The sequence below is a fragment of the Kitasatospora sp. NPDC032150 genome (assembly GCF_055579945.1).
This window is the reverse complement of the sequence record NZ_JBVIMH010000004.1, coordinates 235,493-293,163: the sequence shown is the minus strand read 5'-3', so window position 1 is coordinate 293,163 and position 57,671 is coordinate 235,493. Positions and strand designations below refer to the sequence as shown.

The 57,671-nt window shown below is 72.7% G+C and carries 42 protein-coding genes (1 of these 42 cut by a window edge); 16 read left to right on the top strand and 26 right to left on the bottom strand.

Features of this window, described 5'->3' with window-relative positions:
* A protein-coding gene (sdhA, locus tag ACZ5ON_RS07560; RefSeq protein ID WP_465586810.1) for a succinate dehydrogenase flavoprotein subunit crosses the window boundary here: on the top strand, positions 1-1,630 show its 3' portion. 113 nt of this gene lie to the left of the window's left edge; the window shows 1,630 of its 1,743 coding nt (coding positions 114-1,743); its start codon lies off the left edge, out of view; the stop codon is at positions 1,628-1,630.
* A complete protein-coding gene (locus ACZ5ON_RS07555) occupies positions 1,630-2,403 on the top strand; it encodes a succinate dehydrogenase iron-sulfur subunit (protein WP_465586807.1) in 774 nt (257 codons plus the stop codon). Before sdhA ends, ACZ5ON_RS07555 begins: the two co-directional genes overlap by 1 nt.
* Before the next feature lie 304 nt (positions 2,404-2,707).
* On the opposite strand, the gene ACZ5ON_RS07550 is transcribed toward ACZ5ON_RS07555, so the two are convergent.
* Positions 2,708-2,953: an SCO4848 family membrane protein gene (locus tag ACZ5ON_RS07550; RefSeq protein ID WP_465586804.1), complete on the bottom strand. Its 246-nt coding sequence runs from the start codon at positions 2,951-2,953 to the stop codon at positions 2,708-2,710.
* Positions 2,954-3,088: 135 nt separating this feature from the next.
* On the opposite strand from ACZ5ON_RS07550, the gene ACZ5ON_RS07545 reads away from it, so the two are divergent.
* Positions 3,089-4,327, top strand: a complete 1,239-nt coding sequence (locus ACZ5ON_RS07545) for a D-alanyl-D-alanine carboxypeptidase family protein (RefSeq protein WP_465586801.1) — start codon at positions 3,089-3,091, stop codon at positions 4,325-4,327.
* A gap of 268 nt (positions 4,328-4,595) precedes the next feature.
* Here the strand turns inward: ACZ5ON_RS07545 and ACZ5ON_RS07540 are convergent, their stop codons facing one another.
* The 4 genes from ACZ5ON_RS07540 to ACZ5ON_RS07525 form a co-directional block, all read right to left on the bottom strand.
* Entirely contained in the window at positions 4,596-5,507 is a 912-nt protein-coding gene (locus tag ACZ5ON_RS07540; protein ID WP_465586798.1) for a YihY/virulence factor BrkB family protein, read from the bottom strand.
* Positions 5,508-5,642: 135 nt separating this feature from the next.
* Entirely contained in the window at positions 5,643-7,382 is a 1,740-nt protein-coding gene (locus ACZ5ON_RS07535; protein WP_465586792.1) for a hypothetical protein, read from the bottom strand.
* Positions 7,383-7,567: 185 nt separating this feature from the next.
* The gene (locus ACZ5ON_RS07530) at positions 7,568-9,562 is read right to left on the bottom strand and encodes a hypothetical protein (RefSeq protein ID WP_465586786.1); all 1,995 of its coding nucleotides are present in this window, start codon (positions 9,560-9,562) and stop codon (positions 7,568-7,570) included.
* 273 nt (positions 9,563-9,835) lie between these two features.
* Positions 9,836-10,852, bottom strand: coding sequence for a glycosyltransferase family 2 protein (locus ACZ5ON_RS07525; protein ID WP_465586782.1), 1,017 nt, complete (start codon positions 10,850-10,852; stop codon positions 9,836-9,838).
* A 311-nt stretch (positions 10,853-11,163) separates the two neighbouring features.
* Between ACZ5ON_RS07525 and ACZ5ON_RS07520 the strand changes: the two genes are divergently transcribed.
* The 3 genes from ACZ5ON_RS07520 to ACZ5ON_RS07510 all read left to right on the top strand — a co-directional run bounded on the left by ACZ5ON_RS07520 (position 11,164) and on the right by ACZ5ON_RS07510 (position 18,207).
* Positions 11,164-11,832: a class I SAM-dependent methyltransferase gene (locus tag ACZ5ON_RS07520; RefSeq protein WP_465586778.1), complete on the top strand. Its 669-nt coding sequence runs from the start codon at positions 11,164-11,166 to the stop codon at positions 11,830-11,832.
* Between the two features lie 132 nt (positions 11,833-11,964).
* On the top strand, positions 11,965-15,555 hold the full coding sequence (locus tag ACZ5ON_RS07515; protein ID WP_465586775.1) for a bifunctional glycosyltransferase/CDP-glycerol:glycerophosphate glycerophosphotransferase: 3,591 nt from the start codon (positions 11,965-11,967) through the stop codon (positions 15,553-15,555).
* A gap of 264 nt (positions 15,556-15,819) precedes the next feature.
* Positions 15,820-18,207 carry a CDP-glycerol glycerophosphotransferase family protein gene (locus tag ACZ5ON_RS07510; protein WP_465586770.1) on the top strand — a complete coding sequence of 796 codons (2,388 nt, stop codon included), beginning with the start codon at positions 15,820-15,822 and terminating at the stop codon, positions 18,205-18,207.
* Between the two features lie 27 nt (positions 18,208-18,234).
* Here ACZ5ON_RS07510 and ACZ5ON_RS07505 read toward each other — a convergent pair whose 3' ends face one another.
* The 6 genes from ACZ5ON_RS07505 to ACZ5ON_RS07480 all read right to left on the bottom strand — a co-directional run bounded on the left by ACZ5ON_RS07505 (position 18,235) and on the right by ACZ5ON_RS07480 (position 23,944).
* Entirely contained in the window at positions 18,235-18,792 is a 558-nt protein-coding gene (locus ACZ5ON_RS07505; RefSeq protein ID WP_465586765.1) for a 2'-5' RNA ligase family protein, read from the bottom strand.
* 7 nt (positions 18,793-18,799) lie between these two features.
* Positions 18,800-19,837 carry a tryptophan--tRNA ligase gene (trpS, locus tag ACZ5ON_RS07500; RefSeq protein ID WP_465586761.1) on the bottom strand — a complete coding sequence of 346 codons (1,038 nt, stop codon included), beginning with the start codon at positions 19,835-19,837 and terminating at the stop codon, positions 18,800-18,802.
* Positions 19,838-19,867: 30 nt separating this feature from the next.
* Positions 19,868-21,181 (bottom strand): hemolysin family protein, encoded by a 1,314-nt coding sequence (locus tag ACZ5ON_RS07495; RefSeq protein ID WP_465586756.1) that lies wholly within the window; start codon positions 21,179-21,181, stop codon positions 19,868-19,870.
* A 104-nt stretch (positions 21,182-21,285) separates the two neighbouring features.
* On the bottom strand, positions 21,286-22,275 hold the full coding sequence (locus ACZ5ON_RS07490) for a malate dehydrogenase (protein WP_465586752.1): 990 nt from the start codon (positions 22,273-22,275) through the stop codon (positions 21,286-21,288).
* A 377-nt stretch (positions 22,276-22,652) separates the two neighbouring features.
* Complete coding sequence (locus ACZ5ON_RS07485; protein ID WP_465586747.1) at positions 22,653-23,045, bottom strand: DUF3017 domain-containing protein; 393 nt, start codon at positions 23,043-23,045, stop codon at positions 22,653-22,655.
* Between the two features lie 41 nt (positions 23,046-23,086).
* Positions 23,087-23,944 (bottom strand): bifunctional methylenetetrahydrofolate dehydrogenase/methenyltetrahydrofolate cyclohydrolase, encoded by an 858-nt coding sequence (locus ACZ5ON_RS07480; protein ID WP_465586744.1) that lies wholly within the window; start codon positions 23,942-23,944, stop codon positions 23,087-23,089.
* 248 nt (positions 23,945-24,192) lie between these two features.
* Between ACZ5ON_RS07480 and ACZ5ON_RS07475 the strand changes: the two genes are divergently transcribed.
* From ACZ5ON_RS07475 to ACZ5ON_RS07465, 3 genes are all read left to right on the top strand, one after another.
* Positions 24,193-24,603: a hypothetical protein gene (locus ACZ5ON_RS07475; protein ID WP_465586741.1), complete on the top strand. Its 411-nt coding sequence runs from the start codon at positions 24,193-24,195 to the stop codon at positions 24,601-24,603.
* A 2-nt stretch (positions 24,604-24,605) separates the two neighbouring features.
* Positions 24,606-25,031 carry a DUF2752 domain-containing protein gene (locus ACZ5ON_RS07470; protein ID WP_465586738.1) on the top strand — a complete coding sequence of 142 codons (426 nt, stop codon included), beginning with the start codon at positions 24,606-24,608 and terminating at the stop codon, positions 25,029-25,031.
* Positions 25,032-25,199: 168 nt separating this feature from the next.
* A complete protein-coding gene (locus ACZ5ON_RS07465; RefSeq protein WP_465586736.1) occupies positions 25,200-25,892 on the top strand; it encodes an RDD family protein in 693 nt (230 codons plus the stop codon).
* Between the two features lie 152 nt (positions 25,893-26,044).
* Here the strand turns inward: ACZ5ON_RS07465 and purH are convergent, their stop codons facing one another.
* Together purH and purN are read right to left on the bottom strand one after the other, a co-directional pair.
* Entirely contained in the window at positions 26,045-27,631 is a 1,587-nt protein-coding gene (gene purH, locus ACZ5ON_RS07460; RefSeq protein WP_465586733.1) for a bifunctional phosphoribosylaminoimidazolecarboxamide formyltransferase/IMP cyclohydrolase, read from the bottom strand.
* Positions 27,628-28,287 (bottom strand): phosphoribosylglycinamide formyltransferase, encoded by a 660-nt coding sequence (gene purN, locus ACZ5ON_RS07455; RefSeq protein ID WP_465586730.1) that lies wholly within the window; start codon positions 28,285-28,287, stop codon positions 27,628-27,630. Before purN ends, purH begins: the two co-directional genes overlap by 4 nt.
* Before the next feature lie 447 nt (positions 28,288-28,734).
* Here purN and ACZ5ON_RS07450 point away from each other — a divergent pair, with 447 nt between their 5' ends.
* On the top strand, positions 28,735-29,382 hold the full coding sequence (locus ACZ5ON_RS07450) for a hypothetical protein (RefSeq protein ID WP_465586727.1): 648 nt from the start codon (positions 28,735-28,737) through the stop codon (positions 29,380-29,382).
* A gap of 163 nt (positions 29,383-29,545) precedes the next feature.
* Here ACZ5ON_RS07450 and ACZ5ON_RS07445 read toward each other — a convergent pair whose 3' ends face one another.
* From ACZ5ON_RS07445 to ACZ5ON_RS07420, 6 genes are all read right to left on the bottom strand, one after another.
* A complete protein-coding gene (locus ACZ5ON_RS07445; RefSeq protein WP_465586723.1) occupies positions 29,546-31,006 on the bottom strand; it encodes a cell division protein PerM in 1,461 nt (486 codons plus the stop codon).
* Between the two features lie 470 nt (positions 31,007-31,476).
* Positions 31,477-32,367, bottom strand: a complete 891-nt coding sequence (sucD, locus tag ACZ5ON_RS07440) for a succinate--CoA ligase subunit alpha (protein ID WP_465586718.1) — start codon at positions 32,365-32,367, stop codon at positions 31,477-31,479.
* Positions 32,368-32,384: 17 nt separating this feature from the next.
* Positions 32,385-33,560 carry an ADP-forming succinate--CoA ligase subunit beta gene (gene sucC, locus ACZ5ON_RS07435; RefSeq protein ID WP_465586714.1) on the bottom strand — a complete coding sequence of 392 codons (1,176 nt, stop codon included), beginning with the start codon at positions 33,558-33,560 and terminating at the stop codon, positions 32,385-32,387.
* A 441-nt stretch (positions 33,561-34,001) separates the two neighbouring features.
* On the bottom strand, positions 34,002-35,216 hold the full coding sequence (locus ACZ5ON_RS07430; RefSeq protein ID WP_465586708.1) for a VWA domain-containing protein: 1,215 nt from the start codon (positions 35,214-35,216) through the stop codon (positions 34,002-34,004).
* A 215-nt stretch (positions 35,217-35,431) separates the two neighbouring features.
* Complete coding sequence (locus ACZ5ON_RS07425) at positions 35,432-37,960, bottom strand: DUF5682 family protein (protein WP_465586704.1); 2,529 nt, start codon at positions 37,958-37,960, stop codon at positions 35,432-35,434.
* A gap of 31 nt (positions 37,961-37,991) precedes the next feature.
* The gene (locus tag ACZ5ON_RS07420) at positions 37,992-39,116 is read right to left on the bottom strand and encodes an ATP-binding protein (RefSeq protein WP_465586701.1); all 1,125 of its coding nucleotides are present in this window, start codon (positions 39,114-39,116) and stop codon (positions 37,992-37,994) included.
* 374 nt (positions 39,117-39,490) lie between these two features.
* Here ACZ5ON_RS07420 and ACZ5ON_RS07415 point away from each other — a divergent pair, with 374 nt between their 5' ends.
* Complete coding sequence (locus ACZ5ON_RS07415) at positions 39,491-40,816, top strand: SWIM zinc finger family protein (RefSeq protein WP_465586698.1); 1,326 nt, start codon at positions 39,491-39,493, stop codon at positions 40,814-40,816.
* A gap of 328 nt (positions 40,817-41,144) precedes the next feature.
* On the top strand, positions 41,145-42,767 hold the full coding sequence (locus ACZ5ON_RS07410) for a DUF5691 domain-containing protein (protein WP_465587153.1): 1,623 nt from the start codon (positions 41,145-41,147) through the stop codon (positions 42,765-42,767).
* A gap of 174 nt (positions 42,768-42,941) precedes the next feature.
* On the opposite strand, the gene ACZ5ON_RS07405 is transcribed toward ACZ5ON_RS07410, so the two are convergent.
* On the bottom strand, positions 42,942-43,349 hold the full coding sequence (locus ACZ5ON_RS07405) for a cobalamin B12-binding domain-containing protein (RefSeq protein ID WP_145790664.1): 408 nt from the start codon (positions 43,347-43,349) through the stop codon (positions 42,942-42,944).
* Between the two features lie 577 nt (positions 43,350-43,926).
* Between ACZ5ON_RS07405 and ACZ5ON_RS07400 the strand changes: the two genes are divergently transcribed.
* Positions 43,927-44,727, top strand: coding sequence for an esterase/lipase family protein (locus tag ACZ5ON_RS07400; protein WP_465586693.1), 801 nt, complete (start codon positions 43,927-43,929; stop codon positions 44,725-44,727).
* Between the two features lie 114 nt (positions 44,728-44,841).
* Here the strand turns inward: ACZ5ON_RS07400 and pcrA are convergent, their stop codons facing one another.
* From pcrA to ACZ5ON_RS07385, 3 genes are all read right to left on the bottom strand, one after another.
* The gene (gene pcrA / locus ACZ5ON_RS07395) at positions 44,842-47,526 is read right to left on the bottom strand and encodes a DNA helicase PcrA (protein WP_465586690.1); all 2,685 of its coding nucleotides are present in this window, start codon (positions 47,524-47,526) and stop codon (positions 44,842-44,844) included.
* 323 nt (positions 47,527-47,849) lie between these two features.
* Complete coding sequence (locus ACZ5ON_RS07390; RefSeq protein WP_465586685.1) at positions 47,850-49,355, bottom strand: glycosyltransferase family 39 protein; 1,506 nt, start codon at positions 49,353-49,355, stop codon at positions 47,850-47,852.
* Between the two features lie 49 nt (positions 49,356-49,404).
* Positions 49,405-50,667 carry a glycosyltransferase family 39 protein gene (locus ACZ5ON_RS07385; protein WP_465586681.1) on the bottom strand — a complete coding sequence of 421 codons (1,263 nt, stop codon included), beginning with the start codon at positions 50,665-50,667 and terminating at the stop codon, positions 49,405-49,407.
* 210 nt (positions 50,668-50,877) lie between these two features.
* Between ACZ5ON_RS07385 and ACZ5ON_RS07380 the strand changes: the two genes are divergently transcribed.
* The gene (locus ACZ5ON_RS07380) at positions 50,878-52,176 is read left to right on the top strand and encodes an acyltransferase family protein (RefSeq protein ID WP_465586678.1); all 1,299 of its coding nucleotides are present in this window, start codon (positions 50,878-50,880) and stop codon (positions 52,174-52,176) included.
* A gap of 84 nt (positions 52,177-52,260) precedes the next feature.
* Here the strand turns inward: ACZ5ON_RS07380 and ACZ5ON_RS07375 are convergent, their stop codons facing one another.
* Positions 52,261-52,938 (bottom strand): LuxR C-terminal-related transcriptional regulator, encoded by a 678-nt coding sequence (locus ACZ5ON_RS07375; protein WP_465586675.1) that lies wholly within the window; start codon positions 52,936-52,938, stop codon positions 52,261-52,263.
* Positions 52,931-54,250, bottom strand: coding sequence for an ATP-binding protein (locus ACZ5ON_RS07370; RefSeq protein ID WP_465587150.1), 1,320 nt, complete (start codon positions 54,248-54,250; stop codon positions 52,931-52,933). Before ACZ5ON_RS07370 ends, ACZ5ON_RS07375 begins: the two co-directional genes overlap by 8 nt.
* A 264-nt stretch (positions 54,251-54,514) precedes the next feature.
* On the opposite strand from ACZ5ON_RS07370, the gene ACZ5ON_RS07365 reads away from it, so the two are divergent.
* Together ACZ5ON_RS07365 and ACZ5ON_RS07360 are read left to right on the top strand one after the other, a co-directional pair.
* Entirely contained in the window at positions 54,515-56,173 is a 1,659-nt protein-coding gene (locus ACZ5ON_RS07365) for a PspC domain-containing protein (RefSeq protein ID WP_465586669.1), read from the top strand.
* The gene (locus tag ACZ5ON_RS07360) at positions 56,170-56,364 is read left to right on the top strand and encodes a hypothetical protein (RefSeq protein ID WP_465586666.1); all 195 of its coding nucleotides are present in this window, start codon (positions 56,170-56,172) and stop codon (positions 56,362-56,364) included. Before ACZ5ON_RS07365 ends, ACZ5ON_RS07360 begins: the two co-directional genes overlap by 4 nt.
* Before the next feature lie 90 nt (positions 56,365-56,454).
* Here the strand turns inward: ACZ5ON_RS07360 and ACZ5ON_RS07355 are convergent, their stop codons facing one another.
* The gene (locus ACZ5ON_RS07355; protein WP_465586664.1) at positions 56,455-57,486 is read right to left on the bottom strand and encodes a Rieske 2Fe-2S domain-containing protein; all 1,032 of its coding nucleotides are present in this window, start codon (positions 57,484-57,486) and stop codon (positions 56,455-56,457) included.
* Positions 57,487-57,671 lie beyond the last annotated feature (185 nt).

The window sequence follows — 57,671 nt, the reverse complement described above, 5'->3', positions numbered from 1 at the left end:
CACCCGGTCCCACACCGGCGCGGCCCAGGGCGGCATGTGCGCCGCCCTCGCCAACGTCGAGGAGGACAACTGGGAGTGGCACACCTTCGACACGGTCAAGGGTGGTGACTACCTGGTCGACCAGGACGCCGCCGAGATCATGTGCAAGGAGGCCATCGACGCCGTCCTCGACCTGGAGAAGATGGGTCTCCCCTTCTCCCGGACCGAGCAGGGCCGGATCGACCAGCGCCGCTTCGGCGGCCACTCCCGCAACCACGGTGAGGCCCCGGTCCGCCGCTCCTGCTACGCGGCCGACCGCACCGGCCACATGATCCTCCAGACGCTGTTCCAGAACTGCGTCAAGCACGGCGTCGAGTTCTTCAACGAGTTCTACGTCCTCGACCTGCTCATCAACGAGGGCAGGACCGCCGGCGTCGTCGCCTACGAGCTGGCCACCGGTGAGATCCACGTCTTCCAGGCCAAGGCGGTCGTCTTCGCCTCCGGCGGCACCGGCAAGATGTTCAAGGTCACCTCGAACGCCCACACCCTGACCGGTGACGGCCAGGCCGTGGCGTACCGCCGTGGTCTGCCGCTGGAGGACATGGAGTTCTTCCAGTTCCACCCGACCGGCATCTGGCGCATGGGCATCCTGCTCACCGAGGGTGCCCGCGGCGAGGGCGGCATCCTGCGCAACAAGGACGGCGAGCGCTTCATGGAGCGCTACGCCCCCGTCATGAAGGACCTCGCGTCCCGTGACGTCTGCTCGCGCGCCATCTACAGCGAGATCCGCGAGGGTCGCGGCTGCGGTCCGGACGGCGACCACGTCTACCTGGACCTGACCCACCTGCCGCCGGAGCAGCTGGACGCCAAGCTCCCGGACATCACCGAGTTCGCCCGCACCTACCTCGGCATCGAGCCCTACACGGACCCGATCCCGATCCAGCCCACCGCGCACTACGGCATGGGCGGCATCCCGACCAACGTCGAGGGTGAGGTGCTGAAGAACAACACCGACATCGTCCCGGGCCTGTACGCGGCCGGCGAGGTCGCCTGCGTCTCGGTGCACGGCGCCAACCGCCTGGGCACCAACTCGCTGCTGGACATCAACGTGTTCGGCCGCCGCGCGGGCATCGCCGCCGCCGGGTACGCCGAGAAGCACGACTTCGTCGAACTGCCGGCCGACCCGGGCAAGCTCGTCCAGGACATGGTCGACGGCCTGCGCGAGTCCACCGGCACCGAGTCGGTGGCCCAGCTCCGCAAGGAGCTGCAGGAGTCCATGGACGCCAACGCGTCCGTGTACCGCACCGGTGACACCCTGAAGCAGGCGGTCAAGGACGTTCGCAACCTGCGCGAGCGGTACAAGAACGTCGCCATCCAGGACAAGGGCATGCGCTACAACACGGACCTCCTGGAGGCCGTGGAGCTGGGCAACCTGCTCGACCTGGCCGAGGTGCTGGTCGTCTCCGCACTGGCCCGCGAGGAGTCCCGCGGCGGTCACTACCGCGAGGACTTCCCCAAGCGCGACGACGAGAAGTTCATGCAGCACACCATGGCGTACCAGGAGGTTGCCGCGGACGGCAGCACCTCGATCCGCCTCGACTACAAGCCGGTCGTGCAGACCCGCTACCAGCCGATGGAGCGTAAGTACTGATGAGCACTCCGACCGTGGAGAAGCACTCGGCCGCTCTGGACGCGGCCGAGTCGGGTGCCTCCCAGCTGATCACCGTCACCCTCCGGATCCGCCGGTTCAACCCGGAGGAGCACCCGGACCCGGTGTGGGTCGACTACCAGCTGGAGATGGACCCCAAGGAGCGCGTCCTGGACGCCCTCAACAAGGTCAAGTGGGAGCAGGACGGCACCCTCACCTACCGCCGTTCCTGCGCGCACGGCATCTGCGGCTCCGACGCGATGCGGATCAACGGCCGCAACCGGCTGGCGTGCAAGACCCTGATCAAGGACGTCAACCCGGAGAAGCCGATCACGGTCGAGGCCATAAAGGGTCTCGCGGTCCTCAAGGACCTGATCGTGGACATGGACCCGTTCTTCCAGGCGTACAAGGACGTCATGCCGTTCCTCATCACCAAGGGGAACGACCCGACCCGCGAGCGCCTGCAGTCCCAGGAGGACCGCGAGCGGTTCGACGACACCACCAAGTGCATCCTGTGCGCCGCGTGCACGTCGTCCTGCCCGGTCTTCTGGAACGACGGCCAGTACTTCGGCCCCGCCGCCATCGTCAACGCGCACCGCTTCATCTTCGACTCGCGTGACGAGGGCGCCGAGCAGCGCCTGGAGATCCTCAACGACCGTGAGGGCGTGTGGCGTTGCCGCACCACCTTCAACTGCTCCGAGGCCTGCCCCCGTGGCATCGAGGTCACCAAGGCGATCCAGGAAGTGAAGCGGGCCCTGGTGACCCGCCGCTTCTAGTCGCCCAGCCCCGAGGGCCCGTCCGGTCGAACCGGACGGGCCCTCGGGCGTTTTCGTCAGGACAGGACGCCGAGGTCCTTCGGCGCGGCGAAACCGTGGAAGGTCAGCAGGTGCCGCTCGGCGGTCACCGCAGCAGGCCGGTGGCCAGTGCCGCGGTGGCGGCGGCGGCCAGCAGCCGCGGAGAGAGGGCCGTGGATCGGCGCACTGAATTTCCCCCACCCGAGGTCGAAATGCGTGCGCCGGACGGGCGCACGGCGCAGATCTCGGCAGTGCCGGAATGGTGGGGGCAATCGGTTCGGAAGGGTCAGTCCTCGCGGGGCGCGCGCAGGCCGCGCACACCGATGCCGCCGATCACGAGGCCGAGGACCAGGGAGGTGACGGCGAGCAGGAGGTGGATCCAGAAGAAGGCGGTGGGCTGGGAGTGGTCGCCGCCCACGAAGGCCTGGCCGCCGGAGTCCTTCCAGAGGTTCTTCACGAAGGTGGTCCAGATGATCAGGGACCAGACGCCGAAGGCGGCGAGGAACCAGGAGGCGCGGCGGCTGAGCTTCATGGGGCGTCCTTGGGCGGGAGGGGCGGTCTGGTTCCAGTATGCGGAGTCGGCCGGACGGCCCAGCGACCGGCACTCTTCGGAGGGACGGATGCGGCGCGGCGACCGAGCCAGTGGCGACCCGGGTACGTTCACTTCGTGCGATCAGCCTGTCACCTTGCGTACCGCTGCGCGGCGGTCGCCGCCGCCGTCTCGCTCTGCGCCGCCGCGGCGGCCCCCCTCGACGAGCAGCCGCCACCGGGCCTGTCGAAGATCGGCGGCGCCCGGCTCGCCCTGACCGGCGTCCAGGTCTCCCCCAAGGCCGGGGCTCCGGCCCTTCCGGAGGGTCTGACCGGCCGTGCCTGGCTGGTGGCGGACGCCGTGAGCGGCGAGGTGCTGGCGGCCCAGAACGCCCATGCGCGGCTGCCGCCGGCCAGCACGCTGAAGATGCTGTTCGCGGACACCGTGCTGCCCAGGTTCCCGCGCGATCAGGTGCACAGGGTCGCCCACGGGGAGCTGGCCAGCCTCGGCGCGGGCAGCAGCCTGGTCGGGGTGAAGGAGGACCTCGACTACCGGGTCGAGGACCTGTGGCGCGGCGTCTTCCTGAGCTCGGGCAATGACGCGGTGCACGTGCTCGCCCACATGAACGGCGGGATCGACAAGACCGTCGCCCAGATGCAGGCCAGGGCGGACGCGATGGGCGCCCGTGACACCCATGTGGTCTCCCCCGACGGCTACGACGCGGAGGGCCAGCTCTCCTCGGCGTACGACCTGACGCTGTTCGCCAGGGCCGGACTGCGCAACACGGACTTCCGCTCGTACTGCTCGACCAAGCAGGCCACCTTCCCCGGCGCCTACGACAAGACCACCGGCCAGCGCGCCAGCTACGGCATCACCAACACCGACCGGCTGCTCGGCCACTACCCCGGCCTGATCGGCGTCAAGAACGGCTACACCACCAACGCGGGCTCCACCTTCGTCGGCGCCGCCGAGCGCGACGGCCGGACCCTGCTGGTCGCGGTGATGCACCCCGAGACGTACATGAAGGTGTACGAGGAGACGGCGGCGCTGCTCGACTGGGGCTTCGCGGCCGGGGGCAAGGTCGCTCCGGTGGGGCACCTGGTGGACGAGTCCGCCGGGAAGGCCGAGGGCCCGGGCGGCCGGGAGGCGCACGGCGCGGCGGGGACCCGGGCCGTGCGGGCCGTGCGGGCCGCACGGGACGAGGTGGACGCCGGCGGCTGGATCGCCGCCGGGCTGTGCGGGGCGGCCGGGGCGGCCGCGCTGTGCGGGCTGCTGGTGCGGCGCCGTCTGGCCCGGACCAGGCCCCTGCGGGCCGTCGGGTCCGGGCCCGACGGCCCGGAACAGCCGGTGGGTGCGACCCCGGGGTCGCACGACTGACCGGGCGAACGGTCCGGGGGCACGGGGCTGCCGGGGCAGGCCGGGTGCGCGACCGGTCCGCCCCGCAGGTACGGCTCTTGTTTGCCGAGCTCCAGGATGTCGCCCCCGGCCCCGGCAGCGGTCTGACGCTCCAGCAGCCAGCCGAACACCTCCTGGTCGGCCTTCCAGAACCACCCCGGCACGTCGTCCGGAGTACGGGGCGTGGCGGCGGGGGCGGTGTCGGCGCTGGTCAATGAGTGCCTCCGGGGAAGGGTAGGCGGGGGGAGGGTCAGTCCTGGGTGGCGGCCAAGGCGGTTCTGGCCTGTTCGGCGGCGCGCTCACGAGCGGCTTCGGGGTCGTCCAGGGCGGTCCAGGAGACGCAGTACATCAGTAGCCGGGAAACGAAGTTGATCCAGAGCAGCAGGGCGATCGGAACGCCGAAAGCCCCGTAGACGCTCCGGCCCGCCACCCTGCTGAGGTACGACGCGAGCGCAACCTTCAGCACCTCGAAACCCACCGCGCCGATCAGCGCGCCGGACAGTACGGCCCGACGGCGCTGCCCGCCGATCCTGGGGAACGGGCTCAGCAGGTAGGCGAACAGCACCAGGTCGGCGGCGACCGCGATCAGGAAGCCGACGACGGCCAGCAGATAGCGGCCGGGGCCGCTCTGGGACAGGCCGAGCCACCCGGCGAGGCGCTGGGCCAGCGTGCTGCCGACGGCGGAGGAGACCACCGAGACGGCACAGACCACACCGAGGCCCACCAGGACCACGCAGTCCCAGACCTTGCGCAGGATGAAGTTGCCGCTCTCCTCCGGGAGTTGCCAGATGTCACGGATCGATCCGCGCATGGTGTTCACCCAGCCGAGGCCGGAGAGCAGCAGCACCACGCCGCTGACCACGCCGATGGTCCCGGCGTTGGCGGCCACCTCGTTCAGGTCGAGCGAGTTGGCGACCCCGGGCAGTTGCTTGGCGATGTCGCCCTGCAGCTGCTGCACGCGCGCGTGCGAGAGCGTCCCGACGGCGACCGCCATGGCCACCGTGAGCAGCGGGAAGAGCGCGAGGAAGCCGAAGAAGGTGACGGCCCCGGCGAGACGGTTGCTCTTGAGGGCGGTGAAGTGCTCGTACACGCGGTAGGGGCGGCTGCGCAGCGCTCGGGCCACCACCGGGCCGATCAGCGGCAGTCGGGTCAGAAAGTCCATCGGCGCACTCCCGCCCCGGCAGGGCAGTCGACAGGGACAGTGGACGGTAGGGGCGGACAGGCGGAGCAGAGACCCTGTATAGCCCGGCCGGCCGACGGCGTGGCACCGGGCTCCGTGGACGGGCCGTTGCGGGCCTCAATCGGGCCGGTCGGTGAACGGCGCCGTGCCCCCGCAGTAGGTCGGCCAGTCCTTGGCCTCGACGTTGCCGCACCAGAGCCGGGTGTCCCTGCTGTCCTGCGGCCGCCAGTCCGGGTGCGGTGCGGCGCAGGTGTGGCCCGGAGCGTACGACGGGCAGCTGCCGTCGGCTCGTTGCAGCAGGTGCGCGCGGTAGGCGTCGATGCCCATGGTGTCGGTCTGCGGGCCCTGCGGCATGTACCGGTTGGCGGACCAGGACGCGGCCATCGCCCCGAACACGGCGAGCGAGCAGAGCGAGCCCGCCGCCAGGCGCCGGCCGAGGAAGCGCGGGAGCTTCACCCGCCGCTCGGCGGTCAGCCGCAGCCAGGCATCGCGGGCCCCGCCGGCGAGCAGCATGGCGGAGAGCACGGTGAGGGCGATCAGCGCGTACAGGATCAGCCAGGTGGTGCGCGGGTAGAGCATGACGGCCTGGTCGCGCTCCATGTGCCCGGCGAACCAGAAGCGCAGCAGCCAGGCGCCGGCCAGGCAGCCGACGGCGGCGATCACCGGGGGCCGGCGCAGGCCGAGGGCCAGGGCGAGGCCGAGACCGGTCAGCACGAGCAGCGCGAAGGTGGTCTGTCCGGCGAGTTCCCCGGGCGGCGGCCAGGCCCAGGCGGCGGGCCAGCCGGAGCGGTCGGAGCGCCAGCCGAGGACGTACGCCGGGTCGATGTAGACGTCGAAGTAGGCGTAGCGGTCCACGGTGTCGGCGCCGTGCTCGGCGAGCTTGACCAGCAGCGGCGAGCCGACCGCGGCGGCGGTGGCCGCGGCGGCGCCGAGCAGGCCGGCCGCCCTGGCCAGGGCGGCGGAGCCCTGACGCCACGGTACGAGCAGCAGGACGGCCACCAGGACACCGGGGGCGGACCAGACGAACCAGCCCGAGTAGAGCAGGAAGAGCAGACCGAGGACGGCACCGAGGACCGCGCCGCGCAGCACCGCGGTGCGGACGGACATCCTCGGCGCGTGGACGAGTTCGGTGAGCAGGCGGCCGATCAGCGGCAGCAGCACCACCATCACCAGGTGGCTGTACGGCCGGATGGGGTCGAGGAAGAGGATGGCTGCGGGCAGCGCGACGGCCAGTGCCCAGGCGGGGCGGAGCAGGGTGCGCCAGGCGAGGTAGCACAGCGGGCCGAGGACGGCGCTGAGCAGCAGCTGGAGGTCCTTGAGGGCGTAGCCGACGTGGCCGCCGCGCAGGTAGCGGGCCCATTCGGCGAGCAGCACGATGAAACCGGGCGGGTAGACGTCGGGCAGCCCCTCGCCGCGCAGGAAGGACGCGGCGTAGCCCAGCAGGGTGCCCGGGTCGCCGTCCTGACCGCCGAGGCCCCAGGGGGTGCCGCGCAGGGCGACGGCGATGCCGCCTGCGACGATGCCGGTGCCGAGCCCCGCGACGACGGCGCAGCCGAGGCGCAGCACCAGCTGCCAGCGGTGGCCCCGGGCTCGGTGGGCGGCCCACAGGACGGCGGTCAGCAGCGGGACGGCCAGCACGGCGGCCCGGAACTGCAGCACCGCCAGACCGCTGACCTGGCCGACCCTGATCAGCGGGTTCACCCGGATGTTGCGGGACCAGAGCATGAAGCCGACGGCGACGGCGAGGGCGGTGGCCGCCTCCGCCGCCGCGGGCAGCCGGCGGGCCGGTGCTCCGGGTGTGGCCGGCCGCGGGCCGGGTGGGGCGAGGTGCGGTTCTTCGGTTGCCTCGGTGGCCACGTCGGGCATGCTGCTTCGCTTCCGTCGGGGAGGGGGCGCGTAGTGCGGGTACCCGGTCGCACCGTCGGGGGGCACCGCGCGGCCCTCCGGCACTGCCTTCGGCGTAACGAGGTGTCACCCGGGTGGGGCATCGATTTGTGATCCGATTAGCCCGAATGGGGCACCCGAGGTCGCTCACCGACGTTTCATCGGACGATCGGACCGATCAACGGGCGGCCGTCGCCGGTGTAGCGGACCAGGACGACCTCCAGGCGGCCGGCACGGCCCGGCCCGGCGAGCCGCGCGGTGGCGGCCGCCAGGGCGGGGTCGTCGAGGTAGACCCGCAGCGGGGCCGGGGAGCGGTCGGCGAATCGGACGATCTCCTGCGGGGTGTGGCGCCAGCGGCCCCAGATCCAGGCCCGCCAGGAGCGGCCGTTGTCGCGGGCGAGCACCCCGAGCCAGAGGTTGCCCTCGTAGAAGCGCGGGTCCTCGCCCTGCCTCGGCTCGGTGAGCAGCACGCCGATCCCGGGGTCGGGCACCGGGCGGGTGACGTGGACCGCGGTGACCAGGGAGGCGCTGAACGGGGCCGCCCGGTCCCCGTGCAGATAGCCGGCGAACCGGCTGGCGTGCCAGCCGCTGGTCCCGCCGTCGGGCTGGGAGTTGAGCACCAGCGCGGCCAGCACCACGAGGGCGGCGGCCCCGGCCCGGACGGCCCGCGCCGGGTTGCGGGCCGCCGTGCGGCCGCGCCCGGGCGGGCCGAACAGCGGGAGGGCGGCGGCACCGAGCGCGATCAGGCCGACCACGACCAGCTGGTGCAGCAGCTTCTCGTAGTAGTACTCGGTGTGCCCGGTGCTGGCGAGCTGGTACTGGCGCAGGGCGACGACCAGCCCTGCCACCGTGGTCACGGCACAGAGCGCGGCCCGCCGGACGGCGTTTCGCCGGGCCGCCGCGGTGAGCAGCCCGAGGACGGCCGCCGCGAGCAGCGGCAGCAGCAGGTGCCGCACCACCGGCAGCACACCGCCCGGCATCGCCAGCACGGCGGGCGAGTTGGCCTGCCGCCAGTTGGCCAGGACGGGCAGTGCGGCGGCCGTGCCGGTGAGGGCGGCAGCGGCGGCCAGGGCGGCCCGGCCCACCGGCCGCAGGCGGCGGCGGTGCACCACCGCCCAGATCAGCAGCAGCGGGACGGCTGTGACCAGCAGCAGGTAGTACGAGAAGGAGATCCCGACGGTCAGCGCACCCAGCAGCAGCAGTTGTTCGCCGGGGCGGGCGAGCGGACGCAGCACCAGCGCGGTGAGCAGCGCGAACAGGGTGAGGCCGAAGATCTCGCTCTCGAAACCCGAGAGCAGCAGCCCGGTCGCCTCGTCCAGCACCAGGTAGCCGCCGGTCAGCGCGCACAGCGGCATCACCGCCCAGCCGCCGAGCGCCGGCCCCGCCGCCCGGCGGGCCGCCCAGAGCACGGCGGCCACGCAGGCGGCCAGCACCGTCCCGGTGAGCAGGGTGAAGGAGCCGAGGGAAGTGAGCGCGGGCGGTGCTCCGGTGCCGCCGCGTACGAAACCGGTGAGCGCGGCCAGTACCAGGTGGCTGCCCTGCGGGTAGCTCTGGAAGCCGTCCTGCAGGGCGACGGCGGCCTGCTCGCGGTGGAAGACCAGGTAGCCGCCGAACCTGAGCACGGCGTCGTAGAGCGCGAAGTGCCGGGCCAGGTCCTCGCCGTGGAACAGGACGGCCAGGCGGCCGGTGGCGTCCTCGGTGAGCAGCGGGCGCAGACAGCACCAGCCGGCGGCGGCGAAGGCGATCAGCAGCAGGCGGTCGGCGAGCGGGAGGGCGAGTCGGGGCGGCGGCCCGGGGCGGGTCAGCGCGAGGACGGCCAGCGGCAGGGCGGTGGCCTCGGCGAGGGCGACCGGGTGCAGGCCCCACGGCCAGAGCGAGGCGAGGACGCCGAGCAGGCAGCCCCAGCCGGTCAGCAGGCCGGCGGACAGGACCAGCCGGTCGAGCGTCGTGAGGCGGGAGCGGAACCGGGCCGCGGTGGCGCACCAGAGCAGGGCGAGGGTGAGCGGGTCGGCGCGGAGCAGGTGGAGCACCGGCGGGGCGAGGAGCAGTACGGCCGCGGGGACCAGTCCGGGCGCCACCGGCCTGAAGGGACGGGTGAGGTGGGGCCCCGCACCCGTGGAGTCCTCGGGGGCCTGGGTCGCCGCGTCGGGCATGGTGATCCGCTTCCGTCGGTCGTCGAGGCCGGGGCGGAAGCGGCGGCGCTCCGCCGGCGGGCAGGCCCCGGCGCACCGAGGTTGGCACAGTCCGCAGCTCCCCTCCGCCACTTCCGGTCCCCCGCCCGCGACGACCACCCGCATGGGCGACGCCCCGCGCCGGACACCGTCGCTCCGGGGTGCGGGCGGCCGCGCGAGGGAGTGCGCGTACGTCCGGCCGGGCCGCCAGCTCCGCGCTCCGCGCCGCGCCCCCAGTCCCGGGGCGGGCGTGCGTCAGAAGATGCGCCGGGCGGCGAGGGTGGCGGCGTGGCGGGTGCGGGCCAGGGCTCGGACGGTCTGGTAGGCCAGGTAGCGACCCTGGCTGAGGAGCTCGGTCCGGACGCTGCCGGTGCCCGGGGTCGGGTGGTAGTCGGCGGGCCGCAGGCGGGCGCAGTGGCGGGCGGCCCGGCGGAAGTACTCGCGGCGGTCACCCGGGGGGATCCGGCCCGGCTTGCTGACCACGGTGTTGAGGTGGTGCAGCATCCGGCCGTAGACCACGGGCCGCCAGTGGGCGAGGTCCTCCCGGCGGTCGAGGAAGGCGAAGACGCGGTCGTACTGGTCGAAGACGTCGAAGTGCTTGCGGGACGCGGTGGCGAGTATGTTGCCGCCGCTCTCGCGCTGGCGGTAGTGGACGCCGACCTGGTCGAGCACGGTGATCGAGCGGGCGGCGAGCAGAGCCGGGAAGGTCCAGGGGGTGTCCTCGTAGTAGCCGGCCGGGAAGGTCAGGCCCTGCTCGTCGATGTAGCTGCGGCGGTACGCCTTGTTCCAGACCACCATCAGCAGTTCCAGCAGGTCGGGCCGGTCGTCGAGGGTGAAGACCTCCGGTCCCGGGCGGGCGAAGACGGGGGCGGAGCTGCTGCGCACCACGCGGCCGTCCCAGTAGGTCCGGGCGTAGTCGTAGACCAGGATCTCCGGGTCCGCGCAGGCCTTCAGCCGTTCCTCGACGGCCTCGAGCAGGCCGGGGGTGAGGGTGTCGTCACTGTCGAGGAAGATCACGTAGTCGCCGGCGGCGGCCTCCAGGCCGGCGTTGCGGGCGCGGCCGAGTCCGACGTTCTCCGCGAGGTGCAGTACCCGGATGCGGTCATCGCGCTCGGCGGCCCGGTCCAGGACGGCGCCGCTCCCGTCGGGCGAGTGGTCGTCGACCGCGATCAGCTCGAAGTCCGCGAAGGACTGGCTGAGCACCGAGTCGAGACATTCGGTCAGGTACTCCTCGACCTGGTAGACCGGGACGATCACGCTGAAACGGGGCATTGGACTCTTTCCCACGGGGACACGAGGGCCGCCGGAGATCACCGGGCCGCCGACGACGCAGGCCAGGTTCGGCCTGGGGAGACCGGACACGGAACAGCCCGGTTATGGGCATGATCCGTCCCCCGGCGGCCACGACCGACTCTCCCACCAAGCGCGTAACGAATTGGCGCAATCTCGGTTACCAGCGTCGTACCTTCGGGTGAATCACACGAGCGACGACTTCGCCACCCCTCTACTCTCCGTCACAACTCGATCTCCTATCAACCCTGCCGCACCCGGAACCGACCGGCCGCACCCGAGAGGCCACCGCCATGTCCGAAGCCCACGAACCGCCGCAGCCCTCCTCCTCCGCTCCGGGAGCCTCCGCCCCCGGCCGCAGCGGCACCGGGGAGGCGACCGCCGGCGCCTCGTACACCGAGCGGCTGGTCACCCTGGAGCGGTCGGGGTTCAAGCGACTGCTGCCCACCCAGGCCCCCTACCGCTGGAACCTGCGGCGGCTGCGGCTCGGGCGGGTGCTGGACGTCGGCTGCGGGGTCGGCCGGAACCTGCAGCACTGCGCGGCGGGCAGCGTCGGCGTGGACCACAACGAGACCTCCGTGGCCACCGCCCGGGCGCGGGGTCTGGAGGCCTACACCGCGGCCGAGTTCGAGAGCGACGCGGGCCTCACCCGGCCGGGCGCCTTCGACAGCATGCTGGTCGCGCACGTGCTGGAGCACCTGGACGAGGCCACCGGTGCGGAGCTGCTGAAGAGCTACCTCCCGAGTGTCCGCCCGGGCGGGCGGGTGGTGCTGATCACTCCGCAGCCGGCCGGGTACCGCTCGGACCCGACGCACGTCCGCTTCGTCGGCTTCGGCGGCCTGCGCGGGCACGCCGAGAACGCGGGGCTGGCCGTGCTGCACAGCTACTCCTTCCCGCTCCCCGAGGCCGTGGGGCGGGTGTTCAAGTACAACGAGTACGTACTGGTGGCCCGCGTCCCCTGAGCTCCGACCGCGCCCGGTCGCGGCTATTCGGTCACTTTCGGGCGGTACTATCCGCCCGTGTGCCGGCTCTGGACCGCCCATGGTCGGCCCGAGACCGGTCGCCAAGCCCCCGATGAAAGGCCCGCGCAGCCGATGGCCCCCCGCCTCTCCGTCGTCGTCCCGATCTACAACGTCGAGCGCTACCTGGAAGAGTGTCTGGACTCGATCGCGGCACAGACGTATCCCGACTTCGAGTGCGTCATGGTGGATGACGGCTCCAAGGACGGCAGCGCGGCCATCGCCGAGGCGTACGCCGCCAAGGACGCGCGGTTCCGGCTGGTGCGGCAGGAGAACAAGGGCCTGGGCGCGGCCCGCAACACCGGCTACCGGCACATCGCCGAGGGCACCGAGTTCCTGGCCTTCGTGGACAGCGACGACACCCTGCCGCCCAGCGCGTACGAGCTGATGATCGGCACCCTGAACGAGACCGGCTCGGACTTCGCCACCGGCAACGTGCTGCGCTTCCGCGCGATCGGGTACTACCAGTCGGGCGGGCACCGCAAGCCGTTCAAGGAGACCAGGCTGCGGACCCACATCACCGAGATCCCCTCGCTGGTGACCGACCGCACCGCGTGGAACAAGGTCTACCGCCGCTCGTTCTTCGACACCGCCGGTGTGCTCTACCCCGAGGGCATCCTGTACGAGGACGCGCCGGTCAGCGTGCCGCACCACTACCTCGCCCGCAGCGTGGACGTGCTCTCCGAGCCGATCTACCACTGGCGCGAGCGCGAGGTCGGCGAGATGTCGATCACGCAGATGCGGACCAACCCCAAGGGCCTGATCGACCGGGTGAAGTCGATGGAGCTGGTCCGCGCCTGGCTGCTGGAGCAGCAGGACCCCAAGTACCGCCGCTACCTGCGCTCCTACGACGAGAACAACCTGGTCGAGGAGATCCCGATGTTCTTCTCCTCGGTGCTGGAGGGGGACCAGGACTACCGCGACGCCTACCGGGAGTGCGTCAGCCGGCTGCTGCGCGCGATCGGCCCCGAGCAGGTCCGCAAGCTGCGCGCGCCGCTGCGGCTCAAGTACCACCTGACCCTGCAGGGGCGGATGGACGAGCTCGTCGAGCAGTTGCGCTTCGAGAAGGACAGCAACGGCGCCGCCCCGGCGCGCGGTCTGCTCCGCCCGTACGCCGACTACCCGTTCCTGCGCGGCGGCCGCAAGAGCGTGCCGACCGACGTTCTGCGGCTGGACAACGCACTGGTGATGCGCAGCCGGCTCTACGACTCCGCCTGGGAGGACGGCAAGCTGCGGATCACCGGGCACGCCTTCCCCGAGCACCTCGGTGCCGAGCACAAGCACGACATGGTCAAGGTGCTGGTGCTGCGCGAGGCCAAGGGGCACCGGGTGCTGGCCGTGCAGACCAGGGCGGTGTACAGCCCGGAGGCCACCGCCAGCTCCCCGCACGACCTCTACAACTGCGACTGGGCCGGCTTCACCGCCGTGATCGACCCGGGGCGCCTCAAGAGCCGGGGCCGTTGGAAGGACGGCTCCTGGCGGGTGCTGATCGCCGGTTTCGGCAAGGGCGGCGTCTACAAGGGCCGGATCTCCGGCGGCTGGAGCGACACCGCCGAGTACCCGCCGGTGCACTGGGTCGAGGACGACGTCCGGATCGTGCCCTGGCTCAAGGACAACCACGTCTACCTGCGGGTCGAGCAGGTCCGGGCCCGTGCGGTGCAGGTGGGCTCGGCCGGCGGCGAGGTGCACCTGGCCGGCTCGGTGCGCTCAGGTGCCGACCTGGCCGGGGCCGAACTGCGGCTCAAGCACGTCGAGTCGGACCGGGAGCTGCTCTTCCCGCTGAAGCTCGGCGCGCCCGCCGGACGGACCGTACCGTTCACCGCGAGCTTCCCGATCGCCGAGCTGACCGCCGTCCGCGAGGCCTGGGACGCGCTCGACCCGTCCTCCGCCGACCGGATGCGCGACCGCTGGGACACCGAACTGCGGCTGGCCGACGGCTCCACCGTGCCGGTGGTGATAGACGACCGCCGGGCGCCGGCCCAGCTGAACGTGCCGATCGAGCACCGGTCGGCCGGGGCGGCTCCGGGCACCGCGCGCGGCGGTCGGCGGGCGCTCTACTCCAAGCCTTCCCCCAGCGGGTACCTCCAGTTCTGCGACCAGGTGCTGCAGCCGGTCGTCGAGGAGGTCACGGCCGCCCGGGACGACGACGGCTTCCTGCTCAGCGGCAGCTTCCCGCTGCCGGGAACGCACAGGTACGAGCTGGTGATCCGGCACAACTGGCAGGAGGAGGAGCACAGTTACCCGGTGGAGATCGCCGAGGGCCGGTTCCGGGCCGCGCTGCCCGCCGTGCCCACCGCATCCTTCGCCGGGGAGGTACCGCTGCGCAGGGGCACCTGGGAGGTCTTCTTCCGGCCGGCCGGCGCCGCCGCCGCCGACGGCGCCTGGCCGCAGGTGGTGCTGGCGCCGTCCTGCCACGGCTCGCTGCCGCTGGAGGTGGAGGCCAGGGGCAAGCGGATCGCCCTGGAGCGCCGCCGCCACGACATCCTCTCGCTGGAGGCGCACGCCGACCTGCTGCCGGAGGAGCGCAGCGGCTACCGGCAGCGGCAACTGCGCCATGAGTTCGCCGAGTTCCAGCGCCGTCCGCTGACCGACACGGTGCTCTACCTCGCCTCCAGGACCGGGCGGTACGGCGGCTCGCCGCGCGCCGTGCACGAGGAACTGGTCCGCCGCGGCGAGAAGCTGCGCCACCTGTGGACCGCCGACGACCGGCAGGCCGACCTGCCGCGGACCGCGGAGTCGATCCGGTGGGAGTCCACCGAGTGGTTCGAGGCGCTGGCCACCGCCAAGTACGTGGTGACCGGCGACCATCTGCCCGAGTTCTTCGAGCGCCGCCCGGGCCAGGTGGTGCTGCAGACCTGGCACGGCACCCCGCTGAAGCGGATCGGCCACGACTTCGAGAAGGTCTGGTTCACCGACGCCCAGTACCTGCGGCACCTGGAGCACGAGGTACCGCAGTGGAGTCTGCTGGTCGCGGCCAACCGCTGGTCTGCGCCGGTGCTGCGGCGGGCCTTCGGCTACCAGGGCGAGATCCTGGAGAGCGGCTACCCGCGCAACGACCTGCTGTTCGCCTCCGACCGGGAGAAGACCGCCGAGCGGGTGCGCGAGCGGCTCGGGCTGCCCGAGGGCAGGAAGGTGGTGCTGTACGCGCCGACCTTCCGCGAGGACCGGCGCCGCCCGCAGGGCGGCTACCAGCTGGACCTGCGGCTCGACCTGGCCGCCGCGCAGGCGGCCCTCGGCGAGGACCAGGTGCTGCTGGTCCGCAGCCACGAGGTGATGTGCGGCCAGATCCCGGGCGCCGGCAACGGCTACCTCTGGGACGTCGGCACCTACCCCGACACGGCCGAACTGCTGCTGATCGCCGACGTGCTGGTGACCGACTACTCCTCGGTGATGTTCGACTTCGCCAACACCGGCCGCCCGATGCTCTTCTTCACCCACGACCTCGCCCACTACCGGGACGACCTGCGCGGTTTCTACTTCGACTTCGAGGCCGAGGCCCCGGGACCGCTGCTCGCCACCTCCGACCAACTCATCGACGCCCTGGGCCGGGTGGAGGCACTCGCCGCCGAACACGCCGACAGGTACGCCGCGTTCCGCGAGCGCTACTGCGACCTGGACGACGGCCAGGCCTCGGCCCGAGTGGCGGATGCCCTGCTGAAGAACTGAGCCGAAAAGCCGAAAATAAAAACTGAACATAATGACGGCCGGGCAGCTTTCTGACAGCCCGGCCGCCATATTTCCGCTACCAATTTGAAAATTGACCCGCCCGTCGGCCGTGGTGTGAGATAACGGGATATCAGCAGGGCTCTCGACTCCCGCAGCGCGAAGGGCATTGAGGTGCCTCGACCTTCCTTTGCCAGATCCCTCGGATTCTCCGTCCCCCTCCCCCGCCGAGCGGCGCTCAGCGGCCCGGCCGATCCCGCCCCCCGGATGGGCATCCGCTCCGCCGCCTGGGTCGACGGACTGCTCGAACTGGTCGGCCACGCCCACGCCCCCGGACGCAGCGCCGACCGCCTCGGCACCGCCCGCACCCTGATCACCCTGCACCGCCCCGGCCGCCGCCGGCTCACCGTGCTGCGCGCCACCCCCCGCTACCTCCCCGAGATCACCGATGAACTCGCCGACCCCGGCCTCAACCTCGACTGGGCCGGGTTCGCGGTCCGGATCGATCCGGCGCTGCTGCGGCGCGGCGGGCACTGGGAGGACGGCGTCTGGCGGATCGGCGGCCTGCTGCTGGGCGGGCTGCGCCCTCGGCCCGGCGACTTCACCGCGCACTGGTGCGGCTCGGGAGAGTACCCGCCCGCCGCCTGGGTGGCCGAGGGCGTACAGGCCATCCCGTACTTCCGGGACGGCCAGCTGTACCTGCGGGTGGAGACCGCCCGCGCCCGGGTCAGCGCCACCCGCACCGTCGGGGACAGCGTCGAACTGGCCTGTCTGAGCAGCCGGCGGGCGGAGGGGGCGACCGTCCGGCTCAACCACCGCCAGTCGCCCGCCGTCATCGCGCTGCCCGTGCTGCCCGGTCCGGGCCGCAGCCTCACCGTCCGGATCCCGCTCGGCGCCTTCGAGCTCAGCGGCCGCCCCGAGCCCGACCCGGCCGAGACCGCGCACTGGGACCCGGTCCTGCACTACCCGGACGGCCGGGCGGAGCCCCTGGTGCTCGACCACCCCTCGGGCGCCCTGGCCGCCCAGTTCGCGCTCCCCGCCCCCGGCCGCACCCTGCGCCTGAAGCACCTCGCCGACAGCCATCTGCAGCTGTGCGAGCAGCGCTGCGTCCCGGTGGCGGACACCGTCGCCGCCGTCCCCGAGGGCTTTCTGCTCACCGGCCACTTCCCGCACCCCGGGGCGGGACCGCACGAACTCGTGCTGCGCCACGGCGGCGGCCTGGACGAGCAGTCGATCGGCGTCGAACCGGTCGCGGGCGGCCGGTTCCAGGCCCGGCTGCCGATCACCGCCCCCACCTCGTACGGCGGTCGGCTGCCGTTGCGCAAGGGCGTCTGGGACGTCCTGATCCGGCCCGCCGGCGACCCCGGGGGCGAGCAGCCGGTGGTGCTGGCCCCCGACGTGCTGCGCGTGCTGCCGCTGGCGGCCGAGGTCCGGGGCAAGCGGATCCTGCTGCAGCGGCGCTGGCACGACACCCTGATCGTGGACTCCACCCCCGTCCTGCCCGCCGCCGAGCGCAGCGCCCACCGCCAGCTCGGACTCCGCTCCCAGAGCTACCCGGCGGCCAGGGTGGAACCGCTGCGCGAAGCCGTGCTGTACGACGTCTTCGGCGGGCGCGGGTACGCCGACTCCCCGCGCGCGGTCCACGCCGAACTGGCCCGGCGCGCCAGCGGGCTGCGCCACCTGTGGACGGTGGACGACGCGCAGGCCGAACTCCCCGACGGCGTCGAGGCGGTGACCGTCTGGAGCACCGAGTGGTACGAGGCCCTGGCCACCTGCCGCTACCTGGTCGGAAACACCCACTTCCCCGAGTTCGTCCGGCGCCGGGACGGCCAGGTCCTGCTGCAGACCTGGCACGGCACCCCGCTGAAACGGATCGCCCACGACGTCGCCACCGGCTGGCTGGACGGCGACGGCTACCTGCGTCGCCTCGCCCAGGAGGTGCCGCAGTGGAGCCTGCTGCTGTCCCCCAACTCCTTCAGCACCCCGATCCTGCGCCGGGCCTTCCGCTACGACGGCGAGATCCTGGAGAGCGGCTACCCGCGCAACGACCTGCTCGCCCGCCCGGACGCCGCGCTGGCCGCGGCCGTGCGCCGGCGGCTGGGCATCCCGGAGGGCAGACGGGTCGTGCTGTACGCGCCCACCTGGCGCGAGGACGCCAGGAGCGGTGACGGCTACCGGCTGGACCTGCGGCTCGACCCCCGGGCGGCGCGGCGGGCGCTGGGGGCGGACCACGTCCTGTTGGTCCGGCCGCACGCGCACGTGCTCCAGCGGTGCCCCGGCCGCGGGGACGGCTTCCTGTACGACGTCGGCGACTACCCCGACACGGCCGAACTGCTGCTGATCGCCGACGTGCTGGTCACCGACTACTCCTCGGTGATGTTCGACTTCGCCAACACCGGCCGCCCGATGCTCTTCTTCACCCACGACCTCGCCCACTACCGGGACGACCTGCGCGGTTTCTACTTCGACTTCGAGGCCGAGGCGCCGGGCCCACTGCTCGCCACCTCCGACCAACTCATCGACGCCCTGCGCCGGGTGGAGGCAGTCGCCGCCGAACACGCCGACAGGTACGCCGCGTTCCGCGAGCGCTACTGCCACCTCGACGACGGCCGGGCCGCTGGGCGGGTCGTGGACGCCCTGCTGGAGCACCGCTAGCCGCACGGGCCCGGTGCCCCGGAGGTCTCACCCCTGGCCGAAGAGGTAGCCGCGCCAGGGCCGCCAGACCTCGTCCGCGTCGAAGCGGGACAGGCAGAACCCCGGCACGTCGAAGGCGGCGTGAAAGGTCCGGGCCTTCTCGTACGCCGCGTCGAGGACCTCGTCGGCAAGGCCGTGGGCGACCGTGACGTGCGGGTGGTAGGGGAAGGCGAGCTCACGGGCGAGCGGCCCGGAGCGGATGGCGGCCTCCAGCACCCGGCACTCCTGGGCGCCCTCCTCCACCCGGATGAAGACCACCGGGGAGACCGGGCGGAAGGTGCCGCTGCCCTGGAGCAGCATCGGGAAGACGGCGTGTTCGGTGGCGACCGTGCTCAGGTGCTTCTCGATGTCGGGCAGCCGCTCGCACGGGACCTCGGTCGGCGGCAGCAGGGTGACATGGGTAGGTATCGAACGGGCGAGCGGGTCGCCGTGGCCGTCGCGGGCGTCCTGGATGGCACTGCCGTACGGCTCCGGGACGGTTATGGACACACCGATGGTGACGACCTCCGGCAGGTCGCCACCACCGGGGAGTGAGCGCGAGGGCATCAGCGCGTCAGCGCTTCGGCGCCAGGAAGCCGATGCGGTCGTAGACCGTCGCCAGGGTCTGCGAGGCGACCTCGCGGGCCTTCTCGGCGCCGAGGCCGAGCACGCGGTCCAGCTCGGCCGGGTCGTCCAGGTAGGTCTTGGTCCGGGCCTGGAACGGGGTGACCCACTCGGTGAACAGCTCGGCCAGCTCGGTCTTCAGGGCGCCGTACATCTTGCCCTCGAAGTGCTCGACCAGTTGCTCGATCGACTGGCCGCTGAGCGCGGAGTGGATCCGCAGCAGGTTGGAGACGCCGGCCTTGTTCTCCTCGTCGTAGGAGACCACGGTGTCGGTGTCGGTGACGGCGCTCTTGAACTTCTTGGCGCTGACCTTTGGCTCGTCCAGCAGGTTGATCAGGCCCTTGGGCGAGGCGGCCGACTTGCTCATCTTCGCGGTCGGGTCCTGGAGGTCCTGGATCTTCGCCGTCTCCTTGAGGATGTACGGCTCCGGCACCGTGAAGGTCGGGCTGTAGCGGGTGTTGAAGCGCTCGGCGAGGTCGCGGGTGAGCTCCAGGTGCTGGCGCTGGTCCTCGCCGACCGGGACGGCGTCCGCCTGGTAGAGCAGGACGTCCGCGACCATGAGGACCGGGTAGGTGAACAGGCCGACCGTGGTGCTCTCGGCGCCGTGCCGGGTGGACTTGTCCTTGAACTGGGTCATCCGGGAGGCCTCGCCGAAGCCGGTGAGGCAGTTCATCACCCAGGCGAGCTGCGCGTGCTCAGGCACGTGCGACTGGACGAAGAGGGTGCAGTGCTCCGGGTCCAGGCCGGCGCCGAGCAGCTGCGCGGCGGAGATCCGGGTGTTCTGGCGCAGCGCCTCCGGGTCCTGCGACACGGTGATCGCGTGCAGGTCGACCACCATGTAGAAGGCGTCGTTCTCCTTCTGCATGTCGACCCATTGGCGCACCGCGCCCAGGTAGTTGCCCAGGTGGAAGGAGCCTGAGGTGGGCTGGATGCCGGAGAGCACCCGGGGACGGTCCTTCACCGGACCGGTGACCGCTGCGTTGACCATGTGCGCCATTGTTCCAGCTCCACCTCCCGGTCAGGAAACGTCTGCGCCTGGAGGGTCGGACAGTGTGACCGCACTCACCTTGATGCGTTCGATCCGGCGACCGTCGAGCTTGGCCACGGTGAGCCGCACCCCGTCCTCGGTGACGGTCTGGTCGCCCGCCTCCGGCAGCCGTCCGAGCGCGCTCACCAGGAAGCCGGCCACGGTCTCGTACGGGCCCTCGGGGAGGGTGACGCCGGTCTCCTCGGCGAAGTCGGCGAGGTTGAGCAGGCCGTCCAGTTCCATGCCGCCGCCGGCCAGCCGGCGGGTGGCGGTGGTGTCCTGGGCGTCGTACTCGTCACGGATCTCGCCGATCACCTCCTCGACCAGGTCCTCCAGGGTGACGATCCCGGCGGTGCCGCCGTACTCGTCCACCACGATGGCCAGGTGGTGGCCCTCGCGGCGCATCTCGCTCATCGCCTCCAGCACCCGCTTGGTGGCGGGCAGCAGCTTGACCGGGCGGGCGATGTCGCGGATCCGCACCGCCTGGCCGCCCTTGGCGCCGTACAGGTCGCGGACGTGCACGAAGCCGACCACGGCGTCGTACGAGCCCTCGACCACCGGGTAGCGCGAGTGCGGGGCGGAGGCGGCCTCCTCGCGGACCTCGGTGAGCACCCGGTCGGCGTCCAGGAAGGTGACCTCGGTGCGCGGCACCATCACCTCGCGCAGCTGGCGTTCCCCGGCGGCGAACACGTCGGCGATCAACGCCCGTTCATCACTGCCGAGTTCGGTGTTGGCGGCGACCAGTCCGCGCAGCTCCTCCGAACTCATGCTGCCGCGCCTGGCCTTGGGATCGCTGCCGAGCAGCCGGACCATGAGGTTGGTGGAGTGCCCGAGCAGCCAGATCACCGGGCGCAGCACCACGGACATCACGTCGACCACCGGTGCGGCCAGCACCGCGATGGAGTCGGCACGCTGCAGGCCGATCCGCTTGGGGGTCAACTCGCCCAGCACCAGCGAGACGTAGCTGATCACCAGGGTCAGCCCGACCAGAGCCACGGCGTCCGCGAGGCCCGGGGCCAGGCCCAGCCGGGCGATGTAGGGGGCGGCCTTGCCGGCCAGCGTGTCCGCGCCGAAGGCGGCGGACAGGAAGCCCATGCAGGTGACCCCGACCTGGACGGCGGCCAGGAACCTGTTGGGGTCGGCGGCGAGGTGCGCGGCCCGGACGGCGCCCCTGGTGCCGCGCGCCTCCAGCTCGCGGATCTGGCCCTCGCGCAGCGAGATCAGTGAGATCTCGGCGACGTTGAACAGACCGCCCAGCATGATGAAGACCAGGACGAGGGCGGCGTCCTGCAGGGTTTCGCTCACATCGGTTCAGTCTACGACCGCGGCCGGGCGCCCACCCTTGTCCCTCACTCGCCGGAGGGAGCTCGTGAGGGTGGCACCCGGCCGCGTCATGCCGCGGGACCGGCTCAGATGAGGCCGAGCTCCTTGACCGTGTCGCGCTCCTCGATCAGCTCGCCGACCGAGGCGTCGATGCGGGCGCGGGAGAACTCGTTGATCTCCAGGCCCTGGACGATCTCGAACTTGCCGTCCTTGCAGGTGACCGGGAAGGAGGAGATGATGCCCTCCTCCACGCCGTAGGAGCCGTCGGAGACGATGCCCATCGAGGTCCAGTCGCCCTCGGCGGTGCCGTTGACCCAGGTGTACACGTGGTCGATGGCGGCGTTGGCGGCCGACGCGGCCGAGGAGGCGCCACGGGCGTCGATGATGGCGGCACCGCGCTTGGCGACGGTCGGGATGAACTCCTCGGCCAGCCACTTCTCGTCGTTGACCTCGGCGGCGGCGTTCTTGCCGGCGACCTCGGCGTGGAAGATGTCCGGGTACTGGGTGGCCGAGTGGTTGCCCCAGATGGTCATGCGCTTGACCTCGTTGACGGTGACGCCGAGCTTCTTGGCCAGCTGGGCGACCGCACGGTTGTGGTCCAGGCGGGTCATCGCGGTGAAGCGGTCGGCCGGGACGTCCGGCGCGTTGCGCTGGGCGATCAGGGCGTTGGTGTTGGCCGGGTTGCCGACGACCAGGACCTTGATGTCGTCCGCGGCGTGGTCGTTGATGGCCTTGCCCTGCGGACCGAAGATGCCACCGTTGGCCTGCAGCAGGTCGCCGCGCTCCATGCCGGCGGTGCGCGGACGGGCGCCGACCAGCAGCGCGACGTTCGCGCCGTCGAAGGCCTTGTTGGCGTCGTCGGTGATGGTGATGTCGCGCAGCAGCGGGAACGCGCAGTCGTCCAGCTCCATCGCGGTGCCCTCGGCGGCCTTGACGCCCTGCGGGATCTCCAGCAGACGGAGGTTCACCGGCACGTCGGCGCCGAGCAGGTGGCCCGAGGCGATGCGGAAGAGCAGCGCGTAGCCGATCTGGCCGGCCGCTCCGGTGACCGTGACGTTGACGGGGGTGCGAGTCATCTAACTCTCCTAGCGAGATACCACCGGCAGCTCTGCCGGCGACAGGCTGTTTGGCTACGCCGCGTACTGCCAGATATACTCTGCGCATCCAGCCGCGATAGTCCAACGGCAGGGTATACCGCCGGGCAGGCGGGACTTGAAGCCTGTGGAGCCGGTGTGAGACCTCGGCATGGCTCGGCCTTGTCAAGGCGGTCGGCGTCGAAGCAGGAAGACCCGCGGGCGACCAGGGGGCTTCGCCAACCAGCGAAGAAATGCCACTTTTTACCTTCTCCAGCGATAACCAAGCTCGAGTCAGGTAGACGTGGGAGTGGCCCTTCTGCGAGGACCACTCCCACCGCCTTCAGGCAGGAGACTTCCGGCGCGGTCCCGGCCGCGGTTCAGTAGTGCCGGCGGCCGATGAGCTGGCCGATGTTGTCCAGTACGGACAGGTGCAGCCAGGGGTCCGGCTGGGTCACCAGGGTGAGCAGCACGATCACCGCCCCGAGGAAGCTCAGCACCGAGATGTCGGTGAACCGGCTGCGCACCGCCAGCATGCCGACCTCCGGCAGTACCAGGCGCAGCCCGGCGGCCAGCAGCAGCGAGCCGCCGACCGTGAGCAACCCGGCCTTCGTCAGCAGACCGGACTTGGAGTCGCCGAACCAGGCGATGGCGAGTCCGGTGCAGGCCACCGCCAGGACCAGCGTTATCGGCCACTGCCGGACCGGCAGGGGGTGGCTGTAGTGCAGCGCCGTCCCCGAGCCCTCGGGGGGCAGGGTGCCCGTGGTCTTCACCGGCCGACGCCTCGACCGGTTCACCTTGATCCCCATCCGGCTCAGCGACCGGCGCGGCGCTCGGCCGCCTCGACGATGTTGTTGAGCAGCATCGCGCGGGTCATCGGGCCGACCCCGCCGGGGTTCGGGGAGATCCAGGCGGCCACCTCGGCCACGCCCGGGTCCACATCGCCGACGATCTTGCCCTCGGCGTCCCGGCTGACGCCCACGTCCAGCACGGCCGCGCCAGGCTTGACGTCCTCCGGCTTGACCAGGTGCGGCACACCGGCGGCGGCCACGATGATGTCGGCCTTGCGCAGGTGGTAGGCCAGGTCACGGGTGCCGGTGTGGCACAGGGTGACGGTGGCGTTCTCGCTCTTGCGGGTGAGCAGCAGGCCGATCGAGCGGCCCACGGTGATGCCGCGGCCGAGCACGACCACCTCGGCACCGTTGATCTCGACCTCGTGCCGGCGCAGCAGCTCCACGATGCCCAGCGGGGTGCACGGCAGCGGGCCCTCGATGCCCAGCGCGAGGCGGCCCAGCGAGGTGGGGTGCAGACCGTCGGCGTCCTTGTCCGGGTCCATCAGTTCCAGGACCGGGTTCTGGTCCAGTCCCTTGGGCAGCGGCAGCTGGACGATGTATCCGGTGCACGCCGGGTCGGCGTTGAGCTCGCGGACGACGTCCTCCACGTCCTGCTGGGTGGCGGTCGCGGGCAGCTCGCGCTGGATGGAGGCGATGCCGACCTCCGCGCAGTCCCGGTGCTTGCCGTTGACGTACCAGCGGCTGCCGGGGTCGTCGCCGACCAGGACGGTGCCGAGGCCGGGGACGATGCCCCGCTCCTTGAGAGCCGCGACGCGCACGGCCAGTTCGGACTTGATCGCGGCGGCGGTGGCCTTGCCATCGAGAATCTGGGCAGTCATGGCCCCATTGTCCTGGATCCCCCCCGGTGCCCGCGTCACCGCCCCGGTGGCGTCGGAAGTACCGTTCGGGAGGACGTAGCGTGGGCTTCGGGTTGCGGTTGCGCCACAGTTGGGCGCCGCGCCGAAACTCGGCTGGACACCGCCGCACGAGCCGGTTGACGATAGGGGCTTGCAATCTCCGCCGCCGCCCGCTACGTCCGTGACGGGCCGTAGGAGACGACGGGGAGATCCCGGGGGAAGAGAAACAAGTGAGCAATCCGTACCAGACGCCGCCGTCCGATCCGTACGGCGGGTACGGCGGCCCGCCGCAACAGCCCTACGGCGCACCGCAGTACCAGCAGCAGCCGCAGCCCGGCTACGGCTACCCGCAGCAGTCGGTGCCGCAGCAGCCGTTCACGGCAGCGCCGTTGGCGCAGACCCCGCAGCGGGACTCCTACGCCACCGCCTCGGTGGTGCTCGGCTTCCTCGCCATCGTGCTCTCCTGCGCCTACCTGGGCTTCCTCGGGCTGATCGGTCTCGGCCTCGGCATCGCCGCGCTGAACCGCTCGGCCGCCACCGGGACGGGCCGGGGCGTGGCGGTCGGAGGGATCGTGCTCAACGCCCTGGGCATCCTGATCTCCATCGCCATGGTCGTCCTCTTCACGGTCATCTACAAGTAGCCGTGTCCGCCACTACTGTGACGGTGCTGCGGGACCGCTGGCGCCGCTCGGAGGAGCGGCTGTCGGGTGCGGTCCTACGAGTGCTGCTGCGCGCGGGAGGCGGTGCGGCGGCCGCCCTGGCGGTGGCCCGGCTGCACGACGTGCACGACCCGGGAGCGCTGTGCATGCTGCGCCGGTTCACCGGGATCCCCTGCCCGGGCTGCGGCAGCACCACGGTCTTCATCGAGGCGGGGCACGGCAATTGGGCGGCCGCGCTGGCGGCCAACCCGGTCGCCGTGCTGGCGGCCATCGGCTTGCTGCTCGCCCCGCTCGGCCCCGGGCGCTGGTGGTGGCAGTTGCCGAACGGCCGCCGGAACGCCCTGCTGGGCACGGCGTTGACGGTCTCCTGGCTGTGGCAGCTGCACCGGTTCGGCTTCCTCCACCTCTGAGGTCGCGTCGGCGCTCCTCGTCCGCACGGATTTCCGGGCGATGCCGACCCTGTCTCGGTGTCAGCCCGGTCCGCTAAGGTCCCACCCGGTCGGCACGCTCAACTGCCCGTCCGCACCGGGAATCCCTGTCCCACCCGTCCCAACATCCCAAATCGCTCGGAGGCACCGATGAGCTACCCGCCCGACCCGAACAACCCGTACGGCCAGCAGCCCCCTCAGCCCGGCTACGGCTACCCGCAGCAGTCCCCGCCGCCCGCCCCGGGCTACGGCTACCCGCAGCAGCAGGCCCCGGCCCCGGGTTACGGCGCCCCGCAGCCGGGTTACGGCGCCCCGCAGCCCGGCTACGGCGGCATCCCGCAGCAGCCGGGTCCTTACGGCAACGCCGGTATGGTGCAGAACTTCTACGCCGGCTGGGGCAGCCGGGTGGTCGCCCGCATCATCGACTCGATCGTGATCGGCATCATCCCCGGCATCATCCTGTTCGTGCTGAAGCCGAAGACCAAGGTCGACTGCTCGGCACTCATGTCACCGGGCGGACACTGCGTCACCACCACCACCGGTGGCGTCAACCCGGCCGTCTACACCGTGGTCCAGGGCGCGATGATGATCCTCACCTGGGCCATCCTGGCCCTGATGAAGAGCCAGATGGGCCAGTCGCTGGGTCAGAAGGCCGTCAACATCCGCATGGTCCGCGAGGACAGCGGCCAGCCGCTGGGCTTCGGCGCCGCCTTCGCCCGCGAGGCGCTGCACCTGCTGGACGGGTTCAGCTGCTGCGTCGGTTACCTGTGGCCGCTGTGGGACGCCAAGAAGCAGACCTTCTCCGACAAGATCATGGGCACCGTGGTCGTCAAGTCACAGTAACCGCCCGGCGGTTACCGGATGCGAGCGGCCCTGCACTCCCGAGCGGAGGGCAGGGCCTCTGCCTTGGACCGACCGGCAACAGGGTCTGTCCGAAGCCGGCCGGGGCCGGCCGGAACCGAACCGGGGCCGTTCGGTCCCGGCCGGCCCCGGCATCAGTGGAAGAAGTGCCGGGTGCCGGTGAAGTACATCGTCACCCCGGCCTCGGCGGCGGCCGCGATCACCAGCTCGTCGCGGATCGAACCGCCGGGCTGGACAATGGCCTTGACCCCGGCGGCGATCAGGATCTCCGGGCCGTCCGGGAACGGGAAGAAGGCGTCGGACGCCGCGTACGAGCCCTTGGCCCGCTCGCCGGCCCGCTCGACCGCCAGCTTGCAGGAGTCCACCCGGTTGACCTGGCCCATGCCGACGCCGACCGAGGCGCCGTCCTTGGCCAGCAGGATCGCGTTGGACTTGACGGCCCGGCAGGCCCGCCAGGCGAAGGCCAGCTCGGCCAGCTCGGCCTCGGACAACGCCTCACCGGTGGTCAGGGTCCAGGTCGACGGATCGTCGCCCTCGGCGTGGATCCGGTCGGTCTCCTGCAGCAGCACACCACCGGAGATCGGACGGGCCTCCTTGCGGTTGCAGGGGGCGTCCGGGGCGACCAGCACCCGGATGTTCTTCTTCTGGGCCAGCACCTCGACCGCGCCGTCCTCGTAGGCGGGGGCGACGACGACCTCGGTGAAGATCGGCGCGATCTGCTCGGCCAGCTCGACGGTGACCGGCCGGTTGACCGCGATCACACCGCCGTAGGCGGAGACCGGGTCGCACTCGTGCGCCTTGCGGTGCGCCTCGGCGACGTCCTCGCCGACGGCGATGCCGCACGGGTTGGCGTGCTTGATGATCGCGACGGCCGGCTCGGTGTGGTCGTACGCGGCCCGGCGGGCGGCGTCGGTGTCCACGTAGTTGTTGTAGGACATCTCCTTGCCGTGCAGCTGCCGGGCGCCCGCGAGGCCGCCGCTGCCGTCGGTGTAGAGCGCCGCCGCCTGGTGCGGGTTCTCGCCGTAGCGGAGCACGTTCTGGCGCTCGAAGGCGGAGCCGAGGAAGGCCGGGAAGGCGCTCTCCGACTCGGTGTAGCCCGAGGTCTCGAACCAGTTCGCCACCGCCACGTCGTAGGCGGCGGTGTGCGCGAAGGCGGCGGCCGCGAGGCGCTTGCGGGTCAGCAGGTCGAAGCCGCCGGAGCGGACGGCGTCCAGGACGTCGCCGTACCGGGCCGGGTCGACCACCACGGCCACCGAGGGGTGGTTCTTGGCAGCGGCGCGGACCATCGACGGGCCACCGATGTCGATCTGCTCGACGCACTCGTCCGGGGTGGCGCCGGAGGCCACGGTGGCCTTGAACGGGTAGAGGTTCACCACGACCAGATCGAAGGGCTCGATCTCCAGCTCGGCCAGCTGGGCGCGGTGCGTCTCGAGCCGCAGGTCGGCGAGCACACCGGCGTGCACGCGGGGGTGCAGCGTCTTCACGCGCCCGTCCAGGCACTCCGGGAAGCCGGTCAGCTCGGAGACCTCGGTCACCGGGACGCCGGCGGCGGCGATCCGCCCGGCGGTCGAACCGGTGGAGACGATGGCGACCCCGGCGGCGTGCAGGCCCTGGGCCAGTTCCTCCAGACCGGTCTTGTCGTACACGCTGATCAGCGCGCGGCGGATCAGGCGAACGTTCTCCGAGACGGGGGGCGTCGTGGTGGTGGAGCTGGCACTCATGCCGGGATCCATACCTTTCGGTCCTCGATGCGGTGACCTTCGCGGGCCAGGCGGCCCACGACGTCGACGAGCAGGGTGCGCTCGACAGTCTTGATGCGCTCGTGCAGCGCTTCGCCGCCATCGGCGTAGTCGGCGTCCTCGACCTGGACGACGCCCTGCGCGATGATCGGCCCGGTGTCCACACCGGCGTCGACCAGGTGGACGGTGCAGCCGGTGACCTTCACCCCGTACGCCAGCGCGTCGGTGACACCGTGGGCGCCGGGGAAGGAAGGCAGCAGGGCGGGGTGGGTGTTGACGATCCGTCCGGAGAACGCGGCGAGGAACTCGGCGCCGAGGATCTTCATGAAGCCGGCCGAGACCACCAGGTCGGGCTGGTAGCCGAGGACCGAGGCGGTCAGCGCGCGATCCCAGTCGGCGCGGTCGGCATGGTCCTGGACCCGCTGGACGAAGGTGGGGATGCCCGCCTGCTCGGCACGCCCCAGCCCCACGATGCCGGTCCGGTCGGCACCCACGGCGACGATCTCCGCTCCGAACGCCGGGTCGGCGGCGGCGTCGATCAGCGCCTGCAGATTGGTGCCGGAACCGGAGACCAGGACCACCAGACGGGCCGGTCCCGGCGTACGCGGCGGGAAGACTTGGGCGGAAGCAGCGGCCACTGCGCGTTTCTCCGTACGTCGTTGCTCGCTGGTACGTCCACCGTCGGTGGGGCCACTACGAGCGGCGAACATGTCATGGGCGGATCCTGGTTGCCGGGACGCGCGCTGCACTGCCGGGGCCCCGGGAACCCTTCCGAGCTGCTGACCGTCACCACGATAACGGCTGGTCGGAGGCCTTCCGTACGCACCTGGCAGCGCTACGCGCGTAGTTGAGACGGGGATCTCGATGATCGGCTCGGCCGCTCCGCGGGTGCGGAGCACCGACCGGCCCGGCGGACCCCGCGCACCGCGGGGTGGCGCAGGTCGGCAGGGCGGCGTCAGGCCCGAGGCGGCCTGCGGGATCATTGGTTGCGCGGCCCCGCACCGTTCCGTCCCCGACGGCACACCGGCCCGCACCGATCGAACCGATCACACCGATCGCACCGACGACAAGGAATGGCTGACCCGATGAGCAGCGGCGACGACACCGGCGAGCGCAACCCCTTCGCGCCCCCGCCGGCGGGCACCCCCGATCAGCCGTGGCAGCCGCGCACCCCGCAGCAGCCACCGGCCGACCCCGAGGGCGAGGACGACCGCCCCGCCGTACCGCCGCCGCACCCCTGGAGCCCGCACTACCAGGGCCGCTGGTCGGCCCCGCAGCCGCCGCAGACCCCGAAGTTCGATCCGGGCGACCCGCTGCAGCGCCGCTCCAGGTACGCCCTCAGCGCGGGCATGGGCGCCCTGTTCTGCGTGGTCACCGGCATCGCGTACGTGGCCCTGCTGCTCGGCGCGCTCGCCCTCTACTGGGGCGTCAGCGCCCTGCGGGCGCCCCGGCAGGCCGCCGCTGCCACGGCCGACGGCGCCGCCGGTACCGGCCGGGCCGCTGCACCCCCGATCGGTCCGCAGCCGGTCCGCCCGCAGACCCCGGCGGCGGTGGGCGGCCTGGTGACGGGGGGCGTCGCGGTGCTCTTCGTACTCAGCTTCCTCGGCGTCAACCTGTACTACCACGACTACGTGACCTGCGTGAGCGACGCCCTCACGGCCGAGGCCCAGCAGGGCTGCAGCCCGCTCGGCCCGAAGATCCTGGTCGACCTCTACGACGGCGCCAACCGTTAGCGGGGCATCCGCCGGGGCTCGGGCGGACGGGTAGCCGGGTGTGCGGGGCCCGGGCGGACGGGTAGCCGGGTGTGCGGGGCTCGTACGGGCGGGGCTCGTGCGGGCGGTTGTCCGAACCCGGGCCCGTCCCGTGGCCGTGACGGTGCGCCCGACCGTGGGGCGTTCAGCGCCGAGGGGGCAGGCGGTCGGCGGCGCGGGTCAAGGTGCGGTGGAGGGCCAGCCGGGTGAGAGCGGCGTGGCGGCGGGCGACAGTGGTGCACCGGCCCCACCAGGTGGGCGCGGTACCGCGGGTGAGCCACCAGCGGCCGAGCAGTGCGCCGGGCAGCGTGACCGCGGCCAGCCAGCCCGCGGCGGCCGATCCGGCCAGCCACGGGACGGGCCCGAGTTCGGACATCCGCCCGCCCGCGAGCGCGCCACCCGACAACCAGGCGCAGAGCGCGGCCGCGGCCCCGGTCAGCAGGGCGCTGCCGAGCGCCGCGAAGGCGGTGGCCGCCGGATGCCACGGCCGTGCGTCGTCCGTCCCGGTCTCCGCACCGGCCGCCACCCCTGCCTCCGGCTCCGGCTCAGCTCCGTCCTCCTCGTCCTGCGCGGCCGTCCCGCCCCACCCCGGCCTCCAGCTCCGTTCCCCGGCCGCCGCACGGCCGATCAGCACTGCCGGGACCACCCCCGCGAACAGCGGAAGCGCGCACGCCGCCAGCCGCCAACCCGCTTCGCCGGCCTCGGGCAACAGCGCGAAGAGCGGGAAGTCGGGCAGCGGGCCGAGCCGGGTGCCGGTCGGTGCGACGGCCGTGCCGGTGCCCACGGCGAAGCCCGGTCCGAGTGTGTACGAGGCGGCCCACAGCACCGCGTTGGGGAGCAGCAGCAGACAGGCGACGAGCAGCCCGGCGTACCCGGCCGTGCTCTCGTCCACGGTCCGGGCCGATCGCCCGGCGGCACCGAGGCCGGTCAGCAGGGCGGCGAGCAGGAGCAGTCCGCCCGCCGCCACCAGGCCGGACCCTCCGGCCGCGGCGGCCCGGCGGATCGCGGGGCCTCCGCCGGTCGGCACGGCCCACGACGGCAACCAGGTCCGTGAGCGTACGTCGGAGCGTGCCGGCCACCAGCCGCACTCGGGGCGCGCGCCTCCGGCCACCGTGCCACTCAGCAGCGCGGCGGCGGCCAGTACCGCGACGGCGGCCATGTCGTACGCCGGGCGGGCCCGGAACGGCCCCTCGCCGGCGCACCCGGAGACCACGGCCACCGCGACACCCAGATACCCGGCGCACACCATCAGGGGCGCCCGCCATTGGACCGGCTCGCGCCGTCCGACGTGCACCCCCGTCCGGTAGAGCAGCGTCACGGTGAACAGGGTCGGCAGCAGCGGCGTGAGGGTCACCTGAGTCATCTGGTCGGCATCGGTCAGCGGCCCGCCGTGGCCGAGCAGCCAGAGCGCGCAGACCAGCCGCCCCGCACCGGAGGCCGTGTCGTCCGCGTACGGGGTCAGCACCCAGAGCCCGAGGACGGGGACACCGATCGCGGCAAGGGTGACCAGCCCCACCCGCACTCCGGTGAGCAGGTCGGCGATGACCGGACGGGCGCCCAATTCACCCGGTACGCCCACCATCGGACGGCCCATCAGCTGCGTCATGGGCCTCATGGTCCCAACTCCGACCCGTTGTGCCCCGACAAGCGACAAAACCTCGACGTGTCCCGGATTATTTGCTTATGTGCAAATTTTGCACGCGTAGTCGCGCCAGGTGACGCGGTGACGACGACACCCACAACCGCACGCGATCACCCGGATGCCGCCGGGGGCTCAGACCGCCTCGGCCCAAGCGCGGCGCGGCCGGGCGGGGCACGTCGAGCGCCGAGGGGACGCGGCTACCGGCGATGCCGGTCACCGTGCCGCCCGGGCGGTACCGGGGGCTGCGGATCTGCCCGGCGGCCTCGCCGGCCGACCTCCCGCTGCCGATCTGGCCGACCGCCCGGGAGGAGTGACGGCGGCGCAGCTGACGGGGAACCGTCGGCACGGACACGCAGAGGCGCCCCTACCGGTGGGCAGGGGCGCCTCTGCGCACGCTCGGCTACGGCTCAGCGGCTAGCGCCGCGCCGTGCGGCTCACTTGTTGGCGTCGAAGAGCTCGCGAGCCAGGCGGGCGGTCTCGGACGGCGTCTTGCCGACCTTGACGCCGGCGGCCTCGAGGGCCTCCTTCTTCGCCTGGGCGGTGCCCGAGGAGCCGGAGACGATGGCGCCGGCGTGGCCCATGGTCTTGCCCTCGGGGGCGGTGAAGCCCGCGACGTAGCCGACGACCGGCTTGGTGACGTGCTCGGCGATGTAGGCCGCGGCACGCTCCTCGGCGTCGCCGCCGATCTCACCGATCATGACGATGAGCTCGGTCTCCGGGTCCTCCTGGAACGCCTTGAGGGCGTCGATGTGGGTGGTGCCGATGACCGGGTCACCGCCGATGCCCACAGCGGAGGAGAAGCCGATGTCCCGCAGCTCGTACATCAGCTGGTAGGTCAGCGTGCCGGACTTGGAGACCAGACCGATCTTGCCGGCCTTGGTGATGTCCGCCGGGATGATGCCCGCGTTGGACTGTCCGGGGGAGATCAGGCCGGGGCAGTTCGGGCCGATGATGCGGGTCTTGTTGCCCTTGGCACCGGCGTAGGCCCAGAAGGCGGCGGTGTCGTGGACCGGCACGCCCTCGGTGATGACGACCGCGAGGCCGATCTCGGCGTCGATCGCCTCGACGACGGCGTCCTTGGTGAACTTCGGCGGCACGAAGATGACGGTGACGTCGGCACCGGTCTTCTCGATGGCCTCGGCGACGGAGCCGAAGACCGGGACCTCGGTGCCGTCGACGTCAACGGTGGTGCCGGCCTTGCGCGGGTTCACGCCACCGACGATCTGGGTGCCCGAGGCGAGCATCCGGCGGGTGTGCTTCATGCCCTCGGAGCCGGTCATGCCCTGGACGATGACCTTGCTGTCCTTGGTAAGGAAGATAGCCATGGTTAAAGTCCCCTTCCTTACTTCTGGTTGGCCAGCTCGGCGGCGCGGTCGGCCGCACCGTCCATGGTGTCCACCTGCTCGACCAGCGGGTGGTTGGCGTCGGTCAGGATCTTGCGACCCAGCTCGGCGTTGTTGCCGTCCAGGCGGACGACGAGCGGCTTGGTGACCTGCTCGCCCTTCTCCTCGAGGAGGGCCAGGGCCTGCACGATGCCGTTGGCGACGGCGTCGCAGGCGGTGATGCCACCGAAGACGTTGACGAAGACCGACTTGACGTCGGCGTCACCCAGGATGATCTCCAGGCCGTTCGCCATGACCTCGGCCGAGGCGCCGCCACCGATGTCGAGGAAGTTGGCGGGCTTGACGCCACCGTGCTTCTCACCGGCGTAGGCGACGACGTCCAGGGTGCTCATGACGAGACCCGCGCCGTTGCCGATGATGCCGACCTCACCGTCGAGCTTGACGTAGTTGAGGTTCTTGGCCTTGGCGGCGGCCTCCAGCGGGTTGGCCGCGGCGTGGTCGACCAGCGACTCCATCTCCGGCTGACGGAACTCGGCGTTCTCGTCCAGGGAGACCTTGCCGTCGATCGCGATGAGCTTGCCCTCACCGCTCTTGACCAGCGGGTTGACCTCGACGAGGAGGGCGTCCTCGGCGACGAAGGTCTTCCAGAGGGTCTGCAGAACCTCGGCGGCCTGCTCGGCGATCTCGGCCGGGAACTTGGCCGCGGCGACGATCTCGGCGGCCTTCTCCGGGGTGACACCCTCGTTGGCGTCGACCGGGACCTTGGCGAGGGCCTCGGGCTTGGTGGCCGCGACCTCCTCGATGTCCATGCCGCCCTCGACGCTGGCCATGGCCAGGAAGGTGCGGTTGGTGCGGTCGAGCAGGAAGGAGACGTAGTACTCCTCCTTGATGTCCGCGGTCTGGGCCAGCATCACCTTGTGGACGGTGTGGCCCTTGATGTCCATGCCGAGGATCGCCCCGGCCTTGGCGACGGCGTCCTCCGGGTCCGAGGCGAGCTTGACGCCACCGGCCTTGCCCCGGCCACCGACCTTCACCTGCGCCTTGATGACGGCGCGGCCACCGAAGCGCTCTGCGATCGCGGCAGCAGCCTCGGGGGTCTCGATGACCTCGCCGTCCAGCACGGGCACGCCGTGCTTGGCGAAGAGGTCCCTCGCCTGGTACTCGAACAGGTCCACGTGTGTTCGTCCTTGTTCGTGGTCGCGGATTGTGTTCTACGAGCGTGCCACGGCAGGATCTTCGCTGCGGGTCGTCGGGGCTGGGCAGGTACGCAGATGTACGGCCTTGCGGCCTGCGGAGCCTCGGGCGCACACGTCAATCAACACGCGCGTCACGTCCGTCTGGCAGGTTATCCCCGTACGACGGCCGTGTTTCGCCCCGGGCCCGCTCCTGTTTGGTGAGAACCGTCACAACGGGCGCATCCGAGCGTGTCGTGCGCCCAGCTCACAGCGGGTATGCCGATCGGGTGAGGGCCCTGTGCGGGACTCGCAACCCGTAGGTGACGGACGGCGGCCCCTTCCGCCCCTGCCCCCGTCCTGGTCCTCACTTCCGCTCCCGCCCCCGTCCCTCCGGCCGTCCTCATACCTCTTCCGGGTGGTCTCCGGCGTTCGGCTACGCGGTCAGTCCTGCTTCGGTACCGGCAGGGGCCGCTTCTCGATCGCGGCGGCCATGATCTCCGGGAAGACGTCCGGTGTGCAGGCGAAGGCCGGGGCGCCGAGCTCGGCCAGCGCGGCGGCGTGCGCGTGGTCGTACGCCGGGGCACCCTCGTCCGAGAGCGCCAGCAGCGCGATGAACTGCACGCCCGCCGCCTTCATCGCGGCCACCCGCTTGAGCATCTCGTTGCGGATGCCGCCCTCGTACAGGTCGCTGATCAGCACCACGATGGTCTCGGACGGGCGGGTGATCTTCGACTGGCAGTAGGCCAGGGCGCGGTTGATGTCCGTACCGCCGCCGAGCTGGGTGGCGAACAGGACGTCCACCGGGTCGGTCAGCTGCTCCGTCAGGTCGACCACCGAGGTGTCGAAGACGACCAGCCGGGTGGCCAGGCTCTTCATCGACGCCAGCACCGCGCCGAACACCGCCGAGTGCACCACCGACGGCGCCATCGAACCCGACTGGTCGATGCAGAGGATGACGTCCTTCTTCACCGCCCGCTGGGCCCGGGCGTACCCGATCAGGCGCTCGGGCACCACCGTGCCACGACCGTCAGGACCCGCGTCGGGCAGGTAGTTCTTGAGGTTGGCCCGGATGGTGCGGTCCCAGTCGATGTCGCGGTGGCGCGGGCGGTTGACCTTGGCGCTGCGGTCCAGGGCACCGCCGAGCGTCGCCCTCGTCCGGTCCGCGAGGCGGCGCTCCAGCTCGGCGACCACCTTGCCGACCACCATCCGGGCCGTCTCCCTGGTGGTGGCGGGCAGGGCGTGCTTCAACGAGAGCAGCGTGCCGACCAGATGCACGTCCGGCTCGACCGCCTCCAGCATCTCCGGCTCCAGCAGCAGCCGGTCCAGGCCCAGGCGGGTGATCGCGTCCTGCTGCATCAGCTGGACCACCGAGGTGGGGAAGTACTCCCGGATGTCCCCCAGCCAGCGGGCCACCTTCGGCGCCGACCCGCCGAGCCCCGCGCTGCGGGCGCCCTGCCGCCGGCCGGCCGCCGGGTCACCCCCACCCCGGTAGAGCGCGGCGAGCGCTTCGTCGATCGCGGTGTCCCGGCCGGTGAGCCGACAGTCGGTGCCGTCGGACTCGCCCCCGAGCACGAGCCGCCAGCGGCGCAGCCGCTCGGCTACCCCGTCCTGGAGGAGGGTGGTGGGGTCGGTGGCGGGATCGGTGGCGGTGGGCATCTCGGTCTCCTCGTCTGGAGAGCTCTCGGGGGAGGGCCCTCGGGTTCGAAGGCGGTTGCTCGGCGAACTGGGGTGTGGCGGCCCGGGCTCGGCGGCGGGGCTCGGCGGTGGAACTCGCCTGCGGGATTCGATCTGCGCGGTGTCAGCTTCCCGGACGGCACTGACATCGATGCCGATGCTCGGGTTCCGATGGGCCGGGCCCCTCCCCGGCCGGGTCAGCGGGCTCGGCGGTCGGACTGGCGGGGGATGCGGGGCGGTCCGGGGTTGCCGGAGGGGGCCGGGAGGCCGAGCAGCAGGGCGAGGGTGGGGAGTGCGGCGTCCGCCCTGGACTGGTCGAGGCGGACGGCGGCGGCGCGGGCGGCGGTCGGACCCGTGCCGAGGGAACCGGCGGCGACCCGCTCGCCGACCGTGCGCCGGACACCTGCCTCCAACTCCGCGAAAGTCCGTCGGAGCAGCGGCAGTACGTCGACGAAGACCCCGCCGGACACTCCACACAGCCACTCGTCGAGCAGACCGAGCAGCCGGGTGTCGTGCAGCAGCAGGGCGCCGCCGCCTGCGAGGAATCCCTCCACCCAACCCGCCGCATCCGCAGGGGAGTTGGCGACGGAGAGGACCAGCCCCATCCGGCGCCCGGCCTCCTCGGAGTCGAGCCGTCCGTCGTCCAGCAGCAGCCGGACGGCGCGGCCGCGCAGCAGCCCGGGCACTCCGGTGGCCGGCCCTGCGGACGGCTCCCGGTGGGAGAGCGCGAGCAGCGTCGCGGCCCACCGGTCGGCGGGCGAGTCGTCCCCGCCCGGAACGGCGGCGACGGCGGGAGCGTCGTGCGAGTCCGCGCGACCGTTCTCCGCCGCCCCCGGGGCGGTGGCTCCCTCGGTCTGCGCACCGGCCGGACGGCCCGTCTCCGCTGCGGGGTCGACCTGTGCCGACGCCAGCAGACCGACGGCGGTGTTCACGGCGTCGAGACGGGCGCGCATGGCGGCGGCGCCGTCCGCGTCCAGGCCGGTGCAGGCGGACGGGAGGCCGATGCAGATGCGGTCGGCGAGGCCGCGGGCGACGCCCTCCAGGGCACTGCCGTCGGTGCCCCGGACGTCGCCGTAGCGCAGCGCCCGGACCAGCGCGGGGAGGGCGTCGGCGAGATGGGCGACGTCGGTGTCGAGGGCGGCCCGGTCGCCCAGGACCCGCATCACGGCCGGCAGCGCGGTGGACAGCCCGGCGAGCAGGCAGTGTTCGGCGAGGCCGGTGAGCCGGGCGAGCTCGGTGGTGCCGAGCGCCGTGTCGACGACCTTGCCGGTCGCGGCGTCCTCGACCGTGGTGCCCCACTGGGCGGCTTCGACGACGCGCACCGCGAACTCCGGCTCCCAGCGCAGTCGCCAGCTCTCCCGGAAGGTGCCGGTGGAGTTGACGGCGGACCGGGCCGGGGTGCCCCAGTCGACGCCCAGCAGGCGCAGCCGGTGCAGGAGCCGGGAGCGGGCGGCATCCAGCTCCTTGCGCAGGTCTAGGTCGAGCTGGCGCTCCTCGGGCTCCGGCTTGAGCCGGAGGCTGCGCTGCAGCCGGGCGAGGTCGCGCTGGAGCGGAACGGCGGGCACCGCCTCCGGGACCTCGCCGAGGGCGTCGCCGACCACCAGGCGGTCGTGCACCAGGGCGAGGGCGATGTCGGAGCCGTCGCACATGACGGACCGTACGGCGTCGAGGGTCTCGGTGAGCCCCGCGAGCGGACGGCCGCGCATCACCGCGAGCGAGTCGGCGAGCCGGACGGCCTCGATGACGTGGGCGGAGGAGACCGGGTGGTCCTCCGCGCGGAGCAGCTCGGCGACCTTGGTCATCCAGCGGGTCACCGGCTCGGAGCCGGCGGTGAAGAGGTGGTGGTACCAGCCGGGCGAGTCGATGCCGGCGCCGTAGCCGGTGTGCTGGGAGAGCCTGCGGTGGGTCCACGGCACCCAGGTGATGTCGGTCTTCGGCTTCTTCGGCAGCCCGGCGAGCAGGGCGCGGTCGCGGGCGGCGGTCGGCATGGACTGCAGGGCGGGGACGTGCCAGGCGCCGCAGACCACGGCGATCCGGGTGTGCCCGGCGCGGCGGGCGGCACGGATCTGCTGGCGCATGTGGGCCTCACGCAGCTCGTCCCGGCGGCCGACGGCCACGGCGGTGCCGGAGCCCGGCTCGCGCAGGGCGGTCATCGCCTCGGCGACGGCCGCGAAGGGGGCGAGTGCGTCGGCGCCGGGCGCGCGGTGCTCGATCACGTCCTCCCACCAGCGCTCGGGGTCGTCGTGGCCGGCGGCCTCGGCGAGTGCGCCGATCGGGTCGTGGACGACCGGCGCCGCGCCCGCCGGCACGGTGCCGGAATCGCCGTCGGTGTCGCTCGCCGGCCCGGTACCGGGGCCCGGTGCCGGGGAAGTGCCCCCCGGCACTCCCCCGGCGGCCTCCGCCAGGACGAAGGTCTGGGCGGCGGGCAGGTCGATGAACCTGACCGGGAGCTCGTTCTCGACCGCGTACCGGATGGCGACCCATTCGGGCGAGAACACCGCGAAGGGCCAGAACGCGGCCCTGGCCGGGTCGTCGACGACATGGGCGAGCAGGGCGACTGGCGGCACCATGTCCTTCTCGCCCGCCAGCGCGATGATCTGATCGGCCTCCGGCGGGCCCTCGATCAGGACGGCGTCCGGCCGCAGTTGCTCCAGCGCGGCGGCCACCGCGCGGGCCGAGCCGGGCCCGTGGTGCCGTACGCCCAGCAGAGTCACCTCGGTGCTCATGGTGTCCTCCCCTCTCGGTTGGTCCGGTGGATCAGCGGGAGTGCTCGCGGGCGGCGCGGTAGAAGTCCTTCCAGCCGTCCCGCTCGCGGATCACGCCCTCGACGTACTCGCGCCAGACCGCCTGGTCTGCCACCGGGTCGCGGACGACGGCGCCGGCGATGCCGGTGGTGACGTCGGCGGCGCGCAGCACGCCGTCGCCGAAGTGGGCCGCCAGGGCGAGGCCGTTGGTGACCACCGAGATCGCCTCGGCCGTGGAGAGGGTGCCGCTGGGCGTCTTGACCTTGGTACGGCCATCGGCGGTGATGCCGTCACGCAGCTCGCGGAAGACGGTGACGACCCGTCGGATCTCCTCGGCGCCGCCGGGCAGGTCGGGCAGGTCGAGCGAGCGGCCGAGCTGGTTGACCCGGCGGGTGACGATGTCGACCTCCTCCTCCAGCGTGGCGGGCAGCGGCAGCACCACGGTGTTGAACCGGCGGCGGAGCGCGCTGGAGAGGTCGTTGACACCACGGTCCCGGTCGTTGGCGGTGGCGATCAGGTTGAAGCCGCGGACGGCCTGGACCTCGGTGCCGAGCTCGGGTATAGGCAGTGTCTTCTCGGACAGGATGGTGATCAGGCTGTCCTGGACGTCGGCCGGGATGCGGGTCAGCTCCTCGACCCGGGCGATCTTGCCGTCGGCCATCGCCCGCATCACCGGGGAGGGCACCAGGGCCTCCCGGCTGGGGCCCTGTGCGAGCAGCTGGGCGTAGTTCCACCCGTAGCGGACGGCCTCCTCGGGCGTGCCCGCGGTGCCCTGGACGAGCAGGGTGGAGTCGCCGCTGATCGCGGCGGCGAGGTGCTCGGAGACCCAGGTCTTCGCGGTGCCCGGGACGCCGAGCAGCAGCAACGCGCGGTCGGTGGCCAGCGTGGTGACGGCGACCTCGACGACCCGGCGCGGGCCGATGTACTTGGGGGTGATCACGGTGCCGTCGGGCAGCTCACCACCCAGCAGGTAGGTGGCGACGGCCCAGGGCGAGAGCCGCCAGCGCTCGGGGCGCAGCCGGTCGTCGTGGGCAGCGAGGGCGGCCAGCTCGGCGGCGAAGGCGTCCTCGGCATGCGCGCGCAGGACCTCGGCCGGGGCCTCGGACCGAGCGGTGGATTCACTCGAAAGGATGGTCATCAAAAGCTCCTCGGAGTCGGCCGCCGAGCCCCTGTGAGGGGGAGCCCGGGCGGTAATGGATCGGTGGGGAGCATCGGCACAGATGTCTTCTGACGTGCGAAAACGGGTGGGTCGTACGTACTCCCCCAGCCTTCGGAGCTGGGGGTCCCCCCGGCCGAAGGCTGGGGGATGGGTCCCCCCGGCCGAAGGCTGGGGGATGGGTCCCCCCGGCCGAAGGCTGGGGGATGGGTGCCCCCGGCCGAAGGCTGGGGGATGGGTGCCCCCTTCGACTCGCAGCAACCATGCACCCGCCCACTGACAAGCGGCGCCCGACCGGTGACCGGACGTCAGTTCCCCCAGTCCGGCTGTCAGTGGCCCGACCTAGCGTCGTCGGCATGGAGGAACGCTGGAGCACCGAACACGTCCTGTCCCTCGCACCCGACCAGGCATCGTGCAAGGCGGCCGGGAAGCTGTCCGCGCCCGCACCCTGGTCGCAGGTCGGCTGGGGCCAGGGCGCTCTGTGGGGGCAGTGCAAGGGCAGCGGCAGCACGCCGTACCGGACGGTGGTCGAACTGGCCACCCCCGCGTACAAGTGCACCTGCCCCAGCCGGAAGTTCCCGTGCAAGCACGCCCTGGGCCTGCTACTGCTCTGGAGCGGCAGCCCGGAGGCGGTCGCCGAGGGCGCCGAGCCGCCGGGTTGGGCCACCGAATGGCTGGAAGGACGTCAGCAGCGCAGTGAGCAGGCCGCGCAGCGGCTGGCGGCCAGGGCGGAGGCCGAGGCGTCCGACCCGGCGGCGGCCAGGCGCCGGGCCGACCGGCGGGCCGCCAGGGTCGCGGCGGGCGCCCAGGAGCTGCGGCTGCGGCTGGCCGACCGGATCCGGCACGGGCTCGCCGACCACTCCACGGCCGCCGGCGGCTGGGGCGAGGTCGCGGCCCGGATGATCGACGCCCAGGCCCCCGGGCTGGCCGCCCGGGTCAGGGAGTTGGACGGCACCCCGCAGGACGGCCTGCTCGCCGAGTACGCGCTGCTGCACCTGCTGGCCGGGGCGTACGGCCGGGCCGACCGGCTGCCCGACCCGCTGGCCGCCACGGTGCGGGCCCGGGTCGGCCACACCACCGACACCGCCGAGCTGCTCGCCGGGCCGACGGTGCGGGACCGCTGGCTGGTGCTCGGCGCCCGTGACACCTCGGACGAGCGGCTGACCACCCGCCGGATCTGGCTGCGCGGCGCCAAGACCGGCCGCCCGGCCCTGCTGCTCTCCTTCGGCCGCCCCGGCCAGGCTCCCGACCTTGCCCTCCCCACCGGCCGCCTGCTGGAGGCCGAGCTGGCCTTCCACCCGGGCGCCCGCCCCCTGCGGGCCGTCCTCGGCACCCGGTACGGTGCCCCCGGGGCAGGGCCGGCCGAGGCGCCCGGCGGCCTCTCGGTGGCCGAGGCGGTCACCGAGTACGGCGCGGCGGTCGCGGACGATCCGTGGCTGGAGTCCTGGCCGACCACGCTGAGCGGGGTCGTGCCCGTCCTGGCCGCCGAGGGCTGGCAGCTGACGGACGGTCTGCACAACATCCCGGTCCGCCGCGGCAGCGCCCCGGAGTCCGCGCTCTGGAGGCTGGCCGCCGTCTCGGCCGGCCACCCGGTGACCCTCTTCGGGGAGTACGGCCACACGGGCTTCGCCCCGGTCACCGCCTGGGGCCACGACCACCGCCCGACGGGGGTGGCCCAATGACCCTCCGTCCCGGCCCGCCGCACGACCGGCCGGCCGTGGCGGAGCACGCCGGAGCCGGCCGGCGCCCACCGTCCTCCCACCGCGTCGGCAGCAGGCGGCGGGCGGCCGAACCGCACACCCCGACTCGCCCGCCCCGCACGGCCGGTGGCCCGAGCCCCTCCGTTCGCCGGGGCCTGCCGGGGCCGGCCCCCGCACGCACCGCGGCGCACCCGGGCCCACCGGCCGCCGTACGCACCACCGCAGGCCGCCCCGCCCGCCCGAGCAGAGGAGCCAACCAGTGACCGCTCTCACCACCGGCGACAGCTGGGAAGAACTCCAGACCACCGCCATGCTGGGCACCGACCGCCGCCCGCTGCCCACCCTGACCGGCTCGCCGGCGCTGAGCGCGGCGGCCCGGGCCGTGGAGCGTGCCGACGCCGCCACCGCGCTGCTGGAGCTGGCCGCGCTGGAGACGGTCCGCCGCCGGGCCGGGGCGGTGGCCGCCGAGGCCGACGGGCTGCCCGAGCCAGCCGCCCCCGACCCGCGCCGCGAGCTGCCCGAGGCGGCGGCCAGGCGGCTCGCTGTCCTGGTCGGCGGGCGGAGCAGCGCGGGCATGGTGGCCAACCTCGGCGAGCTGCTGCCGCAGTGGCTCGCCACCGCCCGGGAGCAAGACTTCCGAGCGCCCGCCGCTCTGGTCCCCGCGCTGCTGGACGCGGCCCGGGCCCGCAGCGAGCTGCGGCCCGACGCGGTCGCGCTGGCCGGCCCGCTGGGCCGCTGGCTGGCCGAGCGGAACCCGGACTGGCGGTTCGTCACCCGCACCGCGGTCGAGCCGGGCCGCTCCGCCAGTGCCACAGGCGGTGCTTTGGGGGGCGGGGGCGGCACCGCCCCGGCCGATCCGGATGACCGGATCTGGGAGGAGGGCCTGTTCGCCGAGCGGGTCACCCACCTCACCAGGCTCCGCCGCAGCGCTCCGGCCGCCGCCCTCGACCTGCTGCGCGGCACCTGGTCCACCGAGCGCGCCGAGGATCGCCTGCTCTTCCTGGACGCCCTGCAGGAGGGCCTCTCCCCGCTCGACGAGCCGTTCCTGGAGGCCGCGCTCTCGGATCGCAGCAAGAACGTCCGGAGCACGGCCGCCGAACTGCTCTCCACCCTGCCGAGGTCGGCCCTCGCCGCCCGGATGGCGGAGCGCGCCCGCGCCGCCGTGCGCCCGGTCCGCCCGGCGGGCGAGGCGGGTGGCATCCGACTGGTGGTCAGCCCTCCCGTCGAGTGCGACGCGGCGATGCAGCGGGACGGCATACCGCCCAAGTCGCCGACCGGGCGCGGCCAGCGGGCCTGGTGGTTCGGCGAGATCATCGCTGCGGCACCGCTCGACCTGTGGACCAGCGACACCGGTCTCACCCCCGAGCAGCTGCTCCGCCTTCCCGTCGTCGACGCCGATGTCGACCTCACCGGCCAGGGCGGCGACGACTCGGTGCAGGTGGGGAGTTGGGCCGACGACCTGCGGGAGGGCTGGGCGCGGGCCGCCGTCCGCCAACAGCACGTCGAGTGGGCCCGGGCCCTGCTCGGCCCGAGTCCCCGCCCGGGCCAGGCCGGCGGTGCGGTGGGCGCACCTGCCAAGCTGCTCGCCGTTCTGCCACCGGCCGAACGGGCCGCCTGGACGGCCGCGTTCATCGAGAGCCACGGACTCGGCGAGGCGTTCCAGCTGCTGGGCGCCTGCGCCACCCCGTGGACACCGCCGCTGAGTACCGCCGTGGTGGCGGCACTTGAGCGCTCGGCTCGCACCGGGTCCTACCCCTGGAGCCACAGCGGGGTACTCGGTATGACGGAGCGCGCTCTGGCTCCCGAAACCGCCCCGGCCGTCGAGGCGCTGGCGTCCGGCGCCGCACCGGACACAGCCTGGGCCGACACCTTCAACCGGCTGGCCGCGACACTGCGTTTCCGGGAGGCGATGCTGACCGAACTGAACGCCTGATCGCCGCCCCGCCCGGTGGGCCGGCGGCCCCGACTCACCCGTACGACCGCCTCGGGAGCGCGCGTCGGCACCCCGAGGCGTCGGGGCCCTGTTGCGAACGCGGCCGACTGCCGGGGCCCGCCTCAGCCGGCGGCGCGGAGATCGACCTCAGCCCGCAATGCGGAGGGGGCGGTCTCAGCCGGCGGCGCGGAGGTTGGCCTCGACCCAGGCGACCACGTCCCGGGTCGGGGTGCCCGGGGTGAAGATGTCCGCGACACCGATCCGCTTGAGCTCGGCGATGTCCTCGTCCGGGATGATCCCGCCACAGAAGACCTTGATGTCGGCGGCGTCCCGCTCCTTGAGCAGTTCGATGACCCGGGCGCACAGGGTCATGTGCGCGCCCGAGAGGATCGACAGTCCAATACCGTCCGCGTCCTCCTGGATCGCGGTGTCCACGACCTGCTCCGGTGTCTGGTGCAGGCCGGTGTAGATGACCTCCATGCCGGCGTCGCGCAGCGCTCGAGCGATGACCTTGGCCCCGCGGTCATGGCCGTCCAGCCCCGGCTTGGCGACCACCACTCGGATCGGCCCTGACACACCCATCACTGCCTCCTGGACCACGTTGTCCACCACAGCGGCCGACCGGGTCGGGCACGCGCGCGGTTAACCACCGATAACAGAACTGAGGGGAGGTTAGCGCCACCGGGACCGGTTGGCCGTTTCGGCCGTCAAGAGGAGGGGAAAATCACAGCACCACCCACCAGTCACCCCCGTACGTACCCACTTCCGCGCGGTGCGTACCCACTGCCGTGCCCCGCCGGTCCCGGGTCGGCGCCACCTGCGCCGCCACGTGCACTGCGCGCGCCCGTATGTGCACTGCCCACGCCCGTCCCGGCACCGCAGACTCCTGGGCAAGCGCTGTCGCACCCGCCCGTGCGGGCACCACTCGCACGAGCAACGCCCGGACGAACCCTGCCCCGAGCGACGCCCGGGTGAGCGGTGCCCGGGTGGTCAACGCCCGTACCGGTGCTGCCCGTACCGATGCTGCCCGTACGAACGCTGCCCGCGCGAGCACCGAGTGTGCGGGCAGCGCCCCTGCGGGCGAGCAGCACGTGAGCACCGCCTACCCCGGCGCCGACCGGCCCGGGGAAACCCGCGCCGCCCTGCTGGGGAGGGCCGAATGAGCATTCCGTTCCAACGGACCGCCGTCACCGTCCGTGGCGCGGGCGCGGAGGCCGCCGCCCTCGCCGGCCACCTGCTGCGCTATCCGACCGGCGTCCCGCCCGAGCGGCAGCAGCGCCCGTGCCCGGCCCGGTACGCGGCGGCTCCCGCGCACCACGGTCCGGTCCTGCTGCTGCACGGCTTCATCGACAACCGCGCGGTCTTCGCCCCGCTCCGCCGCACGCTGGGCGGTCACGGCTGGACGCATCTGCACGCCCTCAACCACAGCCCGCTGACCAGGGACGTACGGGCTGCTGCCGTCCTCCTGGCCCGGCACGTGGAGTGGGCCAGGCAGGCGCACGGCGGCGCTCCGGTCGCGCTGATCGGGCACAGCCTGGGCGGGGTGATCGCCCGCTACTACGTCCAACGCCTGGGCGGGGACGAGCTGGTGGACACCCTGGTCACCCTGGCCACCCCGCACGGGGGAACCACCGCCGCGCTCCTCCCGACCCCGTTCCCGATCACCCGCCAACTGCGCCCGAACAGCACCCTGATGGCCGAGTTGCGGCTGCCCGCGCCCGGGTGCCGCACCCACTTCACCGCCGTCCGGGGCGAGTTCGACGAGCTGATCCTGCCCGGCCCGCACGCCTGGCTGCACCACCCGGACCTGACCGCCGACAACCAACTCGTCGCAGGCGCCGGGCACATCGGCCTACCTTCGCACCCCCGCACGGTCGAGGCGGTACGGCGTGCGCTGGAGGCGGCAGAGCGGAGGCGGGCGGACGCGGCGGAGCCGAGGGCCGAGCGGCGCGCCTCGTGAACCGCGCGCTCCGCCCGACCACTCACGCCGCCCGGCCGCACACCCCACCACACCAAGCCGACGGCCGACGGCCGACCACCGGCCAGCGGATCACCGCTGCTCCCCGGGCGGCAGTCAGAGCTTCTCCACCGGCGCGTACCGGAGCAGCAGTTGCTTCCGACCGGAGGCACCGAAGTCGATCGTCGCCTGCGCCTTGTCGCCCACGCCCTGGGTGGCCACCACGGTGCCCAGGCCGAAGCTGTCGTGGGTGACCCGGTCGCCGACCGCCAGCGCGACCACGTCGCGCTCGACCACCCGCCGGGCCGACTGCCCCCAGCCCGCCTTCGGCCCGGCCGCCGTACGCGGGGCCGAGGACGACGACGAAGAGGAGGAGGAACCGTACGACGAGGAACCGTACGACGAGGAACCGTACGAGGACCGCGAGGAGGAGGACGAGCGCGCGGAGGAGGACGAGAAGCCGCGCGAGGCCGGCGCCGACGCCGCACCCGTACGCTTCCACTCCACCAGCGTCTCCGGGATCTCCTCCAGGAAGCGGGAGGCCGGGTTGTACGAGGGCTGACCCCAGGCGCTGCGCAGCACCGACCGCGTGAGGTAGAGGCGCTGGCGGGCGCGGGTCAGTCCGACGTACGCCAGGCGGCGCTCCTCCTCCAGCTCCTTGACCTGGTTGAGCGCACGCATGTGCGGGAAGATCCCGTCCTCCATGCCGGTCAGGAAGACCACCGGGAACTCCAGGCCCTTGGCGGTGTGCAGGGTCATCATCGTGATGACGCCCGTGCCGTCCTCGTCCTCGTCCGGGATCTGATCGGAGTCGGCGACCAATGCCACCCGCTCCAGGAAGTCGGCGAGCGAGCCGACCGGCGGCGTGCCCTCCTCCTCGGCGTCGGGCCGCTCGCCCGGGTCCTGCTCGTACTCCAGTGCGACCGAGGCGAGCTCCTGGAGGTTCTCCACCCGGGTTTCGTCCTGCGGGTCGGTGGAGGACTGGAGTTCGGCCAGGTAGCCCGTCTCCTCCAGGACCGCCTCCAGCACGGCGGCCGGGCCGGCGCCCGACCCGACGACCTGGCGCAGCCCGGCCATCAGCGCGTTGAACTTCTTCACCGCATTGGCCGAGCGCGCGGCCATCCCGTACGCCTCGTCCACCCGCAGCAGCGCCTGGGCGAAGCTGATCCGCTCACGTGCGGCAAGCGCGTCGATCATGGCCTCGGCGCGCTCGCCGATGCCGCGCTTGGGCACGTTGAGGATCCGGCGCAGCGGCACGGTGTCCTCGGGGTTGGCCAGCACCCGCAGGTAGGCCAGGACGTCCCGGACCTCCTTGCGCTCGTAGAAGCGCACGCCGCCGACCACCTTGTACGGCAGGCCGACCCGGATGAACACCTCTTCGAAGACACGGGACTGCGCGTTGGTCCGGTAGAAGATCGCCACGTCGCCCGGCCTGGCGTCCCCGGCGTCGGTGAGCCGGTCGATCTCGTCGGCGATGAACTGGGCCTCGCCGTGCTCGTCGTCGGCGACGTAGCCGACCACCTTCTCGCCGTTCTCGCCGGCCGTCCACAGGTTCTTCTTGCGGCGGTTGGTGTTGCGCTCGATGACGGCGTTGGCGGCGGTGAGGATGGTCTGGGTGGAGCGGTAGTTCTGCTCCAGCAGGATGGTGGTGGCGTTGGGGTAGTCCTCCTCGAACTGGAGGATGTTGCGGATCGTCGCGCCGCGGAAGGCGTAGATCGACTGGTCCGCGTCACCGACCACGCAGAGCTCGGCGGGCGGCACCTCAGCCAGGCGTCCGGCGGCCTCGTTGACCCAGTCGCCGTCCACGGTGCGCTTGGGGGCGGCCGCCACCGAGCCGCCGCTGAGCTCGCGCACCAGCATGTACTGGGCGTGGTTGGTGTCCTGGTACTCGTCGACCAGGATGTGCCGGAACCGGCGCCGGTAGTGCTCGGCCACGTCGGGGAACGCCTGGAGCAGGTTCACCGTGGTCATGATGATGTCGTCGAAGTCCAGCGCGTTGGCCTCGCGCAGGCGCCGCTGGTAGAGGGTGTAGGCCTCGGCCAGCTTCCGCTCCATCGGGTTGGCGGCCTGCCCGGCGTAGGCCTCCTCGTCGATCAGCTCGTTCTTGAGGTTGCTGATCTTCGCGGTGAAGGACTTCGGCGGGAACTGCTTCGGGTCCAGGTCCAGGTCGCGGCAGACCAGCGACATCAGCCGCTGCGAGTCCGCCGAGTCGTAGATGGAGAAGCTGGAGGTGAAGCCGAGCAGCTTGGACTCACGGCGCAGGATCCGTACACAGGCGCTGTGGAAGGTGGAGACCCACATCGCCCGGGCGCGCGGGCCGACCAGGGCCTCGACGCGCTCGCGCATCTCGCCGGCCGCCTTGTTGGTGAAGGTGATCGCCAGGATCTCGCCCGGCTGCACCCCGCGCGCGGCCAGCAGGTGCGCGATCCGGTGGGTCAGCACCCGGGTCTTGCCCGACCCCGCACCGGCCACGATCAGCAGCGGGGACCCGGCGTGCAGCACGGCCTCGCGCTGCGGGTCGTTCATGCCCTCCAGCAGCTGCGCCGGGTCGACCACGGTGCGGGCGGCGCCGTTCCGGTGCCAGGCGTCGCGCTCGGTGGCGGCGGCGTAGTCCGTCTGGAACAGCCCGTCCGGAAGGTCCTCCTCGTAGGGGGCCTCCTCGTACGGAGCCCCGTCGTACGGCTCGTAGGGCGCGTAAGGCTCGTCCGTGCCGTACGGCGGCTCGTCGGCGGCGGTCGGCTTCGACCCGGCGGCAGGAGCCTCGAAACCGGGGAGCGGGAGGTCGTCAAAGAGGCTAGTCATGGCCCTTCGAGTCTATGGCCCGGCGCCGACAACCCCGGGGGCGATCCCACGGCTCCACCGCCCGGTCGGTTCGCGACGGTTGCCACCCCCGTTCCGTTCGGCGTTCACCCGCGGAACGGACACTTCCGCAGAACTCCGCTCACCGCCGTGACCCTCGGCCCGGCGGGCCCGGCGGCCGCCCCCGAGCGGGACGCGGTGGGCGGCGACGGCCCGGGGCCCGGCGGCGTGCCGCTGCCTGCCCCCGGGCGGGCCGCCGCCGCGACCCCCTTCGCCCGGACCCAGCTCGGCAAGCCCTGCGCCCGGGAAGCCACCGGCCCGGGGGTTCACCGCTCGAAGAGCGTGACGACCAGTCCTCGCACCTGCGTCGAGGTCCGCTTCGGGAACAGCCGGTCCAGCGCCGTGGCCTGCGGCTTGTCGTACTGGTCCAGCGGCTTGTCCACCGAAGAGCCGGGGGTCAGCACCCACACCCGGCGCGTGTCGCCGATGCAGGCGACGGGATCCGCGCACAGCTGCGGGTAGATGTCGCCGATGGCCTGCGCGCTGCGCTCCACCAGCACGTCCTTCAACTGCACCGAGTGCGGCAGGTAGTAGCTCATCGCGCTGTCCAGGTTGAGGTACGCGGCCTGGCTGCCGCGCAGCGCCACGATGCCGTCCCCGGGCCGGTAGCCCTTGGCGATCACGGCGGCGGCCGCCTCGGTGTCCAGGCCGTCGTGCGCGAACTCCCGGCGGATGGCGCGCTGGTCGTACGCCCCGAGGAGCAGCACCAGCACCAGTCCCAGCGGCAGCAGCCAGCGCGGCCGCAGCGCGGTCAGCCCGGCCCCGGCCAGGACGCACCAAGCGGGCACCGTGAAGAGCAGGTAGCGGTCCAGGAAGTACGCGGTCGGTCCCTGCGACATCAGCCAGACCAGCACGATCGGCAGCACCGCCATCAGCCCGATCTCGACGGCGAACCGCCGCCCGGCGGGCCAGGCCAGCGGCAGCACCGCGAGCGCCAGCACCACCAGGCTCACCGCGGCCGAGCCGAACAGCATGTGCCAGAAGGTGTCGAAGACGTACTGGAGGGTCGGCGCGGTCAGCCAGTTCAGCTGGCGTCCCACCTGCCGGTGGCCGAGCAGCGCGAGCGGGACCACCGGCAGCAGCGCGACCCCCGCCGAGAGCCCGAAGCCGACCAGCAAGGGGTGGCGCCGCTGCTGCCACCAGCGGCCGAGCACCACGATCCCGTGCGCGGCCAGGAAGACCAGCGAGATCATGTGGAAGAACCCGGCGGCCGTCACCGCACAGCCGTACGCCGCCCAGCGCAGTGGCCGGGGCCGCTCCAGCGCGCGCAGCAGCAGCCAGGTCGCCGCCGACACCGCGAGCACCACGAAGGCGTAGCCGCGCATCTCCTGGGCGTACCGGGAGACGGACGGCACCAACGCGAACAGGCACCCGGCCGCCAGCCCGGCCCGTCGCCCGAACAGCCGCTCGCCGGTCAGCGTGACGAACGCCGCCGCGCCGGACATCGCCAGCACCGTGGGCAGCCGCAGCACGGCCAGCGAGTCGCCGAACAGGGCCATCCAGTAGTGCATCATCAGGTAGTAGAGGCCGGTGACCGCGTCGACGTGTCTGAGCAGGTCGAACAGCTCGTCGACGGTCCGATGGGCGGCGTTCCAGCTGACCAGTTCGTCGCGCCACAGCACCGGGCGCCAGCTGCCGTAGCCGCCGATCGCCAGCATCAGCAGGGCCGGCCAGAGCCACCGGAGGCGGCCGACGGACGCAGTGCGGGCGTCCGACGTCCGGTCGGACGCCCGCCTGGCTATCGGTACGGCGGCCGTAGCGCTCGCGGTCATCACAGACTCCCCTTCAACGTGACCTCAAGAACCGGCAATCGCCCATGCATCAGGGCGAGTTGGTGTACACGAAAACGACATAACCGCCGTACGAGGCGGAGCAGAGCGCGGCGAAGGCGAGCACGGCCGCAGCCGCCCCCTTCGTCCGCAGCCTGGCCAGCCCCGCGGCCAGCGGCAGCAGCAGGGCGAAGGCCGGGATCAGAAAGCGGGCGCGGGAGTTGAAGTACGCCGCGTCACCGAGCGCCAGCAGCAGCATCATCCCGCTGAACGCCAGCAGGGTCAGCGGCTGGCGCTGCAACACGCAGACCGCGAAGAGCAGCACCGACGCCGCCAGCGTCCCGGCCACCATCGCGTCCGTCAGCCAGACCGGCTCGGCGTTCATCAGCATGGCCCGCAGCACCTTGTAGGTGGAGCGGCCGAAGTCGAACTGGGACTCCCAGGCCTCCTGGACCTTGAAGTACCCGTCCCAGCTGCCCTTCTGCAGACCGACCCAGCCGATGTAGCCCGCGAAGCCGAGCGGTGCGATCGCGGCCCCGAGCACCGGCCGCCACCATTCGGGGGCCTTGGTCTTCCGGTCACGGCGGCGCCACCAGCGCACCACCAGGGCGCCGAGCGCCCCTAGGCCGACCGCCACCGCCACCGCCACACCGGTCGGCCTGGACAGCCCGGCCAGGGTGCTCAGCGTCCCGGCCCAGATCCAGCGGTGCGTCACCGCCGCGTACATGGCCCAGGCGGCGAAGGCGGTGAACACCAGCTCGGAGTACGCCATGCTCTCCACCACGGCGTACGGGGTCACCCCCCACAGGGCCGCGGCGATCACGCCCGTCCGCCGCCCGTACAACCGGGCCGCCACCGCGAAGATCCCCCAGGCCGCGGCCAGTGCCCCGACCCAGGCCACCAGCAGCGCCGCGTAGTTGACCGGCAGCGGCAGCAGCGACCAGACCAGCTTGATCAGCGCCGGGTAGACCGGGAAGAACGCGTACGCCTGGTACGGGCCGTTCGGCCCCGGCACCGGCTTGGAGCCCGCGTAGCCGTGCACCGCGATGTCCTGGTACCAGTACGCGTCCCACATCGTGCTCAGCCGGTGCAGGCTGTGGGTGCCGTGCTTGAGGTCCCACAGCGCCAGCAGCACCAGCCCCACCGCACGCACCGCCGCATAGCCGAGCAGGGCGGGTGCCGCGCAACGCGCCGAAGCGAGCAGCCGGTTCAGCGGTCCACGGCGGCCGGGGCTCGGCGCGGCCGGGCGCCGCACACGTGGCGCGGGCACCGCCGCCGGGGCGCGCGTCCCACCGTCGACCGAGGTGTCTGACATCATGCTCCGTCGTTCGGGCCGATACGGGCGGGCGGCGGTCGTGCCGGTGCGCGGCACACTCCGAATCGGCCCGTACGCACGGCCGCGCGCACCCATTATGACCCTGGGAGAAATCAGCCCTTCACCCCCCGGCGGTGCAGGATTGTGCCCGGCGGTGCGGGTACGGGCAATGGTGCACCTACGCGGTATGCATGAGCTAGCCTGCGAGTCGTGACTGTAATCGAACAGCAGCATGCCAGCGCGGCTGACGGCACCGGCAGACATCCTCCGGCCCAACCCGCCCTGCGCATGGGCTGGTTGGATGCACTCAGAGGAGTGGCGGCGCTGCTGGTCGCCATCCACCATTTCGGGTTGATCCACCTGATCCCGTACGGGGGAACAATTAACCGGGAGTTCGATCTCGGTATATACGCCGTCATGTTGTTCTTCCTGGTCAGCGGATACATTGTTCCCGCTTCTCTGGAACGGCGGGGCGATGTCCGGGGCTTCTGGATCGGCCGGATCTTCCGGATCTACCCGCTGCTCGTCGTGGTCGTCACGGCCGCACTGCTGGTCCTGCCGCGTGCCCACTCCGCCGTGCCCGACGCCGCCCGCCAGGCCCCGGTCCGCTTCGCCGTCGCCAACGGCCTGCTGCTGCACGAGATGCTGAACGTGCCGAGCGCGCTGGGCGCGATGTGGACGCTCTGCTACGAGATGGTCTTCTACTTCTTCGTCGGCGCGCTCTTCGTCCAGAACCGGCACCGGCTCAGTGCCCCGATCGCCGCGGGCTTCGCCGCGCTCGCCCTGCTGCTGGGCGGCACGGTGTCACCCGCGATGATCACGACCGACGACGGCTCGACCCGGAACGCGGTCGCCGCCACCGCCGTGGTCATGGTGGCGGGCCTGGTCTGCGTCCTCACCGGGCGGGACGCCCTGGTCCGGATCGGCTCGCTGGTACTGGGCGCGCTCGGCGCGGTACTGCTGTTCCTCAACGCCAGGTCGACGTTCTTCGAGTCGATGACGATCCTGGCGACGATGTTCGCCGGCACGGTGATCCATCGCATCGAACGCGGCCAGCTGTCCCGCCGGTGGGGTCTGGCGTGCTGCGGCACCGTCCTGGTCTGCGGCGTCCTGGTCGGCTACCTGTACGACCACGGCGACGCCATCTACCGGACCTGGACCACCAGTTGGGTGGGCTTCTCGCTCCCCTACGCCGCCGCCTGGGCCACCTTCGGCCTCGGCATGCTGCTGCGGAACCGTAGCTTCCCCCGGGTGCTGACCTGGCTCGGCGCGATCAGCTACTCGGTGTACGTGGTCCACCTCCCGGTCCTGCAGGCGGTCCACTGGCTGCTGCCCGAAGACGCCTTCCCGCACCACGGCCCGGGCAGGTTCGGCCCCGCGCTGGTCTTCCTGGCGGCCGTCCTGGTGCTCAGCCACCTGACGTACCGCCTGGTCGAGCTCCCCGGCCAGCACCTGGGCCGCCGCCTGCTGAAGTCCCTGAACGCCCCCTCGGCCCGGTCCGGGGCCTGATCACCGGGGCCTGCACCGGGGCCGGGACCGGCCGGAGCCCGGACGCGCGGGTGCGCGTCCGGGCTCCGCCGCTGCTCGCGGTGGTCAGACCAGGCGGCGGGCGGTGGCCCAACGGGTCAGCTCGTGACGGTTGCTCAGCTGGAGCTTGCGCAGCACCGCCGAGACATGGCTCTCCACCGTCTTGACCGAGATGAACAGCTGCTTGGCGATCTCCTTGTACGCGTAGCCGCGCGCGATCAGCCGCAGCACCTCGCGCTCGCGCTGGGTGAGCCGGTCGAGGTCCTCGTCCACCGGCGGGGTGTCGGTGGCCGCGAAGGCGTCCAGCACGAAACCGGCCAGGCGCGGCGAGAACACCGCGTCGCCGTCGGCGATCCGGAAGACCGCGTTCACCAGGTCGGTGCCGGTGATGGTCTTGGTGACGTACCCGCGCGCGCCGCCGCGGATCACGCCGATCACGTCCTCGGCGGCATCCGAGACCGACAGCGCCAGGAAGCGCACTCCACCCGACTCCCCCATCAGCGGGGCCGAGCGCCGCAGCACCTCCACCCCGCCGCCGCCGGGCAGGTGGACGTCCAGCAGCACCACGTCCGGCCGCTGCTCGGCGACGACCTGGACCGCCGACTCCACGTCGTCGGCCTCGCCGACCACGTCGATGCCGGTCAGCTCGGTCCGGCCGATCTCCGCCCGGACCCCCGTGCGGAACATCCGGTGGTCGTCCACCAGGACGACCCTCGCCACCCGCTCCGGTGCAGCGTCAGTCATGAACCCTCTCCATCTCCAGCTCGACCTCGGTACCGCCGTCCGGCGCCGGCCGCACCCGAGCGGTGCCCCCGTTGCGCTTCATCCGGCCGATGATCGACTCCCGTACGCCCATCCGGTCCTCGGGCACGGTGTCCGGGTCGAAGCCGGGGCCGTGGTCGCGGACGAACACCGACACCGTCCTCCCCTCCACCTCTGCGTACACCTGGACCGGTCCCCCGCCACCGTACTTGGCCGCGTTGACCATCGCCTCCCTCGCGGCCTGCATCTGCGCCGCGATCCGCTCGTCCATCGGGCAGTCGCCGACGCAGACCAGCTCCACCGCGACACCGTGCCGGTCCTCGACCTCGGCGACCACCTCGCGGATCCGCTCGGCCAGGGTGTCGGGCGCGGCCTCGGCGGCGGCCTCCGGGCGGTAGAGCCACAGCCGCAGCTCGCGCTCCTGGGCCCGGGCGAGGCGCAGCACCTCCTTGGGGTCCTCCGCGCGGCGCTGGATGAGGGTGAGGGCGTGCAGCACGGAGTCATGGATGTGGGCGGCGATCTCGGCGCGCTCCTGGGCCCGGATGCGCGCGGTCCGCTCGGCGCCGAGGTCCTGCCACATCCGCAGCACGTACGGGCCGACCAGCACCAGCACACCGGCCAGCACGGCGACCGAGGCCTCGATCACCGCGGCCAGGGTGGAGCTGCTGTTCTGCAGAACCAGGAAGCCGACGATGCCGGCCACCACCAGCAGCACACCCGTGCCGACCCGGGTGTACGCGGCACGCCGCTTGGTGCCCTCCAGGCCGAACCAGCGCTGCCAGCGCGAGTCGTCGGCCTGCCGCCAGACCAGCGCGACGCCGACGCCGATGGTGAGCAGCGGCCAGACGTACGGCTTGGCGGTCTGGATGTGCAGGGCGCTGAGCAGCGCCATGATGCCGACCACCAGCAGCAGCAGGGCGAACACCTGCCCGAGGCCGCCCCGGATGCTCCCCGGGGAGAGCGTGGTCGCCTCGGGCGGTGCGCCGTCGTCTCCGGCGGGCTCACCGTGGAAGGTGCGCTGGAGCAGTTCGCGCAGCCGGCCGAGCCGGCCCTCCCCGCCCTTGCGCAGTTCGCCCGGGGCGCCGTCGGCGGGGACGAAGGTGCCGCCCTGGTAGACCCACTGGGTGCCGCCGCGCGCGGGCTCGCCGATGCCGATCGGCACCACGAACCAGAACGCCGCGTACAGCAGCCCGCCTATGCCCTCGGTGAAGAAGAGCAGGATGAACGCGGCCCTGACCCAGGTGACCGGCACTCCGAGGTGCACCGCGAGCCCGTGGGCGACGCCGCCGAGCATCCGCCCGTTCGGGCTGCGGTACAGCTTGCGGAAGGGCGGGCGCCGCGGGTCGTGCGCGGTCGAGTCGGGCCCCGTCGCCGACGGGCTGTCAGGAACGAGGGGCTTGGGGTCGGTGCCGGGTGCTGCCACGTCACCGATGGTCACACGTTTGCGCGTCCGAGCGCATCAGGGTATGCCCCTGAGCTGCTTCTCAGGGGGAGATCAGGGTCGGTCCCGGGCCGCCGGCGGTTGGGTCGGGCCGCTTCGGACGGGAGGATGGTGCCCATGACGGACGAGCAGACCACAGCGGCGGAGGACCCCGCCGCCCCCCGACCGGATCAGCGGCCGCCGCTGAGCCGCAGCGACAGCCACCGCGTGGTGGCCGGCGTGTGCGGAGGTCTCGGCCGGCACCTGGACATCGACCCGGTGGTCTTCCGAGTGGTCATCGCGGTGCTCTGCCTCTCCGGCGGGCTCGGGCTCTTCCTGTACGGGCTGGCCTGGCTGGTCGTCCCGAAGGAGCCGGTCGACGGCAAGGCGGGCCAGACCGAGCTGCAGCGGGTCCTGACCGGACGGGTGGACGGGCAGTCGGTCGGCGCGGTGCTGCTGACGGTGATCGGCACCGGGGTGTTCTTCTCCTCCATGGACGACTCCGGGCAGATGTTCCCGTTCCTGCTGCTGGCCGGCCTGGTCTTCCTGGCGGTCCGCCACGACCCGGCGCGCCGCCGGCGCGCCGGGGGCCAGGGCGCCGACCGCCCCGGCGGCCCGTACGACCGGCTGGTGGACCAGGACGGGCCGCACGACTGGTCCCGGTGGGGACAGCGGGTCGCCCAGGACGTCAAGGCCGGATGGGACCAGCACAAGGGCGACTGGGACGCCTACCGGGCGACCTGGGACACCTACCGGACCACCTGGGACGCGCACAAGGCGGAGTTCGACCAGCGCATGGCCGACTGGGACGGCCGGGCGCGGGTCGACCTCTCCAAGGAGAGCGGACCGGCCGGGGAGGCGAAGGACACGGCCGCGGAGGCGCAGGGCACGGCCGCGGACGAGACCGGCCGGCCGACGCAGGAGCGGCCGGCCCAGGCGCGCGCCGCGGACACGAAGCCCGCGGACACCCCGCCGCACGGCCCGTCCGGCTACCTGTGGGACCCGCGCCACCCGGAGCGCAACCCGTACCTGGCGCACACGCTCCCGCCGGGGGCGGCCCGGCCGCTCGGCGCGCCGGCGCAGGCCTGGTGGCAGCGCACCGATCTGCCGGAGGGCGATCCGCTGCGCAAGTCCGGCCCGGCGGCCGGTTCGGCGGGCAGTGCGGCCGCGGTGGCCAGGCCGCGGCGGCACCGCTCCTTCGCCGGCCCGCTGGGGCTGCTGCTCGCGATCGGCGCGGGTGCGCTGGCCTGGGCGATCCCGTACGCCGACGGCAGCCGGGCGCGGGTCTCCACCGTGCTGGCGGCGGCGCTGCTGGGCCTCGGGGTGTCGATGCTGGTCGCGGCGAAGTTCGGCCGGGCCCGCGGGCTGCTCGTCCCGGCGCTGGCGCTCACCGTCGCGCTGACCGGGCTCTCCGGCTCCAAGGCCACCCTCGAGTCGTCCTTCGGCGACCGCGTCTGGACGCCGGCCTCGGCGTCCGAGCTGCGGAGCGGCTACGCGCTCGGCGCCGGCAACGCCCAGCTCGACCTGAGCGGGGTCGACCCGGCGGGCGGGACGCTCAGCACCACCGTCCGGATGGGCGCGGGCGATCTGGAGGTGTCCGTCCCGTCCGACGTGGAGGTGCACCTGACGGTGCGCAACGGCATCGGCAACATCCAGACCCCGACCAGCGAGGCCGACTCCGGGATCGGCAACAACCGCGACTTCGTGATCCACCCGACCAACGGCCAGAAGTCCAGGGGGACGGTGGATCTGACCGTGAAGCTCGGAATCGGCGACATCCAGGTGGAGCAGGCATGAGGAAGCACCGACTCGACCCGTTCTCGCTGATCGCGGGCGCACTCTTCACCGTGATCGCGGTGCTCTACCTGGTGGCCTCGCTCGGCGACCGCTCGGTCGACGGACGGATCGTCATCCCGGTGACCTTCATCGTCCTCGGCGTGGCCGGCCTGGCCAGTGCGGTCACCGCGATGTCCCGCCGCAACCGCTGACGGGCCGGCCCGGAAGCGGCCGCGCGCCGAGCTGTTCCATCGGCTTCGCGACGGCCCGGCGGGCGGTGCGGACCGGGACGCCCGTACGGCTCAGCTCTGCAGGGGTCCGAGGTCGAGCCGGTCGCCGTTCCTGGTGACGGTGTACCTGGGCAGTGGCTTGGTCGCCGGCCCGTTGACCACCGCGCCGGTCGCCGCGTCGAAGCGCGAGCCGTGGCAGGGGCAGTACAGCTGCCCGCCCTTCGGGGCGTTCACCGTGCAGCCGGAGTGGGTGCAGATCGCGGAGAGGCCGCAGTACTGCCCGGCCTTGGGCTGCACGATGTAGACGGCGTCACCGCTGGCGGGGTCCGCGACCTGCGCAGAGCCCCCGACCCGCACGGCCGAGACGGCCACCGAGGCCTTCTGGCCGCCTCCCGCAGTGGCCCCCCCGGACGGGGCGGCGGACCGGGACGGCGCCGTCGAGGGCGCGGTGGCCGCCTTCTTCGGTCGCCCGAAGGTGGCCGTCAGCGACCCGGCGAGCAGCCCGGCCCCGCCGAGCGCGACGGCGGCGATCCCGCCGTCCATCAGCGAACGCCGGTTCACCTGCCCCTCGACCAGCCCGCGCTGCCGGTCCCGTTCGGCCCGCCGCTGCAGGTAGCCGTCGATCGAGAAGTACGGCGTGCCGGCCAGCAGCAGCGGGGTCCAGGCCGCCAGGTAGGCGAGGTCGCTGCCGAGGTAGTACGGAGTGACGTTCCAGCTGACGGTCAGGCAGAGGACGAGGCTGATCGCCGCGCCGCCGAGCGCGGCCAGCCGGCCCCAGAGCCCGAAGAGCGTGCCGAGCCCGACCGCCAGTTCACCGAAGGCGACGAGCAGCGAGAAGAAGGCCGGCGCGTGCAGGGCGGGGCCGAGCAGGAAGCCGATCGGGCTGGACGCCTTCACCACCTGGGTCTGGGAGTAGAAGGAGGCCGGGTCGCCGGAGCCCGCCAGGTAGTGCGGGTCGGAGAGCTTGTCGATGGACGCGTAGACGAAGGTGGCCCCGAGGAAGAGCCGCAACGGCAGCAGGGCGTACCCGGTGGCCTCTGCTCGCAGCCGGGCCACCAGCTCGGCTCTGCCCGGCCTCTCTGCTCCGTCGTTCGCCGCCGTCATGCCGACCCCTTTGTTCACCGCCCGTCAACTGCTGACAGGTCCGGTCCGATTCTGCCCTGTTTCGCACGGCTTTCCCGGATACCGTCTGCGCAGCAGACGGCCGCGGGGGGGGGGGGGGGGGGGGAGGGGGGGGGGGGGGGGGGGGGGGGGGGGGGGGGGGGGAGGGGGGGTAAGTCTCCTTTGTT

Bases quoted from the DNA above. Each gene is read 5' to 3' on its own strand.
- ACZ5ON_RS07555 (WP_465586807.1), top strand. From the start codon at position 1,630: ATGAGCACTCCGACCGTGGAGAAGCACTCGGCCGCTCTGGACGCGGCC.
- ACZ5ON_RS07550 (WP_465586804.1), bottom strand. From the start codon at position 2,953: ATGAAGCTCAGCCGCCGCGCCTCCTGGTTCCTCGCCGCCTTCGGCGTC.
- ACZ5ON_RS07540 (WP_465586798.1), bottom strand. From the start codon at position 5,507: ATGGACTTTCTGACCCGACTGCCGCTGATCGGCCCGGTGGTGGCCCGA.
- ACZ5ON_RS07530 (WP_465586786.1), bottom strand. From the start codon at position 9,562: ATGCCCGACGCGGCGACCCAGGCCCCCGAGGACTCCACGGGTGCGGGG.
- ACZ5ON_RS07525 (WP_465586782.1), bottom strand. From the start codon at position 10,852: ATGCCCCGTTTCAGCGTGATCGTCCCGGTCTACCAGGTCGAGGAGTAC.
- ACZ5ON_RS07520 (WP_465586778.1), top strand. From the start codon at position 11,164: ATGTCCGAAGCCCACGAACCGCCGCAGCCCTCCTCCTCCGCTCCGGGA.
- ACZ5ON_RS07515 (WP_465586775.1), top strand. From the start codon at position 11,965: ATGGCCCCCCGCCTCTCCGTCGTCGTCCCGATCTACAACGTCGAGCGC.
- ACZ5ON_RS07510 (WP_465586770.1), top strand. From the start codon at position 15,820: ATGGGCATCCGCTCCGCCGCCTGGGTCGACGGACTGCTCGAACTGGTC.
- ACZ5ON_RS07505 (WP_465586765.1), bottom strand. From the start codon at position 18,792: ATGCCCTCGCGCTCACTCCCCGGTGGTGGCGACCTGCCGGAGGTCGTC.
- trpS (WP_465586761.1), bottom strand. From the start codon at position 19,837: ATGGTCAACGCAGCGGTCACCGGTCCGGTGAAGGACCGTCCCCGGGTG.
- ACZ5ON_RS07490 (WP_465586752.1), bottom strand. From the start codon at position 22,275: ATGACTCGCACCCCCGTCAACGTCACGGTCACCGGAGCGGCCGGCCAG.
- ACZ5ON_RS07480 (WP_465586744.1), bottom strand. From the start codon at position 23,944: ATGACTGCCCAGATTCTCGATGGCAAGGCCACCGCCGCCGCGATCAAG.
- ACZ5ON_RS07465 (WP_465586736.1), top strand. From the start codon at position 25,200: ATGAGCTACCCGCCCGACCCGAACAACCCGTACGGCCAGCAGCCCCCT.
- purH (WP_465586733.1), bottom strand. From the start codon at position 27,631: ATGAGTGCCAGCTCCACCACCACGACGCCCCCCGTCTCGGAGAACGTT.
- ACZ5ON_RS07450 (WP_465586727.1), top strand. From the start codon at position 28,735: ATGAGCAGCGGCGACGACACCGGCGAGCGCAACCCCTTCGCGCCCCCG.
- ACZ5ON_RS07445 (WP_465586723.1), bottom strand. From the start codon at position 31,006: ATGACGCAGCTGATGGGCCGTCCGATGGTGGGCGTACCGGGTGAATTG.
- sucD (WP_465586718.1), bottom strand. From the start codon at position 32,367: ATGGCTATCTTCCTTACCAAGGACAGCAAGGTCATCGTCCAGGGCATG.
- ACZ5ON_RS07430 (WP_465586708.1), bottom strand. From the start codon at position 35,216: ATGCCCACCGCCACCGATCCCGCCACCGACCCCACCACCCTCCTCCAG.
- ACZ5ON_RS07425 (WP_465586704.1), bottom strand. From the start codon at position 37,960: ATGAGCACCGAGGTGACTCTGCTGGGCGTACGGCACCACGGGCCCGGC.
- ACZ5ON_RS07420 (WP_465586701.1), bottom strand. From the start codon at position 39,116: ATGACCATCCTTTCGAGTGAATCCACCGCTCGGTCCGAGGCCCCGGCC.
- ACZ5ON_RS07415 (WP_465586698.1), top strand. From the start codon at position 39,491: ATGGAGGAACGCTGGAGCACCGAACACGTCCTGTCCCTCGCACCCGAC.
- ACZ5ON_RS07410 (WP_465587153.1), top strand. From the start codon at position 41,145: ATGCTGGGCACCGACCGCCGCCCGCTGCCCACCCTGACCGGCTCGCCG.
- ACZ5ON_RS07405 (WP_145790664.1), bottom strand. From the start codon at position 43,349: ATGGGTGTGTCAGGGCCGATCCGAGTGGTGGTCGCCAAGCCGGGGCTG.
- ACZ5ON_RS07400 (WP_465586693.1), top strand. From the start codon at position 43,927: ATGAGCATTCCGTTCCAACGGACCGCCGTCACCGTCCGTGGCGCGGGC.
- pcrA (WP_465586690.1), bottom strand. From the start codon at position 47,526: ATGACTAGCCTCTTTGACGACCTCCCGCTCCCCGGTTTCGAGGCTCCT.
- ACZ5ON_RS07390 (WP_465586685.1), bottom strand. From the start codon at position 49,355: ATGACCGCGAGCGCTACGGCCGCCGTACCGATAGCCAGGCGGGCGTCC.
- ACZ5ON_RS07385 (WP_465586681.1), bottom strand. From the start codon at position 50,667: ATGTCAGACACCTCGGTCGACGGTGGGACGCGCGCCCCGGCGGCGGTG.
- ACZ5ON_RS07375 (WP_465586675.1), bottom strand. From the start codon at position 52,938: ATGACTGACGCTGCACCGGAGCGGGTGGCGAGGGTCGTCCTGGTGGAC.
- ACZ5ON_RS07370 (WP_465587150.1), bottom strand. From the start codon at position 54,250: ATGCTCGGCGGCGTCGCCCACGGGCTCGCGGTGCACCTCGGAGTGCCG.
- ACZ5ON_RS07365 (WP_465586669.1), top strand. From the start codon at position 54,515: ATGACGGACGAGCAGACCACAGCGGCGGAGGACCCCGCCGCCCCCCGA.
- ACZ5ON_RS07360 (WP_465586666.1), top strand. From the start codon at position 56,170: ATGAGGAAGCACCGACTCGACCCGTTCTCGCTGATCGCGGGCGCACTC.
- ACZ5ON_RS07355 (WP_465586664.1), bottom strand. From the start codon at position 57,486: ATGACGGCGGCGAACGACGGAGCAGAGAGGCCGGGCAGAGCCGAGCTG.